Below are 57671 nucleotides of genomic sequence, written 5' to 3' on the forward strand. Positions count from 1 at the left end.
ACCAACTAAGAGTAAAAAAATGGATAATTCAACCATTGCTCTTAACAAGCCTGAAGTAAATATTGCTACCGCGATAAGCGTAATAACAATACTTAATATTCCTTGCTTACTCATACTCTTCATCCTAGAAGCCGATAAAGCAATCAATTATCCTCTAGACTTTATATATTGAAAAATATCGAATTCCTCTATCAAAGAACCAATCGCACTATAGAATTAATACCTCTACTCTTAATTAGATAGCTTATCTAAATCACAAACATAAAAAAATTCATCGTATTTCATAAAGCTATCCTATAATGGAGGTTATATTACCTTTGATAATGGAACTATCATGAGAAACACACTGCTTCCCTTGTTTATTTTAAATTCCCTTGCTTTAAGTTCCTTTCCCTCTTTTGCTAATGAAGAACCTGAAGATAGTTCACCAAAAATAAATGGTATTTATATTGGCGTTGGTGTTGGTTCTTTTGGATATTCAGAAGAAAACTCTTGGACAAACGAGAGCGGCCTAGCTGCAACAACTAATGGCAATACAACTAAAATTTATCTCGGTTATCAGTTTAATAAGATTGTCGGTATCGAAGGATCTTATACTGATTATGGTAAAACTAAGAGTAAGGTTGGTAATTACTCAATGGAACCAAGTTCTTTATCACTTGCAGCTAATCTAGGTTACACTTTTTCTAACGGTATCCGTCCCTTTGGTTTAGTTGGAATGTCGAGCTTAGACACTCATCAAAATAAAACTACATTAACCGACGACAGTGGAGCAGCTTTTAGATTTGGTGTTGGTGTCGACTATGCACCAGAAACATTGCATGGCGTTCAATTTAGAGCTGCTTATGAAATGGATATGTATACCGTGGAGTATGTATCAGATAATAGTTACTATTCCGATAACTATTTATTTGCCTTTGATGCTTTATATGTTGGAGCCTCTTATAAGTTTTAGAATTCTTTTTATATCCAGACTAAAAATTACTCCGTCACTCTATATTCATAACAAACACGGTGAAAATTCGCCTTGCCTCTATATTTTCCCCTCCCTTCATATACACTAGTTTCATCTAAACATGCATTCACTATATAATGAATAATAAGGGTATCTATGTATAATTTGGCTACTAATCTTGAACGTAACGCTATATTTCGTCCTAATAATATTGCTCTCATTTTCCAAGATCAAAAAATCACTTACTTTGAATTAAACCAAAAAGTAAATGCCATTGCAGATCATCTTACCCAACTCAATATTAAACCTAATGACAAAATCGCACTTTCTTGTCCAAACACCCCAGAATTTATTATTTCTTACTACGCTATACAAAAAGTGGGCGCGATCGTTGTTCCTTTAAATATCATGCTTAAAGGTGATGAGGTGGCCTACCATTTGAAAGATTCAGATGCAGTAGCTCTTATCTCACATCAAGGCTCTGATGCTATGCCTATTGGACAGTTCAGCTACGATGGATTCCAAAAAGCCGATTTCTGTGAACATTTCATTTTAATTGAGACAACAAATGATGATCATATATCTAGTACCACTCACTCGTTCAATCGATGGCTAGAAACAGGGAGAAAAACCTTCGATGCGGTTTATCGCTCAGCAGATGATAGCTGCGTAATTTTATATACATCAGGTACAACTGGGGCTGCAAAAGGCGCAGAGCTAAGTCAAAGTAATATGCTTTGTAATGCTCAAGCTTGCCAGTCTTTAACCAATCAAAAAGGTACCGATGTTAGTATTGCTATACTTCCTCTTTTTCACTCATTTGGTCAATCATTGATCATGAACACCTCTATTCTTGCTGGTAGTGCTTTAGTTCTTATCCCTCGCTTTGTTCCTAAAACCGTTCTTCAACAAATTAATGAGCATAAAGTTACTCACCTTGCTGCTGTCCCTACCATGTTTATTGGTTTGATGACTTATGTAGAGAAACATCCAATCGATTATTTAGACGAAATAGCTAAAAATCTTCAAGTTGCTATCTCTGGCGGCGCATCCATGCCAATCCAAATATTAAAACAATTTGAAGAAAAGCTAAAAGTGCCAGTCATTGAAGGCTATGGGTTGTCAGAATCCTCTCCTGTTGCTGCTTTTAATCATTTAGAGTTTGAGCGAAAACCTGGCAGTATTGGCCAGCCATTGCCAGGAATAACAATGAAAGTTGTTGATAAAAATGGCCATGAAGTTCCAACAGGGACCGAAGGTGAACTAATAATGCGCGGTCATAACGTAATGAAAGGCTATTATAAAAAGCCTCAAGAGACCGCAAAAACAATCATTGATGGCTGGTTATATACTGGTGATATTGTTCGTTTCGATGACGAAGGTTATATTTATGTAGTTGATCGATTAAAAGAGCTGATCATTAGCGGTGGCTACAATATTTATCCTCGTGAAGTAGAAGAGGTATATATGAAGCATCCATCCGTGCATTTAGTCGCCGTTATCGGTATCGACCACCCACGGTTTGGTGAAGAAGTAAAAGCCTTTATTATTCTTAAAGAAGGTCACTCTATTTCAGAAAAAGAACTAATCAAATGGAGTAGAGAGCATTTAGCCGATTATAAGTGCCCAAAACATCTTGATATTGTTGAAGCATTGCCAATGACGGCAACAGGTAAGATTTTAAAAAGAATGCTAAAAGCATAGAGCCCTTTCCTTGCGAGTATATTCCCTTATAAAAAATAGGTATATACTTGCATTATTAACCACTTTGACAGGACAGTACTCATGTCTAAAAAAATAGATAATGGTATTTGGTTTGCTTACATTGCAAGCTTATTAACACCATTAACACTTATGGCATCTGGGATCATTGCGATCATCTATGCTGGCTATCAAATGAATAAAGGAACAAATGATGAGGTTATTAATAGTCATTATTACGCCATCATTAAAACTTTTTTCCTTTTCCTTACTTTTTTCGTTGTTCTTGGAGTAACCGCAGCCACCATGAGTGGCATGGTCGCAGGGCTAGAATATTGGGTACATAGCTCTATTCTTGATAAACTTTACTCTGCTATTCCTATTGTTGGTGCAACTATTTCATTATTAGCTATTGGCACTTGGTTTATAAAACTAACCAAAGGAATGAAAAAACTTAAAGCATATCAACCAATTGAAAATCAATAATATAAAGGCACTTAATGTGCCTTTTTTATTTCGACTTATAAAATAAAAATTTAGCAAGGAACATCACAACAAGAAAGTGATCTTCATCAGCTTTGCTGTTAGAATTTGCACCAAAAGCGATAGAAACTTACAAGAAAGATCCGACTGAAACGATGTTGAGTAATGTAAATTTGTTTTTAATATTGTGATTAAAGTGCAAATTGTTTACCTGAATCAATAATCCATTACTCTTTTCAGTCTAAACTACAGGTAATTATTGAATTTATATGCTTAGCCATAAAGGTTTTGAAGAAAAAACTGTTGTTATATTTCAACACTTCATCCCATTTAGGCTGAGCATTACTACGTTTATCATTTTAAATATACTCATCTGGAGAGATTTCTCACATGAAAAAGACCAAAATCGTTTGTACGATTGGCCCAAAAACTGAGTCAGTAGAAAAACTAACTGAACTTGCAAATGCTGGCATGAACGTAATGCGCCTTAACTTCTCACACGGCGATTTCGCAGAGCACGGCAACCGTATCGATAACGTTCGTCAAGTAATGAAGAACACAGGTAAGCAACTTGCTATCCTTCTTGATACTAAGGGTCCTGAAATCCGTACTATCAAACTAGAAAACGGCGATGACGTTGCTCTAGTTGCTGGTCAAGACTTCACATTCACAACTGACATTTCAGTTGTTGGTAACAAAGACGTTGTTGCTGTTACTTACCCTGGTTTTGCTAAAGACCTTGAAGCTGGTAACACTATCCTTGTTGATGATGGCCTAATCGAAATGGAAGTTGTTGCGACAACTGAAACTGAAGTTAAGTGTAAAGTTCTTAACAACGGTGACCTAGGCGAAAACAAAGGTGTTAACCTTCCTGGCGTTTCAGTTAAGCTTCCAGCTCTTTCTGAAAAAGATAAAGCTGACCTTAAATTTGGTTGTGAGCAAGGCGTTGATTTCGTTGCTGCTTCTTTCATCCGTAAAGAAGAAGATGTTAAAGAAATCCGTGAACTACTTGTTGCTAATGGCGGCGAGAACATTCAAATCATCTCTAAGATTGAAAACCAAGAAGGTGTTGATAACTTCGATTCAATCCTAGAAGCTTCTGACGGTATCATGGTTGCTCGTGGCGATCTTGGTGTTGAAATCCCAGTTGAAGAAGTAATCTTCGCTCAGAAGATGATGATCGAGAAATGTAACCGTGCACGTAAAGTTGTAATCACTGCAACTCAAATGCTTGATTCTATGATCAAAAACCCACGTCCAACACGCGCAGAAGCGGGTGATGTTGCTAACGCAATCATGGATGGTACAGATGCAGTAATGCTTTCTGGTGAATCTGCTAAAGGTAAATACCCTGTTGAAGCAGTAACTATCATGGCTCAAATCTGTGCTCGTACAGACAGAGCTCTTAAAGCAGAACTAGGTTCTCGTCTAGACAGCCCACGTCTACGTATCACTGAAGCGGTATGTAAAGGCGCTGTTGATACAGCTGAGAAACTAAATGCACCTGTAATCGTTGTAGCAACTGAAGCAGGTAAATCTGCTCGTTCTATTCGTAAGTACTTCCCAACAGCTAAAATCATCGCTGTAACTACTAATACTAAGACTGCTGCACAGCTTTGTCTTTCTAAAGGTGTTACTCCAATGGTTGTTGATGCTATCGACAGCACTGACGCATTCTACCTACGCGGTAAAGAACTAGCTCTTGAGTCTGGTATTGGTGCTAAAGGCGACATCGTTGTTATGGTTTCTGGTGCTCTAGTAGCTTCAGGCACAACAAACACTGCATCTGTACACGTATTATAATTCTTTTGAATTTATAATTTGTATACATTGTTCGATAAAAAGAGGGCTTCGGCTCTCTTTTTTTATGAATTTTTATTGCACAAAATAAACAATACGCTATACTTGCATCATTGTTAACCATATTGTGAATGGTATAAAGCGATCTCTGGCTCCCAATAAGACTTATACGCCTAAATCAAGATCACTTCATACTGTATTTCAATGACGATTTATATTAAGAGAGCCGCAAGTGTCTAGCCCAACCCTTACAGATAAAGTATCAAAAATGATCTACCAAGACATCCTAAATGGAAGTCTAAATCCTGGTCAAAAACTGGTTGTTGCCGAATTAAAAGAACGCTACAACGTTGGTGCTTCCCCTATTCGAGAAGCCCTTGTTCAATTGTCTTGGAATAAATACGTAAAATTAGAACCACAAAAGGGATGCTGGGTTTCTCCAATCTCTATTGATGAGTTACAAGAGCTTTTTGAAGGCTTGCGTGTTGTAGGTAGAGTTCTATTAGAAAAATCGATTGCTAATGGCGATGAAGCATGGGAGCTAAATGTATTAACAAGCTTCCATAAGTTAAGTAAAGTAAACCTTGAAAACGCTTCTCCTGAAATTATTCAAGAATGGGAACTGCGCCATGCTGCATTCCATTGCGCTCTACTTGAGGGTGCAAATGCACCAATCATGTATCAATTCTACCAAGAATTAACAAACCAGATTAAACGCTACCGTCATATTCAAAATGACATACAAGCGATGAATAAAGAGCACTCTCTATACCTAGAAGAACATGAAACTATCATGAAATTGACTCTTTCACGTAATTCAGAGCAAGCAGCAGAATTACTAGAAAAACATTACATTAAAACTATGGACCTACTATCAGCTTACTTTGAAGCATAGAATTAGGTAACTAGCGGTAATAAAAAAACCAGACTATTATGTCTGGTTTTTTATTACTTTAATAATCAGTTAATCATATGAATTACATCAATAAAACTGGTATTACCAGCCAAAAAACTCTTTATTATGAGTTCCTATCAATAACACCATTAATAGAAAATAAATTGCACTGAGCTTAAACCCCAGAATAGCTAGACTCCCTATTGTGAGCCTTACTAAAAAATCAGTAAACATACAGACCTCGCCTTATGCCCCTACTTATTTATCCGTTACAGAAATAGCAGCCTACCGCTGGCTTATTGATAACAATAAAAATAAGTATAGACCACCTTAGACTTTAGTCTAATATCAATACGATTAATTAGATAAACCACTTAACATCCTATTAGCGGCTTAAGCCAAATCATTAATACTGGTACATATTGATAACTGATTACGACCATTAGCTTTTGATTCATATAGCGCCAAGTCTGCACACTTATAAGCTGTACTGCCAGAAAGACCAATATCCGTTAAGCCACCACTAATCGTTAGTTGATATTCTTTTAATTGAGATACGGAAACTCTTAGGCGATTAATAACCGTTTCAGCATCAGCAAGGTCGGTATGAGGCATCAATATTGCAAACTCTTCTCCGCCAATACGAGCAACAAAGTCCGTATCTCTACTTCCCTCTTTTAATAGATGAGAAACAAGGCGTATCACATCATCCCCCCCGTCATGACCTAAAGTATCATTAATACGTTTAAACCAATCAATATCAAGAATAGCCAAGCAACACTTATGTACAGGGTGATACCTATTCGTTAATAAGGTTTGATTTTCTAACTCAAATTCAAATTTACGACGGTTCCAACAATCTGAAAGACTGTCTTTTTCACTTAAATAACGTAATTCTCTTTCTAATAACTTACGTCGGCTAATATCAATATAGGAAATAATATAATATTGTATTTCTTTTCTTTTATTTTTAACGACTTGAATACGAACTAATAGACTTAATTCATTTCCATTTTTACTAAGAACATCAATTTCACCTTGCCAAGCTCCTAACTCTTCAACTTGCTTCCAGTTTCTCTGGCGTTCTTCTGATTGTGCATCATTAGATGATAAAACTTCGAGAGTGCTCTTTCCAACCACTTCTGCAGAACTAAATCCACTAATTGAAGAAAAGGCAGGATTTACTTTAATTATCCGTTGGTGCTTATCAGTAATAACAACAGCAGACATTCCCTCAAGAGCAGACTTAGCTAATTGGCTTTCTAAATTTGATTTATCCCATAAAGTAAGCAAAATTCCGCATGGAATGACAATTAAGCCTAAGAGTAGAAAAACAATGGTAAGCTCTTCTAATAAATCAAACTTCACTTCATCAAAAGCCTCCTCAAGCACCTCTTTAGGGTAGTTTATCAAGAAATATAGCGCTTTATTCGGTATTTTTTTATTCAACGAAAAACGGTAATAAGAGTATATTTCATCATGAAGATATATACTTCCGACTTGATTATTTGACATTGAATGCCATAAATCTGGTTTTAGGGCTTTAAGTGTTTCATCTGCTCTACCATTTACTAAATGGCCAAATACCTGTTCAGGCTTATCTGTTAACAAATAGTAGCCATCCTGATTAACTATCGATGGTGCAATGCTTAACGTAGGAGAAAACTGAATGACGTTAGTAATACTAGAACTACTTAACTCAGCAAATACATAACCTTGCCTAGTGCCGAAAACATCGATAGGAACAATAACTTGCATTACTGGTTTATAAATCCCTAAACTAGCTAATTGACTGTCTAAAGAAACACCTTCAGAGTAAATTTGCCCTTCAGGTAACTTAGCTAGTTTCTTAATAAATACAGAATTAAATACTTTTACTGATTGGTTCGATTGAACGATTTTTTTAGCCTCTGTGTCATAAGAGACACCAAATAATTTTTCTCCAGACTCATCAATAAGAATCAATTTAGAGAAAAATTTCTCAGCAGAAATCACTCGTTCCCAAGACGATTCAACAGCTTTTTTAACACGAGAAGAAGGATAAAGAAAATAATCATATAACATTCGATTATTTGATAATAAATCCAATGTATTACTTATCCGAACAATTAACTCATTAAATTCATGGTGAGTGTAGGCAAGTTGCCGAGTTGATTCATCCTGAACTTGCTCAACGATCTGTATTTGTTGTTTCTGATAATAGTTATAAAAGTAAGCCGATGTAAATAGTGCAAGCACCAAATAAACTAAGGTGGAGTAAGCTACAATTTTCAATTTTTTCTTATTCATCATATTTACTCATGCAGGATATTTGGCCATTTACAGTTTGACATTCTATAACTATTTTGGATAATAAACAATTAAGCCCTCTATATTTGAGGGCTTAGATTTATAACTTAATATAATAAAGAGAAGCTTATATTCTTAAGGATTTATCCCCTCTAGCAATCCCAACGACTCCACTTCTTGCCACTTCTACAACTTCAGTTACTTCAGAAACAGCGGTAATAAATGCATCCAATTTTTCAGAGGTACCAGCCAATTGAATTGTATATAGAGAGCTAGTTACATCGACTATTTGTCCGCGAAAAATATCCGCAGTACGTTTAACTTCAGCTCTTGCAAAACCTGAGGCTTTTACTTTAACTAATAGTAATTCACGCTCAACATGCTCAGTTTCTGTCACTTCTTGAACCTTAATTACATCAATCAATTTATGTAATTGTTTCTGTATTTGCTCAAGCTCCATCGCATCACTAGCTGTGGTAATATTAAGGCGTGATAGTGTCAGATCTTCAGTTGGTGATACCGTTAATGACTCAATATTATAGCCACGTTGAGAAAATAGACCAACAACACGTGATAAAGAACCCGATTCATTCTCAATTAATAGTGAAATAATATGTCTCATTAGGTTCTCTCCGTTTTGCTTAACCACATTTTATCCATCGCTTCACCCTTGATCTGCATTGGATACACGTGTTCCGTTTCATCAACATTGATATCAACAAATACCAATCTATCTTTCATTGATAATGCTTTTTCTAGCCCTGATTCCAACTCATCTGGATGATTAATTCGAATACCTACATGACCATATGCTTCAGCGATCGCAGCAAAATCAGGGACCGAGCTCATGTAAGAGTTAGAGTGACGACCTTGATAGATAATATCTTGCCATTGTTTTACCATACCTAAGAAACGATTGTTCAAGTTGATGATTTTTACAGGGATATCGTATTGCAGCGCTGTAGATAATTCTTGAATGTTCATCTGAATACTGCCGTCACCTGTTACACACACAACGACTTCATCAGGGTGTGTATATTTAACACCTAGAGCGGCAGGTAAACCAAAGCCCATCGTTCCTAAACCACCAGAGTTAATCCAACGGCGTGGTTTATTAAATGGATAATAAAGAGCGGCAAACATTTGATGCTGACCAACATCTGACGCTACGTAGGCATCTCCATTAGTTAAACGATGTAATGTTTCAATTACTTGCTGAGGTTTAATCTTATCTGGAGAAGTTTCATACGATAAACACTTACGGTCTTGCCATACTGAAATATCTTTCCACCACAGCTCTAATGCTGCTTCATCATTACTACCACCTTGCTCTGTAAGCAATTTAAGCATTGATTCCAGCACGACTTCAGCAGAGCCAACAATCGGTACGTCAACACGTACGTTTTTAGAAATAGAAGAAGGGTCAATATCAATATGCATAATGGTCGCATCAGGACAATACTTATCTAAATTATTGGTCGTACGATCATCAAAACGAACACCAACACCAAAGATGAGATCTGCATTATGCATTGCCATATTAGCTTCATAAGTACCATGCATGCCTAGCATTCCTAACGCATTCTTATGCATCCCCGGAAATGCACCTAGCCCCATAAGAGTACTAACTACGGGAAGGTTCAAACATTCAGCCAGTTTAATGACTTGCTTTTCAGCAGATGAAATAACTGCACCACCACCGATATATAAAACCGGTTTTTTTGCTGCAAGAAGTGTTTTGAGTCCTTTTTTAATTTGACCTTTATGCCCAGTAGTTGTCGGGTTATACGAGCGCAAATGAACCGACTCAGGATATTGATAAGGAAATTTAATCGCTGGATTCATCACGTCTTTTGGAAGATCGACGACCACAGGACCTGGGCGTCCTGTTGAGGCAATATAGAATGCTTTTTTGATGGTTTCAGGTATGTCTTCTGCTTTTTTTACCAAGAAACTGTGTTTTACAACAGGTCGAGATACTCCGACCATATCACACTCTTGAAAGGCATCATTACCAATCATGTTATTTGGCACATTACCAGATAAGACAACCATTGGAATCGAATCCATATAAGCCGTTGCAATACCGGTAATCGTATTCGTTGCTCCTGGGCCAGAGCAAACCAAAACCACCCCAGGCTTACCAGTCGCTCTTGCATAGCCATCAGCCATGTGAGTTGCTGCTTGCTCATGTCTTACTAACACATGTTGAATATCATCACTCTTCATATGCAGAGCGTCATAAATATCCAACACGGAACCACCAGGGTATCCGAATATGTTTTCAACACCTTCATCAATCAGAGACTGTACGATCATCTCTGCGCCAGATAACATTTCCATATTTTTCTCCAGACATTAAAACCAAAAAATAGCGACATGAATTATCGATAGATTAGTGGTTTTACATAGTTAGGGCTTATTTTTAGCCTAAACCGAAATTAATCAGATTAAAATCCTATGTAAATGGTGATTTCGATAACAAAAATCAACATTACGAAACAACTTTAACCTTTCTGTATCACTTTGGTCTAGAGGCGATTTATCAATATCGACGATGAATTCAATTAAACCTAAATTAATAGTGATTTATATCTATATAACTCATAAAAACTAGCATTAAAAACCACATATAGAAAAACAAAGAAAGATAATAAATTAGATTACGCATTGATTAAGAACGATAGAGATCTCATTTCTATCGATACAAAAAAACCAGCTTAGTTAAGCTGGTTTGATTGTTTTAATACCTAAAGAAGAACGTTATTTTTCTTTCTTTTCATCGTACATCTCTTCAATTTCGTCTTGATAACGCTCATTGATCACTTTACGACGTAATTTTTGAGTTGGAGTCAGTTCTCCTTTATCCATCGAAAATTCTTTGGAAAGTAAGGTGAATTTTTTCACTTGCTCAAAACGAGCTAACTCTTTTTGCAAATTAGCAACACGCTTTTCAAGCATTTCGACAATCTCACTGTTCTTAACTAGCTCCATGCGATCATGATAAGCAATGTTAAGCTCTTTAGCGTATTCTTCTAATGCATCATAACAAGGTACAATCAGTGCTGATACGAATTTGCGAGTGTCTGCAATCACTGCGATTTGCTCAATAAAGTGGTCTTTACCAATCGCGCCTTCAATGACTTGTGGGGCAATATATTTACCACCAGATGTTTTCATTAACTCTTTGATTCGGTCAGTAATGTATAAATTACCTTCTTCATCAAACTCTCCAGCATCGCCTGTTTTTAAGAAGCCATCTTCGGTAAACGTTTTTTCTGTCTCTTCTGGTTTATTGTAATAACCTTTCATCACCATTGCGCCACGCACAAGGATCTCATTACTCTCACCAATTTTAACTTCAGCACCAGGCATCAATGTACCAATAGAGTCAGGATGGAACTTTCCGTCTTCCCAACATGAAATAGTTGCTGTCGTTTCTGTCATTCCGTAGCCTAGTTTTACATTTACCCCTAACGCATGAAAGAAGCGACCTATTGTGGCATCAAGCTTAGCACCACCACATGGCATAAAGTTAATATTGCCACCAAGGATCATTCTAAGCTTAGACAGAACCAATTTATCTGCTACTTTATGTGCTTGTTTAAGCCCCCAAGAAGGTGCTTGACCAGCTTGCTGACAAGCCGACATTTTAGCGCCCATATTGACAGCCCAAGTAAACATAACCTTACGATGAATTGGCGCTCTAGCTACTTTTTCATGAACAGTTGAGAAAATCTTTTCATAAAAGCGCGGAACAGCACACATTACAGTCGGTTTCACTTCTGTTAGTGCTTCTTTAATTAAATTAGTATTTGGCAAATAACAGTTCGTTGCACCTTTATAAAGCACATAGAAAGTCCAAGCTCGCTCAAATACATGAGATAAAGGCAGAAATGCAAGAGATACGTCTTTTTCTGTTAATGCTAAATTTGTATTATGTCCCTCTAACTGAGATCCAATATTGCTGTAATCTAGCATTACACCCTTTGGCTCACCTGTTGTGCCTGATGTATAAATTAACGTAAGTAAATCATCCATCTTTGCATTATCAAGACGAGCTTGTAACTCATCCTTATGCATTTCGTCAGCTTTCGCTATGAATGCCTTCCATGATAAGCCTGCTTCATGATCATTAAGATCAATATCATCACTTAATGCAACAATATGTTTTAGCGTTGGGCATTGATCAAAAATAACAACAGCCGCATTATATTGAGCCTGTTCGCCTACAAATAGAATGCGCATTTCTGCATCATTAATAATGTAAGCTGCTTGTTTTGGCGTATTCGTAGGATAAATAGGAACAGGGACAGAACGTAATTGCATGGTAGCAAAATCTGCAATAGTCCAACGAGGCATATTATTTGAGAATATCCCTACCTTTTCTTGTACATTCAATCCATAAGCTAATAAAGCAAATGACAATGCATCCATCTGCTCGCCAAACTCACCCCAAGTGATATCACTCCAAGCTTCACACTCTGTATCAATTAAAATACTGCATTTACGTTCACGTAATGCGGTGTCATTGGGCTTATTTTCAATATGTTTGCGGATCTCTTTTACAATATGTAGGTTTTGAATAGTCATCTCGAATCACCTTTTGGCTTACACTTGTAAGCTATAATCTGCACAAAGTGTACAAGTGGTGACAAAAAAGGCAATAGTTTCTCAATATAAAATGTAAGGATTGTTGTGTAATTCCCATTTCTACTATGGTCTATTAACAAGTTTATTATTTAAATTCTACATTTTGTTTATATCGTATAGTTGTCGACAAAAAAGCAGTACCTTTTATAGTACTGCCTTTGTTTGTTCGGTTTAATGTTGTATTTACTTAAAACATCATACCTTTACTTGACTCAACCACTTGCTCACCACATATCTGCATCAATTGATCACGCATCCAAATATGGCCTTTATCTTTTTGGTATGAATCATGCCAACTCAAATAGCCACTAATTCCGGTTGATTCTATTGGTAATGGTAATACGGCTAACTGATCTCGATTTGGCATTAAACTCACTAGCCACTTTGGCGCTACCGCAATCAACTCTGACTGAGAAACAACGTATAATACGTTACTAATGCTCGCCCCTTTGTAAGCCTTTTCATACTGTGAATCCATATACAAATGGTCTACAAATCCTTTGGTATTTTCAATACGGGCAGCAACGGCATGCTTCTCACTAAGTAGCTGTCCTTTCGTTATTTGGCCTCTTATTCTTGGGTGATTTGCAGAAGCAACAACAACTAATTCATCAGTAAACAGTTCTGTACTCATAAAACCAGGTTCATCGAAGCGAACATAATCAATAATAAAATCAACTTCTTGATAACGTAGTTTTTGTGCAATATTTGGCTCATATTCTCCAGATAATTGCAAAGTAATATTAGGTGCCTTTTGCTGTATACCTTTCATTATTCCCGGTGCAAAGCGAATATCTGAAGGACTACAAATTGATAGTTTGAATTGACGCATAGACGTTTCTGGTGAAAAGGTAGAACTTGGTAATTCATTTTTAACCAATTGTAATGCTTGTCGCATTGGTGCAAATAATTGACGAGCTCGTTGGGTTGGTTGAATACCTCTACCGTGACGAATAAATAATTCATCATTAAACATTACTTTTAAACGAGATACTGCATTACTTACTGCTGGTTGAGACATACCTAAATTTTGGGCAGCTCGAGTAATATTTTGTTCTTGCATCACAGCATCAAACACAGTTAGTAAATTTAAATCAACACTACGCAATACTTGTTCTGCACGATCCATTTCAGGCGTTACAGAAGATTCCGACATACTCATAATTAGGTTCTCTCTCAGCTATTTACTTTTAAAGGCTGCTAACCGATATATTTAGAACCAATATATTTAAGTTTATTATTATAATATTGATTACATCGATAGTAGCCTGTTCGCAATTATCATCACTGAATAGATTTACAAAATCTATAGTATGCAGAGTATTTTAATTTTAATTTATGGTTAATTTAATCAGTAATTAATTAAATTAATACAAATCAAAAGATTAACTAAAAATATAAAATAACCTAAACATAGACTAATTAGAGTTTTTATAGATATATTACTAAAAAAGCCATGCTGATTAGCATGGCTTGATAAAGGTTGTTAATAATGAGCAAATTAAAACAGGACAGCTAATCTATTTAAATCTGATTGTATTGCACCCGCGGTAACCTCTCGCCCAGCTCCTGGGCCTCTAATAACAAGAGGATTATCTCGATACCACTGACTTTCGATAGCAAAAATATTATCACACGGTAGTAAATTTGCTAATGCGTGATACTCTGAAAGCGCTTCAATTCCTACAGTAGCACTGCCATCCTTATTTAAACGAGCGACATAACGTAGTACTTTTTGTTCTCGTTGCGCTTTTTCTAAACGTTCAAATAGTTCATTATTTATTAGCTCTCCTTTAGACAAGAAATCATCTAAGCTGACATCTTTTAATTCAGCAGGAACTAAGGATTCTACTTTAATCTGTGTTGGTTCAATCGTTAGACCTGCTTCACGAGCAAGAATAACTAATTTTCTCATTACATCAGATCCGTCTAAGTCACTTCTAGGATCAGGCTCTGTTAATCCTTGCTGCCATGCTAAATCAACTAATTCAGTAAATGGAATATCACCATTATATTGTTGAAATAACCAAGACAGAGTACCGGAAAATATACCAGATAGAGCAACGATCTGATCGCCACTTTCACACAAATCTCTCACAGTATGATTAATAGGAAGGCCAGCTCCCACCGTTGCATTATATAACCAATGACGCCCCGTCTTTTCAAACGCATCAATCACAGCTTGGTATTCATTGCTTGGCGCTGAACCTGCAACTTTATTCGCTGATATAAGGTGCATACCTTGTTCTGCAATCTTAGTGTATTGTTGTGATAATTCTGCACTAGCTGTTACATCTAGAACCACGACATCATCATAGCCTTGAATCGCACCAACCTGTTCTATCCAATCAAAATTCTCATACGTTGTTGCTTCATTATCAAAACTCTCAACAACTGAGCCGCTATCTATCCCTTCAAAATCTAGCCAGTGACGATAGCGATCAATCACACCAATCAGTGAAAACTGCATACCATGACGTTTCTCAAGACGACGCTTTTGTTGAGTAAATAATGACAGCCACTGCGAACCAATATTTCCATGACCGCACAAGACTAAAGCTACTCGTTTTTGAGCTTGGAATAGACTGGTATGAATTCCATTGATGATCGGCGTTGTATCCACTTTACGTAATATCGCAACTAAGCTAAGGCCTGATTCCGATTCACACACAAATTCCAATGGGCAATTTTTTAATTGGTGATAAAAACCATGACTATGAATCGCATTGCTGGTAACTCCTGCTCCTACAGCAGCAACCATTGAGTACCCTTCTTTCAATTTAATCTCTGCATGTACCGCTGCATTTTGCAGAACATCTAATGCTTCACCAACCACTTCTGATGTATACGCTAATAAAAGCGCAAATTGATCATCTTGAGCTTCTAGTGCTAATGGTTGTAACTGAGAGCGAGTTAGTAAAGAAAGAACTTCCTGCTTTGTTCGTTCAAAATCTTGCCCACGGCCAAATCTTAGCTGAATTAAATAGACATCTTCTAAAGAGGTAACAATCTTCGCACCACGGCCAGATGCCAACACTCGTTCAATTCGAGTTGAGCCTGATTCAGGTTGATAACTGCAACGTAAACTTAAATCAAGCGCACTCTGAGCAACAGGTTGCAAGGTTCGACTATGCAATACTGGGGCGGCTAATCGAGCTAATTCACTTGCTTCATCCAAACGAAGTAAAGGTAATAAACAAGCGTCTTCTACTTTACGAGGATCAGCACTGAATACCCCTGCGACATCACTCCAAATCGTAACTCGGGAAGCATCAGCTAACGCTCCAATCATTGTTGCTGAATAATCAGAACCATTACGACCAAGTAAAACTGTATTCCCTTTTTGATTACGCGCCATAAAGCCAGTAATCACAATACGACCATGAGGGTGTTGGGCAATTTGCTCTTTAAATAACGACCAAGATAATGAACGATCAACTTCAGGTTGAGCTGCACGCTCTGCACGTAAAAAAGTACGAGAGTCTAACGGAGCAGCTTGTAAATCAATTTGGTTTAGATAAGCAGACAATAATCGAGAAGACCATACTTCACCATGACCAAGAATATCTGCCTGTTGAATTTCAGTTAAAGGTGCGTGGCATTGACCAATTGCAACTAATTCAAGATGAAGTAGCTCAAGCAATGGTTCTGCATTTTCAGGAGTTAATAACTCAGAAATTAAGCCTTGTTGATATTGGCGTAATGACTCTAAAGTTTCATGAGCTAAGCGACCATCTTTAGATAATTCTTCAAACCATTCTAAAATTCGATTCGTAGTATTACCTGCAGCAGACACCACGACTAAGTCATTCTCGTTAGAATACTCTTTCAAAATAGTGGCTACACGGCGATAACACTCAGGATTTGCAAGACTGCTGCCACCAAATTTATGCAACTGGCGTTGTACTAAAACTGTCATTACTTCACCTCAGCAGCGATAAGAAAGGCTTGCTTAAGATCTGAAATCAAATCTCTGCTGTCTTCTAAACCTACAGAAATACGTAACAACGTTGGTACTAACCCTGCCTCTGCTTGAGCTTCATCCGACATAGCTCGGTGAGTCATCGTTCCTGGATGAGCTATAAGGCTTTCTACGCCACCTAAAGATTCAGCCAAAGAGAAATATTTAAGCTCTTTTACAAAAACTTTAAGTTGCTCTAATGACCCATTTAATTCAAAACTTAACATTGCCCCAAAACCTGCTTGTTGGCGCTTTGCTATCTCATGACCAGGATGTTCAGGTAAACTTGGGTGATAAATAGTTCCCACAAGCTCTTCCTCTTGAAGACATTTTAACACCTCCATCGCATTCTCTTCATGCACTCGCATACGGGCACCAAGAGTTCGAATACCACGCAATGTTAAATAACTATCAAACGCTGTCCCTGTTGCGCCAATACAATTACCCCACCAAGCAAAATCATCGGCATGCTCTTGTGTTTTTGCAATTAGCACACCGCCAACAACATCTGAATGACCATTAATGTATTTAGTCGTTGAATGCAGGACAAAATCAGCCCCAAGAGTTAGAGGTTGCTGTAAAACAGGCGAAAGGAAGGTGTTATCAACAGCGACTAAAGCACCAACTTTAGCCGCTTTTTTACAAATTTCAGCGATATCAACCACACGAACTAGCGGATTGGATGGTGTCTCTAATAAGATAAGCTTTGGTTTTTTTGCAAGAGCAGCATCTAGTGCTTCAGTGTTTGATTGGTCGACAAATAAGGTTTGGAAGTCACCTTTATTAGCGCGAGTATTAAACAGACGGTAAGTACCACCATAACAATCATGAGGCGCAACAATAAGATCATTAGGACCAAGTAAAGCAGAAACCATTAGGTTTAATGCAGAAGTTCCACAGTTAGTAACCACAGCACCAGAGCCACATTCTAAATCCGATAAGGTCTTTTCCAATTGAGTTCGAGTTGGGTTACCCGAACGAGCATAATCATATTTTGGTACATCACCAAATTCAGGGAAACTATAATTGGTAGATAAGTAGATAGGAGGTACAACAGCATTATGTTGTGAATCAGTCTCAATGCCGGTACGAACAGCAATAGTTGCAGGTTTTCTCTCGCTCATAATTTCCCTTCCAAACTGCTAGGCAGTGGTATAATCTAATCCATAAGTTATATTCTTCTACTTTACCATCACAAAATGAGACGTCAATACTTCTAGACGTCTATATATCTTTGCTTATAGCCGTAAATATCGCTAGAATTAGCCCATCATATTTAAACAACAATAATTCAGAACGAAGGTGAGCAATGGCTGATTGGAATGGTGACTATTTAAGTCCTTATGCCGAACATGGTAAAAAAAGTGAACAGGTAAAAAAAATTACCGTGTCAATTCCAACGAAGGTATTACAAATTCTTACCGATGAGCGAACTCGTCGACAAGTGAGTAACCTACGTCACGCAACAAACAGTGAATTATTGTGTGAAGCTTTTCTTCATGCTTATACAGGCCAACCTTTACCAACAGATGAAGATTTACGTAAAGATCGTCCTGATGATATTCCTGCGGAAGCAAAGGCATTAATGACCGCAATGGGTATTGAATTTGAAGCGTTTGACGACGAATAATTAATTCTTCATCTCCTCCTCCTGTCTCCTCCTTATTTTAAATAAATAAGGAGGATTACATTTCTATTTGCTTAATAAATAATCACAGTGCCCTACTATAAATATAAAGGACTAACTGTGAAAAATAACATGGCAAAAACAGCGATAGCCATCGCGATAACTTCTCTTTTGAGCGCATGTAGCTCAACCTCAGAAACAACATCAACAACTCCTGCTTATCAATGCGACCCTCAAATGATGGAAGAAAGTAACCATTTACGCATCTATCAAATCATGGTGGAAAGTTTTGTTGATGGTGATAACTCCATAGGCCACGGTACAGGTTATGGTACTAGTCACCATAATGGTGATCTACAAGGAATAATTGATTCATTAGATTATATTCAATCACTTGGAATGAATACTATTTGGATGACCCCTATCTTTGAATCGGCCCCAATTGATGGTCAAGATCACTGGGCAGATAAGCTCGATGCTACAGGCTATTTTGCTACTGATTTCTTCAAGATTGATCCTCGTTTTGGCACAATGGATAAAGCCAAAGAATTAGTTAAAGAAGCACATAGCCGCGGGATGTATGTATTATTTGATGGCGTTTTTGGTCATCATAAAAAAGGATTAATTAAACCATCACCGACAGGAAAACTTCCAAGCGGCGAGAATAACCCAGTTGATTATCCTGAAAGTGAAGAATTTTATTCAGAAGTAGCTGCATATTGGATCACTGAATTAAATATTGATGGTTGGCGATTAGACCAAGCGTATCAAGTACCTACAGAGTCTTGGAAAAATATTCGTAAAGCCGTTGATACCGCCTCTCAAAACACCACTTATACCAACAATAAAGGTGAAAAAGTACATCCACTTGGCTATATGGTGGCTGAAATTTGGAACAACGAAAACTACATAACACAAACTGGCTATGGTGCAGATAATAACCCTGCACTATGCTCTGCATTTGATTTCCCTGTTCGCTACAGAGTTGTTGAGACCTTTGCGGCCAATGAAAACAGTGTCAGTAATAAAGGGGGAGATTGGTTGAATGAAGGTATGAGTATGCATAGCCTCTACCCCAAACACGCTAAACCTAACCTCATGCTAGGCAATCATGATCTCGTTCGTTTTGGTGACCTATTACAACGTGGCAATATTGCCGAGCCTACTGACAATGAATATTGGTTAAGGCATAAAGCAGCGTTTTCTTTTCAAGCGGCCTATAGTGGGCCAATTACCCTATATTACGGTGATGAAATTGGTGATCAAGTCGATGGCTTCGCGAGTAAATCAGACAAAAATACATGTGCAGTCAAAGGCTTGTGTGACGATCACGTAGCTCGCTCTTCAGCTAAAATTGAAGGTATAACCACTAAATTAACATCGCAAGAAGCCGATCTAAAAAACTATGTATCTAGATTAATGGCAATGCGAGAGGCTCACCCTGCGCTATATGAGGGAAAACGATCTCACCTTATTTCCAATCAAAAAGTTTATGTTGACCATAAACAATCGAAAGACGATGCCATTATTTATATGGTAAGTACTCAAAAAACAGGACAAACCTTAGAGCTTCAAGCAAATAAAATAGGGTCTAAAGGTAAGCTTATTGACCTTATAACAGGCCAGTCATTCTCTCCAATGGGAGGAACTTATTATCTTCCTTTATCAGGTTTTGAAAGTCGCTTCCTTAAAATAGATGAACAAAATGATATTGGGCCTGTGGTACCAAAAACAGACATTGACCTTTATGGTGATGGCTTCATGGCGCAATGTGATAACCCAGATATTAAAGACGGAAGTGAACCACTTCAAGAGTACCTTATATGTCGTGGGTGACTTTGCCGACTCAGGCTGGGCTCATAAATCACAACGTGCATATCACTACAAAGGTAACAACGTTTATCAAGCTGTCATAAAAGAGAAACGTGGTGCCTATAAAATGCAATATGCCACCAAAGGATGGTCAGCACAGTACACAGCCAAAGGACTAGCGCTAAAAGTAGGTCAAGATGCGCCATTAATTAAAGGCGGATACGGAAAAGATACAGCAGTATCTATACCTGAAAATGGCGAATATGTCTGGAGTTTAGAATTCACTCCACAAGGTGAGCCAAAATCAATTATGGTTTCTAAATGCCAATAAATCTTATGGTTTATATTTTAGAACTACCTCGTAAAACTTAAACAAAATATGAACTATTTCTAGCCAGCAAAGTCTATTGTTGGCTAGATCACAATTTTGTATATTTCATCTTTTTTACCCACCTTATTATTTTCACCTTATTTCACCTTTTAAAAAATGATCTTACGTGATTATTATCTCATTAAATAAATCAAAACTACCTACTAAATGTGATGACTGTCAACAGAAGACCTATCCCTAACTTTTCTCCTCCTCCCATCTAAGCCCTGTACTCCCCAAAAGAAGGAGGAGTTACAAAAACTGATTTATTTTTAATCTATATCCCGTCAATTACTTTTACTGAATTTAATGTTTGCTTGACCTACCTACACTGCCTTGGTCAAGCAAACATTTTTCAAATCAAAATATCCTCTAAAAGGGAAATAGGATTTAAGATGAAAATGAATAAGTACACATTGCTTGCTGCAGCTGTTTCTACAGCCTTATTTTCTGGTGCATCTTTTGCTGAAACAGATGTTGCTTTAGACGCGGTTTCTGGAAGTGAATCGACGCCAAAAGTAGAAAAGGTTAACGGTACAGATGTTATTACTGACGGCTGGGAAATTCACGGCTACGCATCTATGAACTATCGTATGGTTGATGGTGAAACAGTTGATACTGAATTTGGTAAACCAGATTACAAAACAGCAGGTACTCACGGTAAGAGCACAAACCAAGTTGAATTTGTATTGAAAAAACACACAGAGCACGCTAACGGTGTTTGGTCTAACTTCAATGTTCGTTCTGAATACGGTAATGGTAACTCTTACGCTTATTCTTCTCCTGGTAGTCAAAAAGCAAATACAACAGCTCAATTTGAAATCAAAGAAACTTTTGTAGAAATCGGTGGTTTATCTTACCTAGGTGAAGATACTTCGATCTGGGGTGGCCAACGTTATCTAAACCGAGCTGCAGGTTTACTATCGGGAGAGTTCTGGAAGCAATCATCAGGTGTTGGTGCTGGTATCCAATCTAAACTTGCAGGTCACACTGCTGGTTTTGCTATCGTAACAGCAGATACTGACGGTGACATTAATAATGGTCCAGGTGCTGATGGTCGACAAACACTAACTTCATATGATTTATATTACTACGGTGTTGACGCCGGTATTGGTAGTTTAGATTTTGACTTCAAATACATGCAACAAGCAAATGTTGAAGAAGACAATGGTTTTGGTGCAGCTGTAACACTAAACTCTAGCTACTATGGCTTAGATGGTTGGACTCAAACTGCCATCTCTTATGGTAAAGGTACTGCTCAAAACCGCGGTGTTAACTTTGGTAGCTGGGCTGGCGGCGATGATAAAGCAGAATCATTATTCCTAACATCTTACGGTGTACTTAACATATCTGAAAACTGGCAAATGGGTTCTGAAGTCACTTACTTCATGGCATTAGATGAACTATTTACAGCAAAAGATCTTAAGCGTTATATTGTTGCAGCTCGTCCATCATATAAAGTAAATGATAATCTACGCCTTGAAGCAACTGGATCTTATGCTCATGAAGAGGGAGCTGAAGGTTACTGGGGACGTACAGGTGATGATCTAACAAGTGATATTATCAACGTTGAGCTAGCAGCAGCATTTACTGTGAACGCTGACTACTTTGGCCGTCCACAAATCAAACCATACGTAAGCTACATCTCTGCTGATGATGAAGCAAGTGCTAAACAACTTGGCATTAAAGATGGTAAATCAGAAACAGTTATCGGTATTCACACTGAAATCTGGTTCTAATTGCGATAAAATTAAAAGGCAGCCAAATCGGCTGCCTTTTTACGTCTGTTTATTAAAAATGGAGAATGACGGTGAATACTAAAAAATTATTAATCAGCCTATTCATAGGCCTTTCTTTAACCGCCTGCTCTTCAACAGAGACCATTCAAAAACCAATCGAACCAATTCCTTCTTCAGAAATATGTTGCAATGATTTCGCTCAGTTTCCATGGATACCATTAGAAACTAATGAAGATATTAATATTAATTTAAATACTGATTCCCCTATTGGGAGTTTCTCCGATGGTAATAGTTATTTTAATGCATTTAAATTATCCGAACGTTCAGAAAAAGTTCAAATAAACCTTTCAAGCTTAATGATCAATGACTCCGTTGTAGCTCCAAAATTAATAACACACTTGATGAAAGATTTAATATTATAAGCACAACAACTTTAGACCAATTTAATATTAAAGCTTCAGATGCATTCACTCGAACTCAATTTAAATTAAAATTTAATCTTAATGCATCTAAGACGCCTTATTTTATCATCTACTCTTCTGACACTTATTTAGGCCAATCAATAAAAGTAAAGCATCCCGCAAGAGTAAGAGCTGAAGAGTTAGGCGAAGCTATGCCAATGGTCACAGACCCAACGTATACTTACGAACGTTTTGGAAAGCTTAATTTATCAATTAAAACAATATCATTAAGAGCTTACAAGGCACAAATTGAAAAAGAAGCTGTTACCATAAAAAAAGCACAACCAGAAACTAAGAATTTTTATAATAATGCCATAATAGAAGCAGTAAATAATAATGATATTCCAAAAGCACTGTCATTATTAGAAGAGGCAAAAAAACTAAATATTAAGGATGCTGAATCTGTATTTATCAAAGCATTAGAAGAAAATAAAAAATAAAAATATACTAAAAACAAAATAGTCTTTAATATTTATATTAAGGACCATTTTTGTTTTATTTATTTACCATATAAAAAGTTTATTAAATTTAATTAATTCTAGTTAACTAGATCACAACATGTGCGATATAAATAATATTATTATAAATACAGAAAAATAACCCTACAATTTTATATATGGAAATATATCGTGAATAATACTAATATTTTATTTAAACGTTCTTATCTCACTAAATCTATTTTAACTATAATGGCTTCATCAATGCTATTTGGTTGTAATTCATCATCTGATGATAAAGATACACCTATTGCTCCAAATAATACCGTTAAAGTATATTTTAAATCTGCCTCAAACACTTACGATAATGCAAGTTTATACGTTTGGAATGATGATGCTTGTGGTGCTTATGCCGGCGATACTTCTGATGCTAGTGATTGGAATAAAGGGTTAACTCCTGATGGTGAAGATCCAGAGCTTGGTGTGTACTGGTCATTAAAGGCCGATAAAGAAAACGCATCTCAATGTATTAATTTTATTCCACGAGTTGGCGAAAATAATGATAAGCCATTAGCTGACTTTAACGGTAAAGTCGATTTATCTCAAACCAATGCTGATGGTGAAGTATTCACTCAAGAAGGCGTTGCAGCGGTTTACCCTGAACTGATCCCAACAGGTGATATTCCAGCAAACCATGCTCGTGTATATATGAATACACCCGATGGTGATACGAACGCGTTCCGCCTTCATGTATGGAATGAAGGAAGCTGTACTAACCTTGAAGGTGATAATTCAGCATGGCCAGGCATTGAATCTTCAGGCGTCAGTGATACCTATGGCGTGTACTGGGATATTCCAGTTAATGGTACAGACAATTGCTTAAATATCATTCCAAATAATAAAAGCGATGGTGATTATCAAACAGCTAATCTAAAAATTGAATTTGATAAAACAACCGCCATTGGTAGCGCTGCATTTATCTTCAAAGGGACCGATAAAGTCTACTATGAGCCTCTAGCTAATAAGCCAGCAAATGCGGTTGAATTATTGGGTGCAAGTGCCATCTTTGCAAGTGATGAAGTTCTTTTAATTAATAGCAAAGACGCCACTAAAATCGAATTATATTATGCTAAAAATGCAGGCATGACTTTCGATAGTAAAAGCAAAAAAATACTTGGTTCTGATAACGTTATTAGCAGCGATATATTAAGCAGCTCCGAAGAATGGAAAGGTTCAGAAGAAAAACCACATCTAGCGTCTGATTTTATCGCGTTTGACATCGATTTCTCTCAATCAGATATAACGTTAAAAGAAGCACTAAAAGGCCAATTAATACTAGTAGCATCAGATGCTACTGGTGTAATTAAAGCGACCGAAGTTCAAACAGCAAGTGCACTAGATTCACTGTACGCTAGCCAAGCTGTGAATGAAAAATTTGGTGCTCTTATTAATTCTGATGGCAGCACAACTTTCCGCTTATGGGCACCAACCTCTCAATCTGTTGTTTTAGTCTCTTATGACAACGACAAGCAAGAAAGCAAAAAGATCCCAATGATCTTTAATCAAGAAACAGGTAGCTGGGTTGCTGAAAACACAGAACTTGCACATGGTAGTTTCTATAAGTATGAAGTGACAGTCTATCACCCTGCTACAGATAAAATTGAAACTTATCAGGTGACTGACCCTTATTCATTAAGTCTTTCAACTAACTCTGAACTAAGCCAAGTTATTGATTTAAACAATGCAGAAGTCGTGCCTGCTGGTTGGAATAGTCTAACTCCCCCTCACGCACAAGATAACCCTGCTGAATTTATTTTATATGAAGCTCAAATCCGTGATTTCTCAGCCCTAGATCAATCAACACCAGCAGATAGCAGAGGTAAATATTCAGCCTTTAATCAAGCAGATTCAGCGCCAGTAAAACATCTAAAATCACTCTCTGACTCTGGTGTCTCACACCTGCACTTATTACCAACGTTTGATATTGCGACCATTAATGAAGACGTAACTCAAATAGCAAATATTGATGAACCATTCACAAAATTATGTGGTTTGAAACCAACTATCAAAGACGATAAAGATTTTGGCAGTTACTGCAGCAGTAGCGATAGTATCGCTTCAGTGTTTGATGAGATGCTAGAAAAAGACTCTCCAGAAAATGCCGTAGTGCAACGCTTAAATGGTTATGTACGAGATGTTGATGGCTTTAACTGGGGTTATGACCCATTCCATTACACTGTGCCAGAAGGATCTTACTCGAGTAATCCAGACGGCATGACACGAATTAAAGAATTCCGTGAAATGGTTATGGCCGTGAAAAATGACATCGGCATGAACGTGGTAATGGATATTGTTTATAACCACACCAATGAATCGGGTGTTAGCAATAAATCTGTTCTTGATCGTATTGTCCCATGGTATTACCAACGCTTAAATGAATTTACAGGAAACGTAGAAAATTCAACATGTTGCTCAAACACAGCACCCGAAAATACCATGATGGGCAAATTGATCTCTGACTCACTGGTTGTTTGGGCTCAAGATTACAAAATTGATGCCTTCCGTTGGGATTTAATGGGCCATCACCCTAAAACTCAAATCTTAGAAACGCTAGCTGCAGTTAAAGCAGTTGACCCTGAAACTTACTTCTATGGTGAAGGTTGGAACTTTGGTGAAGTTGGTAATGATCGCCAATTTACTCAAGCAACTCAACCAAACATGTACGGCACAGGCATAGGTACTTTCTCAGATCGCTTACGTGATTCAGTTCGTGGTGGTGGTCCATTTGATTCTGAAATGGGGTTACGTGAAAACCAAGGTTTTGGTAATGGCGCGTTTGTATTACCTAACGAACAAAATAAAACAAGCAAAGAAACAGCACTACATCTAGCTGATTTAACTCGTCTAGGTATGGCTGGTAACTTATCTGATTACCCTTTTGTTGATAGTAAAAATAACAGCATTAAAGGATCGGAGTTAGATTACAACGGCCAACCAGCAGGTTACGCAAAAGATGCTTGGGAAATTCAAAACTACGTATCAAAACACGATAACCAAACCTTATGGGATAACAACCAATATAAGATCGGTTACGACGTATCAGCAGAAATCCGAACTCGTATGCAAGCCGTTTCATTAGCAACCGCAATGCTAGGTCAAGGGGTTCCATTTACACATATGGGTAGCGAGTTATTGCGTTCTAAATCAATGCAACGTGACTCTTATGACTCTGGTGATTGGTACAACCGTGTTGATTTCACAGCACAAGACAATAACTGGGATGTAGGCTTACCTCGTGAAGACAAAGATGGAAGCAATTGGACTGTTATTCAAGATGTTGTAGATAACTCAGCTGAAAATGCTATGCCTACGACAGATAACATTCAAGCAATGAAAGCTTTCTATGAAGAGTTTGCTTCATTACGTGCATCTTCTGGCCTACTAACTCTAGGTCATGGTGAAGAGATCATTAAACGTGTGAAATTCCATAACACAGGCAGTGATCAAAACGTTGGCGTGATTGTAATGAGTATGGATAACAGCGGAAGCAACTACGATGCTTCAATTGACCAAGATCGTGATGGTCTAGTGGTTGTAGTAAATGCGACCCCAACAGCTCTCAGCGAATTTGCTAACTTTGATGCAACCGGTTATACGCTTCATTCAATCCAAGCAACAAATGGTGCTAAATCAATTGCACGTAACGGTTCAGAGAACTCAAGTGTGACGAACAATAAGTTAAATACTCCAGCATGGTCTGTGGCGGTTTTTGAAAAGGCACATAATTAACTTTATACCGATCACTTATCTATAATAATCAGAGCCTCATTTATGGGGCTCTCTCACCACTAAAAAGAATTTCTATGTTTAAAGAATCCATAATCAAACGAATTTACGCTGCCTTCATTCTCATTGTGGGTCTATTCATTGTCACTATTATGATAAATAAAGAAGGCACTAAAGATATTTACTTAAAACTTGAAGGTGTAGCAAATAACTCCATTCCCTATGTATTGTCTTCTAATCAATTTAGTATTGATTTATTGCATTTAGATAAATCATTTAAAGACTTTTTATCCTCCAATGGGCGAAATGAATATGAAACGATTTTTAATGACAATTTAAATAAAACAGAAGCGACGATCACTAAGTTATCTCAACAGAATACCGCATCTTCCTCGCTTGTCCTCTCTCAACTGCAAGATTATAAAACACTCGCTTTACAGCTCATCCCAACCTACAAGCATCTACAGTTAGAAAGAGATAAAATTCAAAAATTTAATTATCAATATCAGAATCTCACTTCTAATCTCATCTTTAATCTCAAAGATCGCGTGAAAGAAGAGGGTTCTATTTCGCTCAAATTTACCGCAAAAAGTTTCTTTATTAAATTTGAGAATATGAAAAAGAATACGGAAGAAGCACTTTTAAGTAATGAGATTGGTTTCATTGAAAAAAAACTAGCCTACAATGAAAAAAACTCAGCAAGCTTAAAAAAACAATATCAAACATTAAAGAAAAAAATTCCTGAATTGAATAACACTTACTTTACTCAATTCAAAAAAGTAATGGCAGATAACACTGCTATAGATGGCCTACTTAATCAATACCTCTATTTTTTAACTGCCCAATCTGAATTTCAGAGTAATGTAATGAAACTAACTAAATTAGTTGAAGGGACATTAAATACTTTAGAAGACGAAAGAGAAGCAGCATTGACCCACTTAGATGTCGACTTTAAAGAAGCAGAATCGACACATAGCAGCATTAATTTACGCTCTTACCTTTTAGGTACTTTAGCCATTTTATTATCGAGTCTGATTGGTTGGAATATCACATCCAATGTAAAAGTACCTCTGAGAAAAATTAGTTCTGCACTAGAAGCGTTAACCAAAGGCGACATGACCGCTCGTATTGAAGTAACTAAAAACAATGAGTTTAGTCAGGTCAGTAAGCACATCAATTCATTATCTGAAAGCTTGCATGGCGTCTTAGGTAATATAAATAAAGCTTCCTCTCAATTAAGAAAATCCACTAACCTTAACCACGATCATGTTAATCAATCTCATAAAGACATTGAACTCCAACATGAAAAAGCAATACAAGTTGCTGCTGCAATGACAGAGATGGATCACTCTGTATCAGAAGTAGCAGAAAGTGCACAATCATCATTGACTAAAGTAATGGAAGTTGAAGCAATTGTGAGTGAAAGCAAAGTGATCACCAATAACAATATCAATACGATCTCTGCGCTAGAACTGCAACTCAATGATTCGATCTCTGCAGTTAATACTATGCAAAATGTTAGCGATAATATCGGTAGTATTATTGATGTTATCCGCAACATTGCCGATCAAACCAATCTTTTGGCTCTGAATGCTGCAATTGAAGCTGCAAGAGCGGGAGATCAAGGTAGAGGATTTGCAGTAGTCGCTGATGAAGTTCGAGTGTTAGCTCAAAAAACGGCAAATTCGACCTCAGAAATAGAGACAATGATTAATTCATTACAATCGAATGCAAAACAAAGCAGCACTGTTATTCAAACTTGCGCTAGCAATATGAGCTCTAGTGTTGAGCTAGCAGAGAAAACGCAGGCAGCCATTACAACTATTGAGAGCATGATGTATGAAATCAGCCAAATGAGCAGCCATATTGCTCAAGCAGCTTCTGAACAAAGTAACGCAGCCTCTAGCATTTCAGAAAACATCGAAGAAATTAGTCATCTAGCAAAAAATAACAGTAATAACTTAACTCAGATCACTGATGTAGGCACTCAGTTGGAAGAATTGGCGGCGGAACAATATCAACTAGTAAAACGCTTTAATCTTTAATCTCACAAGCATAAAAAATGCTTCCTCATCATATGATGTAGGAAGCATTTTTTTATACCTTTAAAGAGAATAAAAGCGAATTACGCTTCCATATACCCTTCTGGCATTTCAATACGTGCAACGCCTGAATCAATCGCAGCTTGTGCTACCGCTTTCGCAACACGAGGAAGCAAACGAGGATCCATTGGTTTAGGAATAATGTAGCCTTTACCAAATTCTAATGAATCAACACCAGCAGCTTTTAATACTTCAGCAGGTACTGGTTCTTTTGTTAACTGACGAATCGCTTCAACGGCTGCTAGCTTCATCCCATCGTTAATCACGCTTGCACGAACATCTAGCGCGCCACGGAAAATGAATGGGAAACAAAGCACGTTGTTTACTTGGTTCGGGTAATCAGAACGACCCGTACCCATGATTAAATCATCACGGACTTCATGAGCAAGCTCTGGTTTGATTTCTGGATCTGGGTTTGAACATGCAAATACAACCGGCTTGTCAGCCATCAGTTTTAACGCTTCAGGTGGTAATAAGTTTGGACCAGATACCCCTAAGAATAAATCGGCACCTTCAATTACATCTTCAAGCGTGCGCTTATCCGTGTTATTAGCAAAACGTTGCTTATATTCATTGATATCATCACGACGAGTATGGATAACACCTTTGCGATCTAACATGTAGATCTTCTCACGCATAGCGCCACATTTAATCAGCATTTCCATACATGCCACAGCCGCAGCACCTGCACCTAAACAAACGATGATCGCATCTTCTAGCTTCTTGCCTTGCAGCTCAATCGCATTCAACATGCCAGCAGCAGTTACAATTGCTGTGCCGTGTTGGTCATCATGAAATACAGGAATATCACAACGCTCAATTAGGCGACGTTCAATCTCAAAACAATCAGGGGCTTTAATATCTTCTAAGTTAATGCCACCAAACGTATCAGCAATGTTCGCAACCGTATCGACAAACTCATCGATAGTGCGATGTTTCACTTCGATATCAATAGAGTCTAGACCTGCAAAACGCTTGAAAAGTAATGACTTACCTTCCATTACAGGTTTTGAAGCGAGAGGGCCTAAATTACCTAAGCCAAGAATAGCGGTACCATTAGAGATAACTGCAACCATGTTACCTTTAGAGGTGTACTTATAAACATCATCTGGATTTTTTGCGATTTCACGTACAGGCTCAGCAACACCAGGGCTGTAAGCCAGTGCTAGATCTTCTGCAGTATCTGCTGGCTTAGTCAATGCTATTTCAATTTTACCCGGAGTTGGGTAAGCGTGATAATGGAGAGCTTGTTCGCGAAAGTCTTCTGACATGATGGTTTCCTGAATGCTGATAATTATAAAAGGCTTGTTTCAAAACAATAAATTGTATAATAGTTGATCTAGTTCAAACTTCATAGCTTTCACTTACACATCGTACCAACAATTATGATGAGTAAAATTGACATTTTATATTTTTCAGGCATAAAAAAAGGAGCCCTATTGGGCTCCTCTTTTATCGGAAATTGGTAATTATTTCTTAGAACCAATTGCACCGAAACGTTTGTTGAAGCGATCAACACGGCCGCCAGTATCAACGATACGTTGCTTACCAGTGTAGAACGGGTGACATTCGCCACATACGTCTAGGTGGATTGTGTCTTTGCCTAGTGCAGAGTTGAATTCGAACTCGTTACCGCAAGAACAAGTAGCTTTAACAGCTTTGTATTCTGGGTGGATACCTACTTTCATGGGAAAACCTTATAATTTAGGCCGTGTCGCTATCCGAATCTAAGCCGAACACCACACGTAGTTTAACAAAAATAATAAGCGTAAACAGATTACACTTACTTAAGGTCGCGTATAGTAATGAATCCGGAGCGATCAATCAACTAATCTGTTACTTTTTTCACCGATTTTTTTACTCCTTTGCGATATTTTTATCTAAGGGTAGACTATTCTCATTCTAATTCCTTATTGATATTAGCCATGCCGTATTCAATCGCTCATATTGCACTGCCCGTTCCACTTGATCGCACCTTTGATTACTTAATCAAACCGGGGCAAACTCCTACTATAGGCGGTCGTGTAAAAGTGCCTTTTGGGCGTCAACGCTTGATTGGTATCGTAGTAAAGCTCAGTAATAAATCTGAATTTTCTCGTGAAAAATTAAAAGGCATTGATGCAGTATTTGATAATAGCTCATTGTGGCCACCTCATCTTTATAAGCTACTTAATTGGAGTAGCACCTATTATCAGTACCCTTTAGGTGAGACCTTAGCTAACGCAATGCCTGCATGGCTACGCAAAGGCCGAGATGCCAGTTTTACAGCATTAAAAGCATGGCAGATCACTGAATTAGGTAAAAACCAAGACCTCAATAAGCTCACCCGTGCCCCTAAACAAGCTAAAGCTCTCAATCTAGTACGTCATCAACAATGTAGCCATGAACAAATGCTTGAAGAAGAGATAACTGCCGCCACGTTAAAAGCAGTAGCTGATAAAGGGTGGATAGAAGAAATTTCTCTTGCGCCAAAGCCAAGTAATTGGCAACGCAATGTTGAAGTAACCCAAGAGAAGCCTCAACTCAATGAAGAACAAGCCATTGCGATTGCAACCGTCAATGCAAGTCCTGAGTTCGGCTGCTACTTACTAGATGGCGTAACAGGATCAGGAAAAACCGAAGTTTATTTGCAATTATTAGAGCCGATTTTAAAAGCAGGTCGCCAAGCTCTGGTTTTAGTTCCTGAAATTGGCCTAACCCCACAAACGATTAATCGCTTTAAACGTCGCTTCAATGTTCCTGTCGATGTAATTCATTCAGGCCTTAATGACACTGAACGTTTAAATTCATGGTTGGCAGCACGAGACAATCACGCCGGCATTATCATAGGTACTCGCTCAGCCCTTTTTACTCCATTTAATGATCTTGGCATCATCATTGTCGATGAAGAGCACGATGCTTCTTATAAGCAACAAGACAGCATGAGATATCACGCTCGTGACTTAGCCGTAATGCGTGCCAATTTAGATAATATCCCTATTATTTTAGGCTCAGCAACACCAGCCCTAGAAACGTTACACAATGCTAAAATTGGGAAATATCACCACCTAACGCTAACGAAACGTGCAGGTACTGCAATTCCAGCTCGCCATGGAGTGTTAGACGTAAAAGGCCTGTATTTAAATAGCGGATTATCTGCGCCTTTGATCGCTCAAATGAGAAAGCATCTATCTGAGGGCAATCAGGTTATGTTGTTTTTAAACCGCCGAGGCTTCTCTCCTGCCTTAATGTGTCACGAATGTGGTTGGATGGCTGAATGTAAACGTTGCGATGCTTTCTATACGTTCCACCAGCACAGTAGCGAGATCCGTTGTCACCATTGTGGTTCACAACAGCCAATTATGCATCAATGTGGCGGGTGTGGCTCCACTCAGCTGATCTCGGTTGGTGTAGGCACAGAGCAACTTGAAACTCAGTTAATGAACTTATTTCCTGAATACAAGACCGTACGTATTGATAGAGACAGTACTCGCAGAAAAGGCAGCCTCGAAAATTATTTAGAAGCGATTAAAAATAATGAATATCAAATTCTGATTGGTACTCAAATGTTAGCCAAAGGCCACCACTTTCCTAACGTTACTTTAGTAGGGTTAATTGATGTCGATAGTTCGCTATTTAGTAGTGATTTTCGCGCACCAGAGCGCTTAGCTCAACTATTTATACAAGTAGCAGGACGAGCAGGACGTGCGAGTAAACCGGGGGAAGTGATTTTACAGACCCATCACCCTGAACATTCTCTATTGCAGAGCTTATTACACCAAGGCTATGGGCACTTTGCTGAGTACGCTTTACAAGAACGTAAGTTTGCCCAATTGCCACCTTACACCCATTTATCTTTGTTTAGAGCAGAATCAAATAACAATGAAAATGTAGAGCAGTTTCTACGCCAAGTGCGTGATATTTTAGAAAGTCATCCACAATTTCATGATGCAACCCCTGTGCTCGGCCCGATTCCAGCTCCTTTGGCTAGGCGTGCAGGAAAATACCGTTGGCAATTACTTTTTCAAGCGCCTAATAGAACCGTAATGCAATCCATGTTACGAGGTGCTAAAGCTGCGATTGAACTTCTCCCCTTGGCTAAAAAGGTTCGTTGGACTTTAGACATAGAGCCACAAGATCTTAGTTAATAATTCTAATAATTTGGATTCATTCACATTTAATTTACCGACTTAAAGAAAACAATCGGCCTTCATGTGAGTCAAATCACAATACAGATGTAATTTTTGTTAAACGTGCCGTATTTAATTCTTTATTTTGCACATAAAATATCTCCTCAAATAAACAAAGCAAACGTTTACTTAGATATGAATAATTGGAGATAGTTATTATGGCGACAATGAAGGATGTTGCTTTATCGGCGGGAGTATCAACTGCTACGGTATCGCGAGCATTAATGGCACCAGAAAAAGTGTCATTATCAACCCGTCAACGTGTAGAAAATGCGGTATTAGAAACAGGGTATTCTCCAAGCACATTAACACGGACTCTACGTCGCAACGAATCCAAAACAATAGTGACGATTGTTCCTGATATTTGCGATCCTTACTTTAGTGATATTTTACGTGGTATCGAAGACACCGCCGTAGAGAATGGCTATATAGTTTTAGTCGGTGACAGTAGTCAACAAAAGAAACGTGAGCAATCTTTTGCAAACCTCATTTATACCAAGCAAGTAGACGGGATGGTACTACTGGGCTCAGACCTTCCTTTTAATGTTAGCCGCCAAGAACAAAAAAACTTACCGCCTCTAGTCATGGCTTGTGAATATGCCCCTGAGCTAGAGCTTCCAACCGTCCATATTGATAACCTAACTGCCGCTTATGAAGCCGTTAATTACTTAACTAAATTAGGTCATAAACAAATTGCTGAACTTTCAGGCCCTGAAGAATCAGTACTTTGCAAATTTAGACATCAAGGTTATCAGCAAGCACTACGTCGTGCTGGCACAACAATGAAGTCATCATATGTCAAATACGGCAACTTTACTTTTGAAGCAGGCGCTAAAGCCATTAGTGAATTACTCTCACTCTCTTCTCCCCCTACCGCTGTTTTTTGTCATAATGACGTAATGGCGATTGGCGCAATTCAAAAAGCAAAACAGATGGGATTTAGAGTCCCTCAAGATATTTCAATTATGGGATTCGATGATATCGATTTCTCAAGCTACAGTGATCCTGGATTAACGACAATCTCACAACCTCGTTATGAAATAGGTCGTCAATCTATGTTGATGTTGCTCGAATTATTAAAAGGCCATGATGTTCGATCAGGCTCTCGTTTATTGGAATCATCACTAATAATCAGAGAAAGTACTGCACCGCCTAAAAATAAATAAAAGCACAATTTTTATAAAATAAAGAAATGGATAGTCTACTGCCATTGATTGATTCAATGTTTTTATCTAAATAGTGACTTTTTGCGTACTTTTTTACATAAATACTGGTATGAGCTCACACAACTGATTACCATGATCAGTACTCTGTAACCCTGTATTTAAGTAAAGACTGTGGCCAATAAAGATTATGTAAAACGCGGACGTTCTCCTAAGAAACCAACAAAAAGCACCGCTAAGAAAAAGAGCATTAAGCAGCCTTCTTCCAGCGCTTCAACGCCTTGGAAGGCTGTCGCTGTCGCTGGTTTATTAGTTTCAGTGTTTGGTTATGCTCTCTACTTCTTAAATGATGCTCCCGTTCAAAAAGCGGATACAAACTCTGAACCTGCCGTAGACATTACGCCAGTTAAAGCAAAACAAAAAACGCCAGCAAAAGAGATCCCACCATTGCCAGAAGAGCAATGGACATACATGGATGATTTACCAAATAAAGAAATTGCTGTCGAACAAAAAGAGCTTAAAGTATCAAAGATACCTTACATTATGCAATGTGGTGCTTATAAAACACGCTCCCAAGCTGAAGAAAGAAAAATGAATATTGCCTTTCAAGGGATAACTTCTACCGTTCGACATGCTCAAGGCAGCAGTTGGTATAAAGTGGTTCTTGGGCCATATAAATTTAAACGTGATGCAGAAAAAGATCGCCATAAATTACAGCGTGCTAAAATTGAACCTTGCGCTATTTGGAAAGACCAATAAATAAAAATCAATACTAGCCCACAGATTTCTAAAGGAGCACATCACGTGCTCCTTTTTTCTACCTAGGCGTCTTGAAAATCAAGAACCCTCCCCCCATTACAGTAGTAATAATCATGAAAGATGAAAGTAATCGTTTCTACGTTATCTCATCGAATAAGAGGTTTTACTCGTGACTACAATTGTTTCTGTACGCCGTGAAGGCAAAGTAGTGGTGGCTGGCGATGGCCAAGCATCTCAAGGCGATATGATCGCAAAGGGCAACGTAAAGAAAGTACGTCGATTATATAATGATTCAGTTCTTGTTGGTTTCGCTGGCAGCACAGCCGATGCCTTTATTCTGTTCGACCTATGTGAACGTAAACTGGAAATGCATCAAGGCAATTTAACTAAAGCTGCAGTTGAATTAGCAAAAGAGTGGCGTAGTGATCGTGCTCTTCGTCGTCTTGAAGCAATGCTTATTGTGGCAGACAAAACGACATCTCTAATCATTAGTGGTACTGGTGATTTAATTAATGCCGATAATGATCTATTAACTATCGGTTCTGGTGGTTACTTTGCTCGCTCTGCAGCGACAGCATTACTAGAAAATACCGATTTAGATGCACGTGATATTGCTACAAAAGCTCTTACTATTGCTGGCGATATTGACGTCTACACTAACCATAACCATACCGTTGAAGAACTGAACGTTTAACGACAAATAATAAGGAATACCCATGTCTGAGATGACCCCTCGTGAAATTGTACACGAACTAGATAGCCATATTATTGGTCAAGATAAAGCAAAACGCTCAGTGGCAATCGCACTACGTAACCGCTGGCGTCGTATGCAGCTCGATGCTGAGTTGCGCGCAGAAGTTACCCCAAAAAATATTTTAATGATCGGTCCAACAGGTGTTGGTAAAACAGAAATCGCTCGCCGTTTAGCAAAACTGGCTAACGCACCTTTCATTAAAGTAGAGGCAACTAAGTTCACAGAAGTGGGCTATGTTGGTAAAGAAGTTGAAAGCATAATTCGTGATTTGACTGATGTTGCGATCAAAATGACGCACCAACAAGCGGTAGAAAAAGTAAAATTCCGCGCTGAAGAACAAGCTGAAGACCGTGTTTTAGATATTTTATTACCTCCAGCTCGTGATGCATGGGGTAAGAATGAAGAAAGTGATAATGATTCTGGTACTCGCCAATCTTTCCGTAAAAAATTACGTGAAGGAAAACTAGATGATAAAGAAATTGAAGTAGATGTAGCTGCACCTCAAGTTGGTGTTGAGATCATGGCTCCTCCTGGCATGGAAGAGATGACAAACCAACTTCAAGGCATGTTCCAAAATCTATCTGGTGGTGAAACGACTAAAAAGCGTAAAATGAAAATTAAAGATGCGCTTAAAGCTCTAACTGAAGAAGAAGGCGCTAAACTAGTCAACCCAGAAGAACTTAAAGAGCAAGCTATCTTTAATGTTGAAAACCACGGCATTGTTTTCATTGATGAAATTGATAAGATCTGTAAAGGTTCAAATTCACAATCAGGTGATGTTTCTCGTGAGGGCGTACAGCGTGACCTACTTCCATTAGTGGAAGGCAGTACAGTGAGTACTAAACACGGAATGGTTAAAACAGACCATATGCTATTTATCACATCAGGCGCTTTCCAAATGGCAAAACCATCTGATTTGATCCCTGAGCTACAAGGTCGTTTACCGATCCGAGTTGAACTTGAGGCCCTAACTGCCAATGACTTCAAACGTATCTTAACTGAACCAAATGCATCATTAACTGAACAATACATTGCCTTACTCGCAACAGAAAATGTAAATATTGAATTTACTGTTGATGGGATTGATAGCATTGCTGAGTCAGCATTTAAAGTAAATGAAAGCACAGAAAACATTGGTGCTCGTCGTCTGCATACTGTGATGGAGCGTCTAATGGAAGAGATTTCTTATGATGCATCAGAAAAGAATGGCGAAAGCTTAATCGTTGATGCTGCTTATGTAACATCTCGCTTAGGTGAATTAATTACAAATGAAGATCTAAGCCGCTTTATTCTGTAATTTTTGATAAACAAACAGTAAAAATAAAATAAGCCTCACTCATAATAAATGTGTGAGGCTTTTTGATATTAACGAAGCTAACAACTAAACAATATCCCAAGAATGAGTCATTTCAATGCCTTCACCTAGCATCAAACATACTGAACAATATTTCTGTAATGAATCTGCTGTTACTTGCTCAACAATCTTAGGGTCAAGGCTCTCACCACTTACTTCAAAATGAATATTAATATAAGTAAACAGCTTTGGGGCAACCTCACGGCGCCCGCTTGACAGTTTTGCTACACAACCAGTGACAGCTTGATTTTCTGATTTTAACCCTGCAACAACATCAACCGAACTGCAACCTCCAGCAGCCATTAAAAGCATTTCCATTGGGCTTGGTGCTTTTTCTCCGCCATTTCCATCCATAACAACAGAATGGCCCGATTGAGATTGACCTAAGAAAGTAAATCCCTCAATCCATTTAACTTCAGCGTTCATAAAAGCCTCTTTACTACATAAAAGGAAAACTCGTGATCCATTTCACGAAAGTGTGCCCTTTGTCGCACATTTCATACGATCAAAGTCAAGAAATCGATTGCGAAACAAGGTATGATTTTATCAATTATCTCAACAAACATGCAGCCTTGTTCCGATAACCATATTGTATAGGCCAAACTGATATTTGGCTCAGTTATTTTAAAATGGATATCGCCTACTTGGCAAACGCAGAGGAAGTATAAAGTATGGTTCTAGGTAAACCTCAGACAGATCCAACATTAGAATGGTTTTTGTCTCACTGTCATATCCATAAATATCCTTCAAAAAGCACACTTATCCACGCTGGTGAAAAAGCAGAAACGCTTTACTACATCGTAAAAGGTTCTGTTGCTGTACTGATTAAAGATGAAGAAGGAAAGGAGATGATCCTTTCTTACCTTAACCAAGGTGACTTCATTGGTGAGCTTGGCTTGTTTGAAGAAGGTCAAGAACGTTCAGCATGGGTTCGTGCAAAAAGCCCTTGTGAAGTAGCTGAAATTTCATTCAAGAAATTCCGTCAACTTATCCAGGTTAATCCAGATATCTTGATGCGTCTTTCAGCGCAAATGGCAACTCGTCTACAAATCACTAGCCAAAAGGTAGGTGATTTAGCATTCTTAGACGTTACTGGCCGTATCGCACAAACGCTACTAAACCTTGCTAAACAACCTGATGCGATGACTCACCCAGATGGCATGCAAATTAAGATCACTCGTCAAGAGATCGGTCAAATTGTAGGTTGTTCACGTGAAACTGTTGGCCGTATCTTGAAGATGCTTGAAGAGCAAAACTTGATCTCTGCACACGGTAAAACAATTGTAGTTTACGGTACTCGTTAATTTAACGCTTACCTTAAACAAATAAAAACGCAGCCCTTGAGCTGCGTTTTTTTATGCTCAAAACTCAAAGCCTAACTATTTGTACTTTCAAAAATCTTGTCAGCAGAGGCAGCAACAAATCCCGTATATATTTTCCCATTTGGTAACGTATATCGCTTAGCAAACTCATAAAATCCACCAGGAATTTCAAACTCACCCTCAGTAAAATTCACTTTCACTTTATCCGCCATTGTTGATGACTGTTCTAAGTAAACCTCTGGAGATCCTTTCACTTCACCACCCACTTCGTTCATTGCAAAACCTGCATCACGTAAGTGTTGGTTCACATCAACCACTTCAGCAAACTCTTCAAGCTGATTGACGTAAACCGTAAAGTGATTAGCGCCATAACCATGAGCCGCTAACCAAGAAGCGTATTCACTTTCTTTTGCTAATACTTGATAGTCTTCGAAACTTAATGTCCAAGGCCTACCAGAAGAAAGAAAATCACTGGTGGCAAAATAGTGTGCTGGCACCTGTTCAACCAAACCATGAATAATGTCCTGTGTTTCAGCTGATAACTCTTCTACTAATAATTCACTAATAAAAACGAGTGGTGCATTAGGATCTGGGTGCTCAAAATGCTGCGCTTTCAGTTTTTTAGCTTCAAAGTCATAAGTCTCACACGCTTTATAGCCTATTGCTAAAAATGGCGCAGCGAGAGTCTGTAGCCCGACTTTAGGTAAATTAAACGTACGTAGCGCAATATGATCGTTAATCAGTTCATCGTTATTAGACAATAATTGATGTACCTTCCCAGCAGATGGGGATAAGCGCGCAATATAATCTTGCCACAATGACGAAAATAAAGAGTTTACATTATTCATGTTTATCGCCTCTTATAGAGTTAAACCCGGAGAGAGTTGAGCTGGAATTTCACACATATCGCCTTCCATTGATGCCATTGGGTATGCACAATAATCAGCAGCGTAATACGCACTTGGTTTCATGTTTCCTGATGCACCAGGACCACCAAATGGCGCGTCACCACTTGCTCCAGTCAGTTGACGGTTACGATTTACAATACCAGCACGAATATGCTCTACAAAATATTCCCACTCACTGTCATCAGTTGAAACAAGACCTGCCGATAATCCATAACGAGTATCATTAGCAAGCTCTACGGCTTCTTCTAATGTCTCATAACGCACCACTTGTAATAATGGCCCAAAGTATTCTTCATCCGGTAATTCAGCAACATTAGTGGCATCGATAATACCTGGAGAAACAAAGGCATGACCTAAACTTTTAGCTTCAAGCAAAGGCTCTCCACCCAAGTCTTGTAAATTCTTCTGAGCGTTTAGAATAAATTCTGCCGCTGCGACTGATATTTGCGAGCCCATAAACGGAGTATTATCAGCAAACGGTTGGTCAACAACGATGCTTTTTGCTACTTCAACAAGGCGAGCTAACAATTCATCGCCTGCTTTTCCAATAGGAACATACAAGCGACGAGCACACGTACAACGTTGACCTGCACTAATAAATGCCGATTGAATAATGGTGTAAACTGCCGCTTCTTGATCACCAAAATCTTTTGAAATAACCATCGGATTATTACCGCCCATTTCTAGAGCCAGCATTTTCCCTGTGTCTCCTGAAAATTGGCGATGTAAGATATGTCCAGTATTCGCACTACCGGTAAATAACAGGCCATCAATACCTTTAGCTCCCGCTAGCGCTTCACCTGTTGCACGAGCACCTTGTACTAGATTAATCACACCATTTGGCAAACCTGCTTGTTGCCATAGTTTCATAATCACTTCACTGGTCCATGGCGTCTGCTCTGATGGTTTTAGCACTACAGTGTTACCGGCAAGCAGTGCTGGAACAATATGACCATTAGGAAGGTGCCCAGGGAAGTTGTACGGGCCAAAAACAGCCATTACACCTAATGGACGATGTCTTAGTACTATTTTATTTCCCGCCGCTTCACGCTCTTTATAAGGCGTTCTTTCATGATAAGCACGAATAGAAATTGCGATCTTACCTACCATCGCACCTGCTTCAGTTTTTGTTTCCCAAAATGGCTTACCGGTTTCTTTCGCAATCACTTCAGCTATCTGATCTGCATTCTCTTTTACTAATTCGGCAAAACGCTCAATAATCACTTGGCGCGCTTCAAAAGGCTGTTTTTTCCACTCAATAAAGGCATGACGTGCCGCACTAACGGCTGACTCAACCTGCTCTTTGGTTGCGCTATCACCTTCCCACACCACTTCACTGTTGTACGGGCTTACTGATTGTATCGTTTCACCATTACCTGAAACCCAATCCCCTGCAATCCAATGTGTCATATCCTTTGTCCTCTATTGAGCTAATAATCGTACGTAATCATCTACATTAACTTGTAAAGCCGTTGCTGCTTCTTGAGTTAAATGAACGGTATCAGTCGCCTTGTCATAAGCGGCAGTAGTTGCTGTTGCTCTGAAATTCTCAAACGATGTATTTGAGATTAAATACTGTTGCGAGCTGTTATGTTCCGTAATAATTACTTTTGCTTTAAATGAATTTCGCACCGATTCAATGCTACGTAAATCACACTCGACAGTTGGGCCAGCATCAAAAATATCAACGTAACCACGGCAACGAAAGCCTTCCGTTTCTAATAGTCTTAGCGCAGGTTTGGTCTTATCATGTACCTTACCGATAACTGCTTGCGCTTCCTTACTTAGTAAGCTGACATAAATTGGTAGTTTCGGCATTAAGTCGGCAATAAAGCCTTTGTAACCAATACCTGTTAAATAATCTGCTTCGGTAAAATCGATAGAGAAAAAGTGTTTCTGTAGCCATTTCCAAAATGGGGATTCACCTTCTTCATCCGAGACACCGCGCATTTCAGCAAAAATTGTGTCAGAGAATCGATGTGGGTGTTCTGCCATCATTAAAAATCGAGCTTTCGACATCAAGCGACCATTAAGGCCTTCTCTAAATTCAGGGCGTAAGAAAAGCGTACAGATCTCAGTACTGCCAGTGTAATTACTCCCAAACGTAAGAACTTTAACTACATTATGTACATCCAATTTACGAGAAAAATGCACAACTTTACTGATGTGATAATTATAGAAAGGAGAATCTAAGCCAACCGCCGCTTCTATCCCTGTTGTACCTGTTACTTCACCCGTTACAGAGTCTTCTCCCACCATAAGGTAGCCTTCTGTACCTGGCGATTGAACTTCTTTTTCAAAGCTATCTATGGAGTGGTCAATTCTATTTCGTAATTGCTCTTCGTTAACTGGTAATGAAGTAAAACCATGACCTGATTCTACGGCACATTGATGAAGCGCAGGATAATCTTCCTGAGTGATAGGACGAATAACAAGCATCAATATTCCCTCCGATGCGATGTTTCATTGGCTGTGCTAAGTCCAATAGATATAACTTCAAGGCTATCTATTGGAGTGAACACTTTAGAATGTAAATTTATTTATATAAATAAAAAGAAGGCAACTCAAACCCCTGAGCTGCCAAAGTTCCTATATAAATCTATTTTTTTAAAGAAGAGAGAGCCTTGTCTAAACGCTCAAAACCTAACTCAACTTCTTCTTTTGTAATAACTAATGATGGAGTAAAGCGAACCACATTGACACCTGCGACCAAGACCATTAATCCTTGTTCTCCAGCTGCAACAAGTACATCACGTGCACGTCCTTGCCATTCCTCATTTAATGCAGCACCCAGTAATAAACCTTTACCACGGATTTCAGCAAACATATCGTATTTTGCATTAAGTGCTTCGAGTCCATCACGGAACCATTGCTCGCGCTCTTTTACGCCAGCCAACGTTTCTGGTTTTGATACTTCTTCAATCACAGCTTCAGCTACTGCACACGCTAATGGATTTCCACCATAAGTAGAGCCATGAGTACCCACTTTTAAGTGCTGAGCAAGCTCTGTCGTGGTTAGCATGGCACCAATTGGGAAACCGCCACCTAATGATTTTGCTGTACTTAAAATATCAGGTGTAACACCTAAACCTTGATAAGCATAAAAGTCACCAGTACGGCCATTACCTGTTTGTACTTCATCAAAAATAAGTAGCGCGTTGTATTTATCACACAGCGCTCTTACACCTTCTACAAATTCTGATGTAGGTGAAATCAGTCCACCTTCACCTTGCAATGGCTCCATCATGATCGCACAGGTTTTTTCTGACATGTGTGCTTCAAGCTCTGCAAGATTGTTATATTCAAGATGAGTAACATCACCCGGCTTAGGACCAAAACCATCAGAATAAGCCGCTTGACCACCAACCGTTACCGTAAAGAAAGTTCGACCGTGAAAGCCTTGTTTAAAGGCAATGATTTCACTTTTCTCTGCACCATGAACATCAACTGCCCAGCGTCGAGCTAACTTCAATGCTGCTTCATTCGCTTCTGCACCAGAGTTGGCAAAAAATACTTTCTCAGCAAATGACACTTCAGTTAATTTTTTCGCTAAACGAATAGCTGGTTCATTGGTCATCACATTACTAAGATGCCACAGCTTCTGTGACTGCTCTTGCAACGCGTTAACCATCACAGGGTGACAATGACCCAAACAACTTACGGCAATGCCGCCAGCAAAATCAATGTACTCTTTTCCTGCTTGATCCCATATACGAGCACCTTCACCTTTGACTGGAATAATTTCCATCGGGTTATAACAAGGTACCATTACATCATTAAAATCTTTACGTTCGACTTGTGAATTGGTCGTCATCACACTTTCCTTCTGCGTATGCCGTTTTTCAGCATAATATTTACAAACCATTAACCTTTTCAATAGCACAAAATTCTTTTTTTGAACTAAAAAAGTTCCTTTTTATAGCCAAACATGACTTATCAGTCAGTTTTTTAGAATAGTTATAATTCCACGCTATAGCAGGTAGGTAGATAAGTAAACGAATTTATAAGAATAGAAGGCATTACTCTTATGCATAAATCATCAAATAAATAAGAGTTAAAAAAGGAAAAAGAAAAAGTGAGAAGAGTGAACTGGATCGCTCTGGATGTAGTCGAGGTTATTAATTATTTATTAATAAAGTTAGCCAAAATATCATGACCTTGCTCAGTCATTATTGACTCAGGGTGAAATTGTACCGCTTCGATTGGTAAGGTTTTATGACAGAACCCCATAATCTCACTCATGGTTCCCGCTTCAGTTTCTGTCCATGCAGTCACTTCAAAGCAACTAGGCAGAGTTTCAGCTTTAACAATAAGGGAATGGTATCGAGTGACAGTAAGGGGGTTATTCAAGTCTTTAAATACACTCTGATTGGTATGAATAATTGGTGAGGTTTTACCATGCATTACTTTTTTAGCACGCACGACATCACCACCAAATACTTGAGCAATAGCTTGATGACCTAAACACACACCCAGGATTGGTAATTTCCCTGCGAAATATTCAATGGCTTGTAAAGAAATACCTGCTTCATTTGGCGTACAAGGACCCGGAGAAATCACTAAATGGGATGGATTAAGAGCCTCAATGCCTGCAATGTCAATTTCATCATTACGTACAACTTTTACCTCAGCACCTAACTCACAGAAATACTGATATAAGTTATAGGTAAACGAATCATAATTATCGATCATTAACAGCATAAAAACTACTTAGGAAGATGAATAAGAAATAAAAATTGCCCGTAAGGAAACCCTACGAGCAATCTATTTTATCAGAGCTAAAGACTATGGGCGAGTAACAAAACCAACGGCTTCAAACGCTTTTTTCAACGTTACTGCAGCGCGCTCTGATGCTTTCTCTGCACCCGCTTTCATTACTGAATCCATGTAGGCACGATCTTCACGAATGCGCTTGTACTCAGATTGAATCGGCTCAAGCATGGTAACAATCGCTTCACCTACGTCTTTCTTGAATGGACCGTACATTTCAACACCTTGGTATTGAGCTTCGATCTCTTCAAACGTTTTACCTGATGCCGCAGAGTACAGACCCATAAGGTTTGAAATACCCGCTTTATTTTCCCAATCATGAGCAATACGCGGTGGCATTTCTGCATCTGTTTGTGCTTTATTAATCTTCTTAAGAATCGACTTAGGATCTTCTAGCAGCGTAATAACGTTCTTGCGGTTATCATCTGATTTAGACATTTTCTTCGTCGCATCTTGCAGGCTCATTACACGCGCATTCACTTGTGGAATGTACGGTTCTGGCACGGTAAATAATGGCGCTTCAGGACTGTAGATATTGTTAAAACGGTTGGCAATATCACGCGCTAATTCTAAATGTTGCTTTTGATCACTACCTACAGGTACTTGATGTGCGCCATAAAGTAGAATATCTGCCGCCATTAATACTGGGTAATCAAACAAACCTACGTTAATGTCATTTGCATAACGCTTTGATTTATCTTTGAATTGAGTCATACGATTCAATTCACCCATTTGAGTGTAACAGTTAAGAAGCCAACCAAGTTGAGCATGCTCTGGTACGTGCGACTGAACAAATAGCGTGCTCTTCTTTGGATCAACACCAACCGCTAGACAAATTGCCAGTGCATCGAGAGTTGCTTCATGCAGCGCTTTAGGATCTTGGCGAACTGTAATTGCGTGAAGGTCTACTACACAGTACTGACAATCATAATCGTCTTGCATCTGTTGCCATTGACGTAGAGCACCCAAGTAGTTACCGATACTTAGTTCACCTGATGGTTGAACACCACTTAATACGATGGGCTTGCTCATGGTTATGATTCCTTGTTTAACTGTAAAAATTAAATGATCCACTATGGGATCATTTAATGGTTATTCTGTTTTTTTTGATAAGGCCAAAAATTATATTTAGCTGTACTTATCAATGAATACTATCTTGCCACACTCATCACGGCTAATAAATGATTAAATTCATCACTTACTACATCTGGCTTACTGTCTGCGATAGGTTCGCCATGGTTGTAACCATAAGTTAGGCCAAAACTATGACATCCCGCTGCTTTTGCTGCTTGAATATCATTTTTTGAGTCTCCAACCATGAGCATTTCTGATGGCTTAATTTGATGTTTATCTAGCAACCAATTCAGTGCAAATGGGTTCGGCTTTTTCTCAACAAACGTATCACCACCAATGACATCAACAAAAAGGTGAGCCAATTGATGCTGTTCAAGCAATTCTGGAACAAATTGAGCGGGTTTATTAGTAACAAGAGCTAAGGTATACCCTTGTTGATGAAGGGCTTCTAGTGTCTCTTTTACCTTTGGATATAAGTGACTTAACTCATGTCCACCATCATGGTAGTGATGATCTAAACGAGCACGAGCCTGTTTAATCAATTCAGGGGCAAGTCCTTCTTGAACTGTGACACTTTGGCTTAGTGCACGAGAAACAAGAACATCAGCACCGTTACCAATCCAATGAGACGCTTGTTCTAGCGTTACTCTTGGGTAACCTACATCCTGCATAGCAAGGTCAACTGCGCGAGCTAAATCTGGAACACTATCAAGTAGTGTTCCATCTAAATCAAAAGCGATCAGTTTGATGTTTTCAAACATGAATTCTAGTTACCTTTCACTTTTGCTAATTCAGCACGCATTTCATCAATCACTTCTTTGTAGTTTGGTTGATTGAAAATAGCAGAGCCTGCAACGAACATATCTGCACCCGCTTCTGCGATTTCACGAATGTTATCAACCTTCACACCACCATCGATTTCAAGACGAATATTACGGCCTGATTCATCGATAAGTTTACGAACTGCACGCAGTTTATCTAGAGTATGAGGAATGAATGACTGACCACCAAAACCTGGGTTTACAGACATAAGTAAGATCATATCTACTTTATCCATAATGTAATCAAGGCAAGATAATGGTGTTGCTGGGTTTAATACCACACCAGCCTGACAGCCGTTTTCTTTAATTAATTGAAGAGTGCGATCAATGTGTTCTGATGCTTCAACATGGAAAGTGATCATCGTTGCACCTGCTTTAGCGAACTCAGGAACCATGCTATCTACTGGCTTAACCATTAAATGAACATCGATAGGAGCTGTAATGCCGTAGTCACGCAGTGCTTTACAGATTGGTGCGCCAAACGTTAGGTTTGGTACATAGTGGTTATCCATTACATCGAAGTGAACGACGTCGGCACCTGATGCTAATACTTTTTCAACGTCTTCACCAAGACGTGCGAAATCAGCAGAGAGAATAGATGGTGCAATCAAAAAGTCTTTCATGTTGAGCCTCAGGTTAATAATTTTTAAATACCGCTATAACGATATAGCGCAATCGATTAAATCGACGGCGCAATTCTACCTGATAATTACAAACCTGTCTTAGGGTCTGTTAACCTTTTGAACGGAATTTTGAAGGGTAACATTTAAATTATTCCGTGCACTCTGGCGCATGAAACAAAGCCATAAGCTCATCTACTTTATTACGACCGGCTCCATTTCTGCTTATTGTACGTTTTACTTTAATCGTATTAAGCGTAGCGCCATGGTAAAGACGACGAGTTAATGTGGTGTCATGATTCGAGATAAGCACTGGAATATCACGCTCAAATGCGGCTTTTTCAGCAATATCCGCTAAAGCAGCTTGATCATCTAAAGAGAAACCATTACCTGCATAGGAAGTAAAATTAGCAGTTGTCGATAAAGGAGCATAAGGTGGATCACAATAAACAACAGCCCCTTTTCGAGCTCGTTTAAACGTATCTACATACCCTTCACATACAAATGTCGCTTTCTTCGCTTTCTCGGCAAAAAAGTACATTTCTTTTTCTGGGAAGTATGGTTTTTTATATGAACCAAAAGGAACATTAAAACCGCCTTTTTTGTTATAACGGCATAACCCATTAAAACCATGACGATTCATGTATAAGAAAAGTAAAGAACGGCGATAAGTATCTGTGCATTGATTAAATTCAATACGTAGATCCAAATAGACTTCTTTTTGATTATATTCAGGCTGAAATAATACACGTACATCTTCAACAAAACGCTCTGGATCATCTTTAAGGTGATTATAAAGATTTATCAAATCAGGGTTGATGTCGGCAAGAAGATAATGATCGTAGTCGGTATTTAAAAATACTGAGCCTGCACCTACAAAAGGTTCAATCAGTTTTCTAGCATCGGGAAGATGGCGTTGAATTTCTTCTACTAGGCTATATTTACCGCCAGCCCACTTGAGAAATGCACGATGCTTTTTCATACGTCTTTTACGCCTTTTACCTTAATCCAGAAAGCGGGGGATTGTACCCTATTTTTTTACTAGGGTCTGTTTATCTTAGCGCTTATTTTACAGAATCAATCTCTCGATGTACCTGTACTAAAGATTTCGCCCAAGGACCTAAACTTTGAACTGAGCTTGGTAAAGTTTTCACAGCTCCACGCGCTGATGAAATTGAAGCGTAATCCCCAAAAGTAACGATATACCAAATAGAGCCATTACGTAGTGTTTGATAAATACGAGCCGAACTTTCAATATCATGCTCCTTTAAAAACTCTTGTGCTGCTTTGCTATTTGTTAATGCTGCTAATTGGAGAATATAGCGTTTTTCAGAAATCGCTTTTAACTCTTTATCTGCCAATTGAAGTGTTTCTTTTGGCGATTCATCTTGAATACTTGAAAGTACTTTATTTTTTGATGGTTCTTTTTTTCTTAATGTATCCTTGCTTTCTGATACTGTTTTAGTCTCAGGTTTAACTTTAACCTCTGGCACAACATTAATTGTTTTAGCAATGGCTTTTATGGTTTTATCTGAGTCACTAACTAGGCTTTCTTTCTTTTCTATAATTGTGTCCGTTATAGATTCAGAGGCTAACTTAGATTCATGAATTAGAGAATCTACAAGCTCAGAAGGCACGACCACTCGCTGCCCCTCTTCAAGAGGTGTTTCAGCAATAACAGGAAGCTCTATAATTTCTGGAGGTATCGCGCTGCTGTCATCTTCTACGCTCTGATTATCTGAATTATTAATTACAAGATCATTAGTTTCAGGGGCCGGTACCACAAGTTGAGTATCCCCCTCTAAAGCAAGATCAACAACAGATGGCTCTGATACAACAGAAGATGAGTTAAACCAAAAATAACTTCCAACAGCTCCTAGCAATAAAACAGAAGCTAATCCTAAGATACCAACAGGAGAATGAGTTACTGAGCGAATAATAATACGTCGCTCTGTTTTCTTTTCACCTAAAGCAATTAACTCAGCAGGAAGTCGGTTACTTTTATCAACTAAATTTCGAATTCGATTCTTATCTTCTCGACTCTCAGCAAAACGTACAACTAAAAGTTCAGCAAACGTTGCAGCTTCTTCTTCACTCAACGCATCAATATCAACATCTACAGGCTTATTATCTTGCCCATAAGACATTTGAGAAAGCGGTAAGGTAAGTTTTCCCTTTTCAGCAAACAACAATACATTGATCTGCCAATTAGGAGCTGATTGTGCTTTTTGAACTAGTAACCAAAGTTCACTCAGTAATTCAGAAGAAAGCAGGTGTGCATCATCAATCACTAAGACTAAGTTACATTTTTCACCCGCAAGCATCCGACCAACACTATCAACAACGGTATCAAACTCATTAAACAGAGGATCTCGCACCATCTGTTTTAAAATAATGCCTCGTTGTTGCTGAGTAGTTTGACTAGAGTGGCACATGAGCAGAACTTGATCTGCTTCATCGCACCACTTTTCAAGATAGCGCTGAGCCAACCATGATTTACCAGAACCTTTAACGCCTTCAATATGCATTAAGTTAGAACCAAAACGCGATACAAATTGAATGCGTGATAACACATCAATTTGGCTTTCTAGTTCCAATACCGTTAAATCATGACCAATACTCATATCTTATGCCTTACACTGCTCAATTACTTCAGCAAGTACATCTTCAGAAACACCTGTTACTACTTCAGAGCTACCAATTGATGTCGGCAGTACCAAGCGTAATTTACCTGACAATACTTTCTTGTCACGCATCATATGTTTCATAAATGCCTCAACTGTCATTTCTTTCGGGGCTTTTAGAGGTAATTTCGCTTTTTCTAGTAGGGCACAAATACGCTCTACATCATCTTGCGAAATTAAACCTACTTTTTGAGCTGTCACTGCTGCCATTACAGTGCCTGCAGAAACCGCCTCACCATGAAGCCAGTTACCGTAACCCATTTCAGCTTCAATCGCATGACCAAAAGTATGACCTAGGTTCAAGAGTGCACGCATCCCTGATTCTTTTTCATCTTTTGCTACAACATCAGCCTTAATTTGACAACAACGTGAAATAGCATAAACCAACGCATCGTGATCCAATGCATACAGTTTATCCATGTTTCCATCAAGCCAATCAAAGAATTCACGGTCAATAATAATACCGTACTTAATCACCTCAGCCATCCCTGCTGCGAATTCACGCTCAGGTAAGGTTTTTAGGCAATTGATATCAATAATAACGGCTTTGGGTTGATAGAATGCACCCACCATATTTTTTCCAAGTGGATGATTAATTGCTGTCTTGCCACCAACCGAAGAATCAACTTGCGAAAGTAGAGTGGTTGGAATTTGAATAAAATCAACACCACGTTGGTAACACGCAGAAGCAAAACCGACAACATCACCAACGACACCACCACCTAAAGCAACAATGGTTACATCGCGGCTGTGGTTTTCTTCAAGTAAGAAAGTCAAAATATTATTGAAGGTATCTAAGTTTTTGTATTGCTCACCATCGTCTAATTCTAGCAGTGATACTTGGCATTCAAACGTATTTAGTGTATCGATAATTTGTTGAGCATATAACGGAGCAACCGTTACATTACTAATAACGACAACACGTTTTTTGGCAGGTATTACAGATGAAAAATGCGCCGGGTTGCAAAACAACTCGGCGCCGATAGAGATGGGATAGCTACGTTCTGCTAAATCTACATGAATCGTTTCCATGATTCGGTCCCAGTATCTGTCTTAGTAAATAACTTGAATTAACGCTCTTCAAGCATTTGGATGATTTGATTTGCCACTACTTTTGCACTTTGATCATCAGTACGAACAACATAATCAGACACTTCTTCATAAAGTGCATTACGCTCTTTCGCTAGTGCTTCTAACACTTCTCGAGGCTCATCAGTTTGAAGCAACGGACGTTTTTTATCTCGTTGTGTACGAGCTAATTGCTTCTCAATTGTAGTTTCAAGATATACAACGACACCGCGAGCAGATAAACGATTGCGACTCTCTTTACTAATTACAGAGCCACCACCCGTCGCAAGTACAATGCCTTGCTCTTGAGTTAAATCGTTAATTACACCTTCTTCACGTACACGGAATCCTTCTTCACCTTCTACGTCGAATACCCAAGCGATATCAGCGCCTGTGCGTTCTTCAATTACCGTATCAGAATCAAGAAACTCCATATGAAGTTGCTGTGCTAAGTGTCTACCAATTGTACTTTTGCCGGCGCCCATTGGGCCAACAAGGAAAATATTTCGTTTTTCAGCCATTTTTTAGAAATTATGCAAAGTTCATTAACGACATTGCCAACAGTTGTCTCTTCAATAGACATTCTTCTGTGGCACCATATTCCTCACAGATATTTCGTGATAAGACCAAAAATTATCTCAGTTAATAGCTAGTGATTGCAATAGCTAGATGAAAAGTTCAGCATAATAATTTTTTTTAAGAGCTCTTTTCACCTAAAAATAACCCAATCTTAGCCGCTATGTTATTACTGTATAACAACTTTTGGGGTAACGAAGATTAATAATTCTTTTTTACCTATATTTTCAGAGGTGCGACTAAATAAGGCACCAAGCAGAGGTAAATCACCAAGTAGTGGCACTTTCTCTACACTATTTGATATAGAATGTTGATAAATACCACCTAAAACTACGGTTTCACCATTATCAACAAGTACTTGAGTTCCAATACGTTGAGTATCAATAGCTACCGCCTCACCAGTACCTGTTTTTACTATCTCACCGGGCCTATCTTGAGTAACAATTAAATCCAACACGAGTTGATTATCTGGTGTTATTTGCGGCGTTACCATCAAGCTTAACACTGCTTTTTTAAAAGATACCGACGTCGCTCCACTAGAAGATGCTTCCAAGTATGGAATCTCAGTTCCTTGTTCAATATAAGCTGGTTTCTTATTAGTTGTAATCAAACGAGGACTAGAAATAATCTCTGCTTTTGATTCTGCCTGTAAAGCTGAGAGTTCCAAATCTAAAAGTAAATTAGACCCTAAATTAGCAACTTGGAAAGCAATGCTTGATGCTGCAGGGTTGGTTACCCCTAAATTTACATTTAAAAAGTCATCAACAGGTAAACCACCATCACCACCGTCATAAATACCAATGGCTGCTAAGTTACTCTCAATAGAACCACCAACCGTTGTACTACCATTCGTATTTGATACACCCCAGCGAACGCCTAATTCATCTAAATTACCTTCATTGACGGTTACAATTCTAGCTTCAATTTGAACTTGTTTGATCGGTACATCAAGCGTATCTATAATGTCTTTAATCACGATGATATTTTCTGGTAAATCTCGTAATAATAGTGAGTTAGTTCTTTCATCAACCGTAATACTTCCTCGGCTTGAAAGCATAGTTATCTCTCCATCACCAACTAATAGTTCTGCAATATCAGAGGCTTTTGCATACTTGACTGATAATATTTCTGATGAAAGAGTGGCAAGTTCCGATGTCATTTGAGCTTGCTCTAACACTTGTTGCTCTTGTGCATCTAATTCCGATTTAGGTGCAATAAGTACTACATTTCCTTCAACTCGTTTGTCTAAACCTTTTACTTGTAAAATAATATCTAACACTTGCTGCCAAGGAACACCATCCAAACGTAAAGTTAAGTTACCTTCAACTGAATCAGCGACGACCAAATTAAAATCGTTATAATCTGCAATTAACTGCAGTACATGCCGTACTGGAATATCCTGAAAATTGATAGATATAGGTTTACTTTCCCCTTCACCCGCCTTAATCAATTGAGATTCAGGTTTTATGGTTTGCTGAAATACCACCACCTGTAACGACCTATCTTTTAAGAAATAGTCGTATTGGTAATCTCCTTTAATATCCACAGATAAAATCGTACTGTTAGGCTCTCTAAACGTTTCAATACGAGATACTAAGGTTGCAAAATCTTCAACATCTAAAATAACTAACTTATCATCACTGACTTTCGTGTCATGTAATTCAATAATTAATTTATCATTCTCTTTTCTTAAATCAACCGCTGCAGTGGCAGAGGCAAGATCGACTGTGATGACACCTTCTTTTTTCTTACTTAATTGGAAATTAATATCCAGAACCTGGTTCATCACAACCTCTTCAGCATACGCTGTGAAGCTCACCAAGCTGAATATGAAAAGGGCACATAATCGAACACCCAGTAAATTGATAATTTTCTTGCGTCCTAGCAACATGATATTTTTCCTAACCTTTTATAAATCAATCTTTTTATAAATTATAAGTATCTTTTAAATTAACGTTTTTTTAAAAAATTAATGCTTTAACGCTAATTTAATATATCGTTTCTGCCAACAACCGAGCCCATCTGGTAACGTTTCTTTTAACGTTACTTGCCTTGATTTAATCTCAATTACTTGACCATTATTAAGCCCCATGAATTGCCCTTTTTGTACCTTTACAACACTACCTCTGGGAGTCTGCATTAATGCGGTTATATCAGAATCAGAACCCATCACTCCCTTGAATCGTAATTTATGCAGTGAATATCTCTCTAAACTCCCTGTTTTCTTACGATATTTCGGCTGCCAACACGCTTTTTTCTTGACTGGCTGTGTTGCTCTTTCGGGTTGTTTAGGCAATACAAAAGGAGAGCGTTCAGATGATTTAGAGTAAACTTCTACTTCAAAAGGAACGACATCGGATAGTCTTGCAACTTCAGCTTTCCCTTGTTGCTTGGCATCAGCATAAAATACTTCAAGTGATTCTTTGTTGGCTTTGCATCCTGATAGGATTAATCCACTGATTAGCAATAGGTATACTCTACTCTTCTTCATCCTTCCCCCTAAATTGATAGGTATAAGCCATTACACGAAAGTGCAGCGTGCTACTTTCTGTACTCACTCGTTGGATATCAACATTTTCCAAGCTAACAATTCGAGGAAGGTCAGCAATCGCCTCAGAAAATGAGCCTATATCATGGTACTGACCAGTCAGTTCAATATTTAAAGGTAACTTGTAAAGGAAGTCTTTTTTCTGTTTCTCCCCCCAATCAATACGTGTAAAAGTTAGTTTATTTTGTAGGCCAACTTGGTTAATACCAGAGAGCATGCTTGCCAATTCTTTTTGAGCAGGTAACTGCTGAGCTAAAAACTCATAACGCTGATTCAGTACATTTAATTGCTCTTTCATTTTTGGCATCGCAGCAACTTGGTTATATTTATATTTCACCGTACTTTTTAGTGTTATTTCAGATTGCTTTAATTGTTCAATATTCTCTCCCATTGGTTTTAACCAAAACCAATAACCGGCAGCGTAAACACATAAACACAATAAAAAAATCACGACCAATTGAGGGACTAATGGCCATTCAGTAACTTCATCAAGATCTAACTCTCTCCAATCAGCCATTATCTTTTTCCTCTTCATTTTCTTTTCTTAAAGAAAATAATCGAAATGACACTTCAAATCGGCTCATATCATGACCAAATATCTTTTCGCCTGACACTATTGAATGCATTTCTACCGACGCGATATGAGGAGAACGTTCTAACTTATCAAGCATACTAGCCAAGCGAGCATTACTGTCACTGAAGCCTTTTATTTCCACTTGTCTCTCATGCATTCGTACTTTATTAAGATAGATACCTTCATCAATCATTACGGGCAAAACGTTTAATAATTGAGTCGTCTGGTTTCGATTATGTTGAAGCAGTTCTACTGCCTCTAAACGAGTGAGGATCTCTTCATGCTGCTTACCAATTTCATTTAACCCTTTTAATTCTTCATTTAAAAAAGCGACTCGATTTTTTAAAGAACGGTTTCTTTCTTCTTGCTGAATCGTTTGTTGTTCCAAAAATTGAGCAACTCCCCACTGAGAGAATACAGATAGCATAACGCCTAATATCAACATCAATATAAATCGCTGCTTATACTTCGTTCTTTGTTCCTCTCTCCAAGGTAATAAATTTATCTGGTAAGCCATTTGACCCCTCTTAATGCCAAGCCTAAGGCGGACGCATATTGGTTAGCTTGTTTATTTGGTTGCATGATTTTTTTGTGAGATACATTAATTAAGGAGGGAAGTACTAATTCAATAACAGGAAGTGATAACTCATAGCTCAACAAGTCAGATAACCCAGGGATCATGGAGCCTCCACCCGTAAGCCAAATACCTTCCACCTTGTGATGATGCGTAGATGAATACAACGTACTTTGTCGCTGTATATGAGCAAACAGCTGAGCAAAAAACTTAGTTTCAGTCGATAGATTAATGGGAACATCTTCCATTTTTTCTGTTTCACTTACGGATAATGAAGCACCAAACGCCACGCTTTTACTGTAAAAATTACCTGTTGGAGGGGCTATACAGAAAGTTGTTTGCAAGTGACCAATATCAACTAACATCCAATTACTATTCGTTGGATAGACAAGTACAGCTTGCTGCCATAGTGCTAATAAACCATGAGAATGAGCATCAGCTAAAACAGGAGAGAACCCTGCCGATTTAAAGCTATTTTGGCGAGATTGAACAACATCTTTGCGGGTCGCAAAAATTTGATACGTGACCATTTGTGTGCTTAGCACATCACGCTGCTTTATCTCAACATAATCAATACTTAATTCTTCTTGAGAAAAAGAGGACTGTTGCTCAAAAGTATGAGCTATAGCAAATTCAGTTTCCTTCTCATCGAGTTGGCTGTCAATTTGAATGACTTTACTTATAATGCTGCTATCTGGAATTGAGAATGCAATACGCTTTTGATTCAATTTCAATTTCTTTTTCAATTGGGATAAATACGGTTTTATCTCTTCAATATGTAATGTATTTGCATCAATAAATGCGGATTCAGGTAATAATAATTCAAAACAAGCGACAAGCTCTAATTGACCTTTTTTTAACCTCACCGATACCGCTTTAATGCTATGATGCCCAATATCCAATCCTGTGATCGTGGGATATATCATACTGACTTAGCTCCAATTAAATAAATATCTCAAAATTAAACGTTTATTTGCGTTATTTTTTGTAGTGTTATATTTATACTACTAAGTTATGGGTTAAAAACGACAATACAGATTAAAGTAAACGGGAAATATCAGGTGAAGTTCATAAAGGCACTGCTTATAGTTACATTGGTTTGCATTTTTTTTGGGGCCACTACAATTTTTGGCTTTTACCAATATGTAAAACCAGAATTACCAGATGTAGCAACATTAAAAGATGTTCAACTACAAACACCAATGCAGGTATATAGCCGCGATGGGAAATTGATCGCACAATTTGGTGAAAAGCGCCGTATTCCATTAAAACTGGAAGAAATGCCACCTCACTTGTTGGAAGCAATTATTGCGACCGAAGACAGTCGCTTTTATGGCCACTATGGTTTTGATCCTATTGGTATTACCCGTGCTGCATTTGCCGTAATTGCATCTGGTTCAGCAAAGCAAGGGGCAAGCACTATAACTCAACAACTTGCACGTAACTTCTTCTTATCTAATGAAAAGAAAATAATGCGTAAGATTAAAGAGATTTTTATTGCCGTCCACATCGAACAACTTTTAACCAAGCAAGAAATCCTTGAACTCTACTTGAATAAAATCTATTTAGGTTATCGCTCATATGGTGTCGGTGCTGCTGCACACGTTTACTTTGGTAAAGAAGTCAGCCAGCTAACCCTCGGTGAAGTGGCTATTATTGCTGGTTTACCAAAAGCACCATCAACAATGAACCCAATTTATTCAGTTGATCGTGCAACAACACGTCGAAATGTAGTGTTAGCTCGTATGCTAGATGAAGGTTATATCACTAAACAAGAGTTTAATGATGCTAGAGAAGAAACCATTCTATCTAAATACCATGGCGCAGAAATTGAACTTCAAGCTCCTTATATTGCAGAAATTGCACGAGCATGGATGGTTAATAAGTATGGTGAAGAAGCCGCTTATACTTCAGGTATGAACATCTACACAACTGTCGATTCAAAAATGCAAGCGGCAGCCAATATTTCAACATTAAATAACCTATTAGCCTACGATGAACGCCATGGTTTTCGTGGTGCTGTAAAAACAGTATGGGAACCAAAAGCAACACCTTTTGATAATAGTGCGATTATAAAACACCTGAAAAAAGAGCCTTCATATGGTGAGTTAATGCCTGCGATAGTAATTAATATTGAAGGTAAAACTGCAACTGTTGATATAAAAAACAACGGAATAGCAACTATTCCATGGGATGGTCTAAAATGGGCTCGTCGCTTTAAAACAGATAAACGCCAAGGCCCTGCACCTAAACGTGCTTCAGATATTTTAACGATTGGTGAACAAGTATATGTTCGTCCACTAAGCCAAGAAATTAAAGATGAAGTAACAACAACTGTATGGAAGTTAAGCCAAGTACCCGCGGCTAATACAGCCTTTGTTGCCATGGACCCAACAGATGGAGCAATCACATCCCTCGTCGGTGGGTTTAACTTTGTTCATAATAAATTTAATCGTGCAACACAATCAGTTCGACAGGTTGGTTCTAGTATTAAACCATTCATCTATTCAGCTGCGCTACACCACGGGAAAACTCTTGCTAGCTTAATTAATGACGCACCAATTAATACTTGGGATCAAAGCCAAGGCACGGCATGGCGACCAAAAAATTCGCCACCAACCTATATTGGCCCAACCCGTTTACGTATTGGCTTAGCGCAATCTAAAAACGTTATGGCAGTTCGTGTGTTACGTGAAGTAGGATTAGATGAAACGATTGATTACCTGACTCGTTTTGGCTTTAAAAAAGAAGAAATACCTCGTTCAGAAACCATTGCACTTGGTGCTGGCAGTTTAACTCCTGTCCAAATGGCACAAGGATTTGCTGTATTTGCTAATAATGGTTACTACGTTGAACCTTACT

The 57671-nt window shown here is 38.4% G+C and carries 46 protein-coding genes and 1 pseudogene (2 of these 47 only partly in view); 19 read left to right on the forward strand and 28 right to left on the reverse strand.

Annotation, left to right across the window (positions count from 1 at the left end; all coding sequences use genetic code 11):
* Positions 1 to 114, reverse strand: partial view of a hypothetical protein gene (locus tag ACU5DF_RS16945; protein WP_099047693.1) — the 5' portion only. Its footprint begins 36 nt before the window's first position; only the first 114 of its 150 coding nucleotides appear in the window; the start codon lies at positions 112 to 114; the stop codon falls past the left edge of the window.
* Between the two features lie 220 nt (positions 115 to 334).
* Between ACU5DF_RS16945 and ACU5DF_RS16950 the strand changes: the two genes are divergently transcribed.
* The 5 genes from ACU5DF_RS16950 (at position 335) to ACU5DF_RS16970 (ending at position 5834) form a co-directional block, all read left to right on the forward strand.
* On the forward strand, positions 335 to 955 hold the full coding sequence (locus tag ACU5DF_RS16950; protein ID WP_446713628.1) for a porin family protein: 621 nt from the start codon (positions 335 to 337) through the stop codon (positions 953 to 955).
* Positions 956 to 1111: 156 nt separating this feature from the next.
* Positions 1112 to 2659, forward strand: a complete 1548-nt coding sequence (locus ACU5DF_RS16955; RefSeq protein WP_045101142.1) for a long-chain-fatty-acid--CoA ligase — start codon at positions 1112 to 1114, stop codon at positions 2657 to 2659.
* A gap of 81 nt (positions 2660 to 2740) precedes the next feature.
* A complete protein-coding gene (locus ACU5DF_RS16960) occupies positions 2741 to 3142 on the forward strand; it encodes a hypothetical protein (RefSeq protein ID WP_045101141.1) in 402 nt (133 codons plus the stop codon).
* 387 nt (positions 3143 to 3529) lie between these two features.
* On the forward strand, positions 3530 to 4942 hold the full coding sequence (gene pykF / locus ACU5DF_RS16965) for a pyruvate kinase PykF (RefSeq protein ID WP_446713629.1): 1413 nt from the start codon (positions 3530 to 3532) through the stop codon (positions 4940 to 4942).
* Between the two features lie 229 nt (positions 4943 to 5171).
* Positions 5172 to 5834, forward strand: coding sequence for a GntR family transcriptional regulator (locus tag ACU5DF_RS16970; protein WP_446713630.1), 663 nt, complete (start codon positions 5172 to 5174; stop codon positions 5832 to 5834).
* A 393-nt stretch (positions 5835 to 6227) separates the two neighbouring features.
* Here the strand turns inward: ACU5DF_RS16970 and ACU5DF_RS16975 are convergent, their stop codons facing one another.
* From ACU5DF_RS16975 to ACU5DF_RS17005, 7 genes are all read right to left on the reverse strand, one after another.
* On the reverse strand, positions 6228 to 8126 hold the full coding sequence (locus ACU5DF_RS16975; protein WP_446713631.1) for a GGDEF domain-containing protein: 1899 nt from the start codon (positions 8124 to 8126) through the stop codon (positions 6228 to 6230).
* 124 nt (positions 8127 to 8250) lie between these two features.
* Positions 8251 to 8745: an acetolactate synthase small subunit gene (ilvN, locus tag ACU5DF_RS16980; RefSeq protein WP_045101138.1), complete on the reverse strand. Its 495-nt coding sequence runs from the start codon at positions 8743 to 8745 to the stop codon at positions 8251 to 8253.
* On the reverse strand, positions 8745 to 10466 hold the full coding sequence (locus ACU5DF_RS16985; protein ID WP_446713632.1) for an acetolactate synthase 3 large subunit: 1722 nt from the start codon (positions 10464 to 10466) through the stop codon (positions 8745 to 8747). The genes ilvN and ACU5DF_RS16985 overlap by 1 nt, the downstream gene beginning before the upstream one ends.
* Before the next feature lie 420 nt (positions 10467 to 10886).
* On the reverse strand, positions 10887 to 12716 hold the full coding sequence (locus ACU5DF_RS16990; protein ID WP_045101136.1) for an AMP-dependent synthetase/ligase: 1830 nt from the start codon (positions 12714 to 12716) through the stop codon (positions 10887 to 10889).
* Positions 12717 to 12963: 247 nt separating this feature from the next.
* The gene (gene leuO / locus ACU5DF_RS16995) at positions 12964 to 13938 is read right to left on the reverse strand and encodes a transcriptional regulator LeuO (protein WP_045101135.1); all 975 of its coding nucleotides are present in this window, start codon (positions 13936 to 13938) and stop codon (positions 12964 to 12966) included.
* A 339-nt stretch (positions 13939 to 14277) separates the two neighbouring features.
* Complete coding sequence (locus ACU5DF_RS17000; RefSeq protein ID WP_045101134.1) at positions 14278 to 16695, reverse strand: bifunctional aspartate kinase/homoserine dehydrogenase II; 2418 nt, start codon at positions 16693 to 16695, stop codon at positions 14278 to 14280.
* Positions 16695 to 17861 (reverse strand): O-succinylhomoserine (thiol)-lyase, encoded by a 1167-nt coding sequence (locus ACU5DF_RS17005; RefSeq protein ID WP_045101133.1) that lies wholly within the window; start codon positions 17859 to 17861, stop codon positions 16695 to 16697. The genes ACU5DF_RS17000 and ACU5DF_RS17005 overlap by 1 nt, the downstream gene beginning before the upstream one ends.
* Positions 17862 to 18046: 185 nt before the next feature.
* Between ACU5DF_RS17005 and metJ the strand changes: the two genes are divergently transcribed.
* From metJ to ACU5DF_RS17040, 7 genes and pseudogenes are all read left to right on the forward strand, one after another.
* Positions 18047 to 18367, forward strand: a complete 321-nt coding sequence (gene metJ, locus ACU5DF_RS17010) for a met regulon transcriptional regulator MetJ (RefSeq protein ID WP_045101132.1) — start codon at positions 18047 to 18049, stop codon at positions 18365 to 18367.
* Positions 18368 to 18496: 129 nt separating this feature from the next.
* Positions 18497 to 20507, forward strand: a pseudogene (locus tag ACU5DF_RS17015) (alpha-amylase family glycosyl hydrolase).
* 434 nt (positions 20508 to 20941) lie between these two features.
* Positions 20942 to 22285 carry a carbohydrate porin gene (locus tag ACU5DF_RS17020; protein ID WP_446713633.1) on the forward strand — a complete coding sequence of 448 codons (1344 nt, stop codon included), beginning with the start codon at positions 20942 to 20944 and terminating at the stop codon, positions 22283 to 22285.
* Positions 22286 to 22356: 71 nt separating this feature from the next.
* Positions 22357 to 22707, forward strand: coding sequence for a MalM family protein (locus tag ACU5DF_RS17025; protein ID WP_446713634.1), 351 nt, complete (start codon positions 22357 to 22359; stop codon positions 22705 to 22707).
* Positions 22708 to 22733: 26 nt separating this feature from the next.
* Positions 22734 to 23186, forward strand: coding sequence for a MalM family protein (locus ACU5DF_RS17030; protein WP_446714267.1), 453 nt, complete (start codon positions 22734 to 22736; stop codon positions 23184 to 23186).
* Between the two features lie 249 nt (positions 23187 to 23435).
* Positions 23436 to 26972 carry a pullulanase-type alpha-1,6-glucosidase gene (pulA, locus tag ACU5DF_RS17035; RefSeq protein WP_446714268.1) on the forward strand — a complete coding sequence of 1179 codons (3537 nt, stop codon included), beginning with the start codon at positions 23436 to 23438 and terminating at the stop codon, positions 26970 to 26972.
* A gap of 74 nt (positions 26973 to 27046) precedes the next feature.
* Positions 27047 to 29014: a methyl-accepting chemotaxis protein gene (locus ACU5DF_RS17040; RefSeq protein WP_446713635.1), complete on the forward strand. Its 1968-nt coding sequence runs from the start codon at positions 27047 to 27049 to the stop codon at positions 29012 to 29014.
* An 80-nt stretch (positions 29015 to 29094) separates the two neighbouring features.
* Here ACU5DF_RS17040 and ACU5DF_RS17045 read toward each other — a convergent pair whose 3' ends face one another.
* Positions 29095 to 30342: a malic enzyme-like NAD(P)-binding protein gene (locus ACU5DF_RS17045; protein WP_446713636.1), complete on the reverse strand. Its 1248-nt coding sequence runs from the start codon at positions 30340 to 30342 to the stop codon at positions 29095 to 29097.
* A gap of 198 nt (positions 30343 to 30540) precedes the next feature.
* The gene (gene rpmE, locus ACU5DF_RS17050; RefSeq protein WP_045101127.1) at positions 30541 to 30759 is read right to left on the reverse strand and encodes a 50S ribosomal protein L31; all 219 of its coding nucleotides are present in this window, start codon (positions 30757 to 30759) and stop codon (positions 30541 to 30543) included.
* 237 nt (positions 30760 to 30996) lie between these two features.
* Between rpmE and priA the strand changes: the two genes are divergently transcribed.
* From priA to hslU, 5 genes are all read left to right on the forward strand, one after another.
* On the forward strand, positions 30997 to 33198 hold the full coding sequence (priA, locus tag ACU5DF_RS17055; protein WP_446713637.1) for a primosomal protein N': 2202 nt from the start codon (positions 30997 to 30999) through the stop codon (positions 33196 to 33198).
* Between the two features lie 200 nt (positions 33199 to 33398).
* Positions 33399 to 34406, forward strand: coding sequence for a DNA-binding transcriptional regulator CytR (gene cytR / locus ACU5DF_RS17060; protein ID WP_446713638.1), 1008 nt, complete (start codon positions 33399 to 33401; stop codon positions 34404 to 34406).
* 171 nt (positions 34407 to 34577) lie between these two features.
* Entirely contained in the window at positions 34578 to 35162 is a 585-nt protein-coding gene (locus ACU5DF_RS17065) for an SPOR domain-containing protein (protein WP_045101125.1), read from the forward strand.
* A 169-nt stretch (positions 35163 to 35331) separates the two neighbouring features.
* Positions 35332 to 35856, forward strand: a complete 525-nt coding sequence (gene hslV / locus ACU5DF_RS17070; protein WP_045101124.1) for an ATP-dependent protease subunit HslV — start codon at positions 35332 to 35334, stop codon at positions 35854 to 35856.
* Positions 35857 to 35878: 22 nt separating this feature from the next.
* Complete coding sequence (gene hslU, locus ACU5DF_RS17075; protein ID WP_446713639.1) at positions 35879 to 37213, forward strand: ATP-dependent protease ATPase subunit HslU; 1335 nt, start codon at positions 35879 to 35881, stop codon at positions 37211 to 37213.
* An 84-nt stretch (positions 37214 to 37297) separates the two neighbouring features.
* Here the strand turns inward: hslU and ACU5DF_RS17080 are convergent, their stop codons facing one another.
* Entirely contained in the window at positions 37298 to 37696 is a 399-nt protein-coding gene (locus tag ACU5DF_RS17080; RefSeq protein WP_446713640.1) for an OsmC family protein, read from the reverse strand.
* A gap of 245 nt (positions 37697 to 37941) precedes the next feature.
* On the opposite strand from ACU5DF_RS17080, the gene crp reads away from it, so the two are divergent.
* Positions 37942 to 38574 (forward strand): cAMP-activated global transcriptional regulator CRP, encoded by a 633-nt coding sequence (crp, locus tag ACU5DF_RS17085; RefSeq protein ID WP_005421074.1) that lies wholly within the window; start codon positions 37942 to 37944, stop codon positions 38572 to 38574.
* Positions 38575 to 38645: 71 nt separating this feature from the next.
* Here the strand turns inward: crp and ACU5DF_RS17090 are convergent, their stop codons facing one another.
* The 17 genes from ACU5DF_RS17090 to pilM form a co-directional block, all read right to left on the reverse strand.
* Positions 38646 to 39440, reverse strand: a complete 795-nt coding sequence (locus ACU5DF_RS17090) for a DUF1338 domain-containing protein (protein WP_446713641.1) — start codon at positions 39438 to 39440, stop codon at positions 38646 to 38648.
* Between the two features lie 12 nt (positions 39441 to 39452).
* Positions 39453 to 40910, reverse strand: coding sequence for a succinylglutamate-semialdehyde dehydrogenase (gene astD, locus ACU5DF_RS17095; RefSeq protein ID WP_446713642.1), 1458 nt, complete (start codon positions 40908 to 40910; stop codon positions 39453 to 39455).
* A gap of 12 nt (positions 40911 to 40922) precedes the next feature.
* Positions 40923 to 41939 carry an arginine N-succinyltransferase gene (gene astA, locus ACU5DF_RS17100; RefSeq protein WP_045101119.1) on the reverse strand — a complete coding sequence of 339 codons (1017 nt, stop codon included), beginning with the start codon at positions 41937 to 41939 and terminating at the stop codon, positions 40923 to 40925.
* 160 nt (positions 41940 to 42099) lie between these two features.
* Positions 42100 to 43314: an aspartate aminotransferase family protein gene (locus ACU5DF_RS17105; protein ID WP_446713643.1), complete on the reverse strand. Its 1215-nt coding sequence runs from the start codon at positions 43312 to 43314 to the stop codon at positions 42100 to 42102.
* A gap of 308 nt (positions 43315 to 43622) precedes the next feature.
* Positions 43623 to 44201: an aminodeoxychorismate/anthranilate synthase component II gene (locus tag ACU5DF_RS17110; protein WP_045101117.1), complete on the reverse strand. Its 579-nt coding sequence runs from the start codon at positions 44199 to 44201 to the stop codon at positions 43623 to 43625.
* Between the two features lie 84 nt (positions 44202 to 44285).
* Positions 44286 to 45302, reverse strand: a complete 1017-nt coding sequence (gene trpS / locus ACU5DF_RS17115; RefSeq protein WP_060992628.1) for a tryptophan--tRNA ligase — start codon at positions 45300 to 45302, stop codon at positions 44286 to 44288.
* A gap of 119 nt (positions 45303 to 45421) precedes the next feature.
* Positions 45422 to 46105 (reverse strand): phosphoglycolate phosphatase, encoded by a 684-nt coding sequence (locus ACU5DF_RS17120; protein ID WP_446713644.1) that lies wholly within the window; start codon positions 46103 to 46105, stop codon positions 45422 to 45424.
* Positions 46106 to 46110: 5 nt separating this feature from the next.
* Positions 46111 to 46788: a ribulose-phosphate 3-epimerase gene (gene rpe / locus ACU5DF_RS17125; protein ID WP_446713645.1), complete on the reverse strand. Its 678-nt coding sequence runs from the start codon at positions 46786 to 46788 to the stop codon at positions 46111 to 46113.
* 148 nt (positions 46789 to 46936) lie between these two features.
* Complete coding sequence (dam, locus tag ACU5DF_RS17130; protein WP_045101113.1) at positions 46937 to 47767, reverse strand: adenine-specific DNA-methyltransferase; 831 nt, start codon at positions 47765 to 47767, stop codon at positions 46937 to 46939.
* Between the two features lie 82 nt (positions 47768 to 47849).
* The gene (locus ACU5DF_RS17135; protein WP_446713646.1) at positions 47850 to 49409 is read right to left on the reverse strand and encodes an SPOR domain-containing protein; all 1560 of its coding nucleotides are present in this window, start codon (positions 49407 to 49409) and stop codon (positions 47850 to 47852) included.
* Positions 49410 to 49412: 3 nt separating this feature from the next.
* Positions 49413 to 50501 (reverse strand): 3-dehydroquinate synthase, encoded by a 1089-nt coding sequence (aroB, locus tag ACU5DF_RS17140; protein WP_446713647.1) that lies wholly within the window; start codon positions 50499 to 50501, stop codon positions 49413 to 49415.
* A gap of 38 nt (positions 50502 to 50539) precedes the next feature.
* Positions 50540 to 51058, reverse strand: a complete 519-nt coding sequence (gene aroK, locus ACU5DF_RS17145; protein ID WP_045101110.1) for a shikimate kinase AroK — start codon at positions 51056 to 51058, stop codon at positions 50540 to 50542.
* A 224-nt stretch (positions 51059 to 51282) separates the two neighbouring features.
* Positions 51283 to 53004 carry a type IV pilus secretin PilQ gene (locus ACU5DF_RS17150; protein ID WP_446713648.1) on the reverse strand — a complete coding sequence of 574 codons (1722 nt, stop codon included), beginning with the start codon at positions 53002 to 53004 and terminating at the stop codon, positions 51283 to 51285.
* A gap of 78 nt (positions 53005 to 53082) precedes the next feature.
* Complete coding sequence (locus ACU5DF_RS17155; RefSeq protein ID WP_045101109.1) at positions 53083 to 53604, reverse strand: pilus assembly protein PilP; 522 nt, start codon at positions 53602 to 53604, stop codon at positions 53083 to 53085.
* Entirely contained in the window at positions 53591 to 54178 is a 588-nt protein-coding gene (locus tag ACU5DF_RS17160; protein WP_446713649.1) for a type IV pilus inner membrane component PilO, read from the reverse strand. Before ACU5DF_RS17160 ends, ACU5DF_RS17155 begins: the two co-directional genes overlap by 14 nt.
* The gene (locus tag ACU5DF_RS17165; protein WP_446713650.1) at positions 54171 to 54752 is read right to left on the reverse strand and encodes a PilN domain-containing protein; all 582 of its coding nucleotides are present in this window, start codon (positions 54750 to 54752) and stop codon (positions 54171 to 54173) included. Before ACU5DF_RS17165 ends, ACU5DF_RS17160 begins: the two co-directional genes overlap by 8 nt.
* Positions 54737 to 55735, reverse strand: coding sequence for a type IV pilus biogenesis protein PilM (pilM, locus tag ACU5DF_RS17170; protein WP_446713651.1), 999 nt, complete (start codon positions 55733 to 55735; stop codon positions 54737 to 54739). Before pilM ends, ACU5DF_RS17165 begins: the two co-directional genes overlap by 16 nt.
* A gap of 135 nt (positions 55736 to 55870) precedes the next feature.
* On the opposite strand from pilM, the gene ACU5DF_RS17175 reads away from it, so the two are divergent.
* Positions 55871 to 57671: the 5' portion of a penicillin-binding protein 1A gene (locus ACU5DF_RS17175; RefSeq protein WP_446713652.1), read on the forward strand. Its footprint extends 686 nt past the window's final position; the window shows 1801 of its 2487 coding nt (coding positions 1-1801); its start codon is at positions 55871 to 55873; the stop codon falls past the right edge of the window.

Source organism: Aliivibrio wodanis, from assembly GCF_052920805.1.

What these genes read in the sequence shown, in the direction of transcription:
- ACU5DF_RS16950 (WP_446713628.1), top strand. Translation starts at nt 335, where the DNA reads ATGAGAAACACACTGCTTCCCTTGTTTATTTTAAATTCCCTTGCTTTA.
- pulA (WP_446714268.1), top strand. Translation starts at nt 23,436, where the DNA reads ATGGCTTCATCAATGCTATTTGGTTGTAATTCATCATCTGATGATAAA.
- ACU5DF_RS17105 (WP_446713643.1), bottom strand. Translation starts at nt 43,314, where the DNA reads ATGACGACCAATTCACAAGTCGAACGTAAAGATTTTAATGATGTAATG.
- ACU5DF_RS17120 (WP_446713644.1), bottom strand. Translation starts at nt 46,105, where the DNA reads ATGTTTGAAAACATCAAACTGATCGCTTTTGATTTAGATGGAACACTA.
- ACU5DF_RS16985 (WP_446713632.1), bottom strand. Translation starts at nt 10,466, where the DNA reads ATGGAAATGTTATCTGGCGCAGAGATGATCGTACAGTCTCTGATTGAT.
- ACU5DF_RS17165 (WP_446713650.1), bottom strand. Translation starts at nt 54,752, where the DNA reads ATGGCTTACCAGATAAATTTATTACCTTGGAGAGAGGAACAAAGAACG.
- ilvN (WP_045101138.1), bottom strand. Translation starts at nt 8,745, where the DNA reads ATGAGACATATTATTTCACTATTAATTGAGAATGAATCGGGTTCTTTA.
- crp (WP_005421074.1), top strand. Translation starts at nt 37,942, where the DNA reads ATGGTTCTAGGTAAACCTCAGACAGATCCAACATTAGAATGGTTTTTG.
- rpmE (WP_045101127.1), bottom strand. Translation starts at nt 30,759, where the DNA reads ATGAAAGTAGGTATCCACCCAGAATACAAAGCTGTTAAAGCTACTTGT.
- ACU5DF_RS17080 (WP_446713640.1), bottom strand. Translation starts at nt 37,696, where the DNA reads ATGAACGCTGAAGTTAAATGGATTGAGGGATTTACTTTCTTAGGTCAA.
- ACU5DF_RS17160 (WP_446713649.1), bottom strand. Translation starts at nt 54,178, where the DNA reads ATGGCTGATTGGAGAGAGTTAGATCTTGATGAAGTTACTGAATGGCCA.
- aroB (WP_446713647.1), bottom strand. Translation starts at nt 50,501, where the DNA reads ATGGAAACGATTCATGTAGATTTAGCAGAACGTAGCTATCCCATCTCT.
- hslU (WP_446713639.1), top strand. Translation starts at nt 35,879, where the DNA reads ATGTCTGAGATGACCCCTCGTGAAATTGTACACGAACTAGATAGCCAT.
- ACU5DF_RS16955 (WP_045101142.1), top strand. Translation starts at nt 1,112, where the DNA reads ATGTATAATTTGGCTACTAATCTTGAACGTAACGCTATATTTCGTCCT.
- ACU5DF_RS17000 (WP_045101134.1), bottom strand. Translation starts at nt 16,695, where the DNA reads ATGACAGTTTTAGTACAACGCCAGTTGCATAAATTTGGTGGCAGCAGT.
- ACU5DF_RS17150 (WP_446713648.1), bottom strand. Translation starts at nt 53,004, where the DNA reads ATGTTGCTAGGACGCAAGAAAATTATCAATTTACTGGGTGTTCGATTA.
- cytR (WP_446713638.1), top strand. Translation starts at nt 33,399, where the DNA reads ATGGCGACAATGAAGGATGTTGCTTTATCGGCGGGAGTATCAACTGCT.
- rpe (WP_446713645.1), bottom strand. Translation starts at nt 46,788, where the DNA reads ATGAAAGACTTTTTGATTGCACCATCTATTCTCTCTGCTGATTTCGCA.
- ACU5DF_RS16990 (WP_045101136.1), bottom strand. Translation starts at nt 12,716, where the DNA reads ATGACTATTCAAAACCTACATATTGTAAAAGAGATCCGCAAACATATT.
- pykF (WP_446713629.1), top strand. Translation starts at nt 3,530, where the DNA reads ATGAAAAAGACCAAAATCGTTTGTACGATTGGCCCAAAAACTGAGTCA.
- ACU5DF_RS17020 (WP_446713633.1), top strand. Translation starts at nt 20,942, where the DNA reads ATGAAAATGAATAAGTACACATTGCTTGCTGCAGCTGTTTCTACAGCC.
- dam (WP_045101113.1), bottom strand. Translation starts at nt 47,767, where the DNA reads ATGAAAAAGCATCGTGCATTTCTCAAGTGGGCTGGCGGTAAATATAGC.
- ACU5DF_RS17155 (WP_045101109.1), bottom strand. Translation starts at nt 53,604, where the DNA reads ATGAAGAAGAGTAGAGTATACCTATTGCTAATCAGTGGATTAATCCTA.
- ACU5DF_RS16960 (WP_045101141.1), top strand. Translation starts at nt 2,741, where the DNA reads ATGTCTAAAAAAATAGATAATGGTATTTGGTTTGCTTACATTGCAAGC.
- astA (WP_045101119.1), bottom strand. Translation starts at nt 41,939, where the DNA reads ATGCTTGTTATTCGTCCTATCACTCAGGAAGATTATCCTGCGCTTCAT.
- astD (WP_446713642.1), bottom strand. Translation starts at nt 40,910, where the DNA reads ATGACACATTGGATTGCAGGGGATTGGGTTTCAGGTAATGGTGAAACG.
- ACU5DF_RS17040 (WP_446713635.1), top strand. Translation starts at nt 27,047, where the DNA reads ATGTTTAAAGAATCCATAATCAAACGAATTTACGCTGCCTTCATTCTC.
- metJ (WP_045101132.1), top strand. Translation starts at nt 18,047, where the DNA reads ATGGCTGATTGGAATGGTGACTATTTAAGTCCTTATGCCGAACATGGT.
- ACU5DF_RS17045 (WP_446713636.1), bottom strand. Translation starts at nt 30,342, where the DNA reads ATGTCAGAAGACTTTCGCGAACAAGCTCTCCATTATCACGCTTACCCA.
- ACU5DF_RS17005 (WP_045101133.1), bottom strand. Translation starts at nt 17,861, where the DNA reads ATGAGCGAGAGAAAACCTGCAACTATTGCTGTTCGTACCGGCATTGAG.
- ACU5DF_RS17135 (WP_446713646.1), bottom strand. Translation starts at nt 49,409, where the DNA reads ATGAGTATTGGTCATGATTTAACGGTATTGGAACTAGAAAGCCAAATT.
- trpS (WP_060992628.1), bottom strand. Translation starts at nt 45,302, where the DNA reads ATGAGCAAGCCCATCGTATTAAGTGGTGTTCAACCATCAGGTGAACTA.
- ACU5DF_RS17090 (WP_446713641.1), bottom strand. Translation starts at nt 39,440, where the DNA reads ATGAATAATGTAAACTCTTTATTTTCGTCATTGTGGCAAGATTATATT.
- ACU5DF_RS17110 (WP_045101117.1), bottom strand. Translation starts at nt 44,201, where the DNA reads ATGCTGTTAATGATCGATAATTATGATTCGTTTACCTATAACTTATAT.
- pilM (WP_446713651.1), bottom strand. Translation starts at nt 55,735, where the DNA reads ATGATATATCCCACGATCACAGGATTGGATATTGGGCATCATAGCATT.
- aroK (WP_045101110.1), bottom strand. Translation starts at nt 51,058, where the DNA reads ATGGCTGAAAAACGAAATATTTTCCTTGTTGGCCCAATGGGCGCCGGC.
- priA (WP_446713637.1), top strand. Translation starts at nt 30,997, where the DNA reads ATGCCGTATTCAATCGCTCATATTGCACTGCCCGTTCCACTTGATCGC.
- leuO (WP_045101135.1), bottom strand. Translation starts at nt 13,938, where the DNA reads ATGAGTATGTCGGAATCTTCTGTAACGCCTGAAATGGATCGTGCAGAA.
- ACU5DF_RS16975 (WP_446713631.1), bottom strand. Translation starts at nt 8,126, where the DNA reads ATGATGAATAAGAAAAAATTGAAAATTGTAGCTTACTCCACCTTAGTT.